Annotated in this window: 53 protein-coding genes and 1 pseudogene (2 of these 54 only partly in view); 22 read left to right on the forward strand and 32 right to left on the reverse strand. The window is 63.3% G+C overall.

The features are described 5' to 3' along the window. From AB1286_RS19080 to AB1286_RS19100, 5 genes and pseudogenes are all read left to right on the forward strand, one after another. A protein-coding gene (locus tag AB1286_RS19080) for a hypothetical protein (protein WP_430364729.1) crosses the window boundary here: on the forward strand, positions 1-160 show its 3' portion. It extends 146 nt beyond the left edge of the window; 160 of the gene's 306 nt are visible here — the last part of the coding sequence; its start codon lies off the left edge, out of view; the stop codon is at positions 158-160. Further along, the gene (locus AB1286_RS19085) at positions 157-1,587 is read left to right on the forward strand and encodes a TolC family protein (protein ID WP_430364730.1); all 1,431 of its coding nucleotides are present in this window, start codon (positions 157-159) and stop codon (positions 1,585-1,587) included. Before AB1286_RS19080 ends, AB1286_RS19085 begins: the two co-directional genes overlap by 4 nt. Before the next feature lie 2 nt (positions 1,588-1,589). Further along, positions 1,590-2,885, forward strand: coding sequence for a multicopper oxidase family protein (locus AB1286_RS19090; RefSeq protein ID WP_430365122.1), 1,296 nt, complete (start codon positions 1,590-1,592; stop codon positions 2,883-2,885). Positions 2,886-2,957: 72 nt separating this feature from the next. Further along, positions 2,958-3,305 (forward strand): copper-binding protein, encoded by a 348-nt coding sequence (locus AB1286_RS19095; protein WP_430364731.1) that lies wholly within the window; start codon positions 2,958-2,960, stop codon positions 3,303-3,305. Positions 3,306-3,327: 22 nt separating this feature from the next. Then, positions 3,328-3,672, forward strand: a pseudogene (locus AB1286_RS19100) (CopD family protein); the annotation flags it as partial. Between the two features lie 22 nt (positions 3,673-3,694). Here the strand turns inward: AB1286_RS19100 and AB1286_RS19105 are convergent. From AB1286_RS19105 to AB1286_RS19150, 10 genes are all read right to left on the reverse strand, one after another. Next, the gene (locus tag AB1286_RS19105) at positions 3,695-4,009 is read right to left on the reverse strand and encodes a DUF4148 domain-containing protein (RefSeq protein WP_430364732.1); all 315 of its coding nucleotides are present in this window, start codon (positions 4,007-4,009) and stop codon (positions 3,695-3,697) included. Between the two features lie 136 nt (positions 4,010-4,145). Continuing rightward, positions 4,146-5,285: a porin gene (locus AB1286_RS19110; RefSeq protein WP_430364733.1), complete on the reverse strand. Its 1,140-nt coding sequence runs from the start codon at positions 5,283-5,285 to the stop codon at positions 4,146-4,148. Between the two features lie 249 nt (positions 5,286-5,534). Then, the gene (locus AB1286_RS19115; RefSeq protein ID WP_430365123.1) at positions 5,535-6,458 is read right to left on the reverse strand and encodes a LysR substrate-binding domain-containing protein; all 924 of its coding nucleotides are present in this window, start codon (positions 6,456-6,458) and stop codon (positions 5,535-5,537) included. 176 nt (positions 6,459-6,634) lie between these two features. Next, positions 6,635-6,934 carry a hypothetical protein gene (locus AB1286_RS19120; RefSeq protein WP_430364734.1) on the reverse strand — a complete coding sequence of 100 codons (300 nt, stop codon included), beginning with the start codon at positions 6,932-6,934 and terminating at the stop codon, positions 6,635-6,637. Positions 6,935-7,254: 320 nt separating this feature from the next. Next, on the reverse strand, positions 7,255-8,202 hold the full coding sequence (gene cynR, locus AB1286_RS19125; RefSeq protein WP_430364735.1) for a transcriptional regulator CynR: 948 nt from the start codon (positions 8,200-8,202) through the stop codon (positions 7,255-7,257). A gap of 143 nt (positions 8,203-8,345) precedes the next feature. Continuing rightward, positions 8,346-9,773 carry an efflux transporter outer membrane subunit gene (locus AB1286_RS19130; RefSeq protein WP_430364736.1) on the reverse strand — a complete coding sequence of 476 codons (1,428 nt, stop codon included), beginning with the start codon at positions 9,771-9,773 and terminating at the stop codon, positions 8,346-8,348. Beyond that, positions 9,767-10,666: an efflux RND transporter periplasmic adaptor subunit gene (locus AB1286_RS19135; RefSeq protein WP_430364737.1), complete on the reverse strand. Its 900-nt coding sequence runs from the start codon at positions 10,664-10,666 to the stop codon at positions 9,767-9,769. Before AB1286_RS19135 ends, AB1286_RS19130 begins: the two co-directional genes overlap by 7 nt. A gap of 1 nt (position 10,667) precedes the next feature. After that, positions 10,668-10,892 (reverse strand): DUF1656 domain-containing protein, encoded by a 225-nt coding sequence (locus tag AB1286_RS19140; RefSeq protein ID WP_430364738.1) that lies wholly within the window; start codon positions 10,890-10,892, stop codon positions 10,668-10,670. Further along, positions 10,889-12,955, reverse strand: a complete 2,067-nt coding sequence (locus AB1286_RS19145; protein WP_430364739.1) for an FUSC family protein — start codon at positions 12,953-12,955, stop codon at positions 10,889-10,891. The genes AB1286_RS19140 and AB1286_RS19145 overlap by 4 nt, the downstream gene beginning before the upstream one ends. 533 nt (positions 12,956-13,488) lie before the next feature. Continuing rightward, the gene (locus AB1286_RS19150; protein ID WP_430364740.1) at positions 13,489-13,929 is read right to left on the reverse strand and encodes a hypothetical protein; all 441 of its coding nucleotides are present in this window, start codon (positions 13,927-13,929) and stop codon (positions 13,489-13,491) included. 184 nt (positions 13,930-14,113) lie between these two features. Between AB1286_RS19150 and AB1286_RS19155 the strand changes: the two genes are divergently transcribed. Next, positions 14,114-15,241 carry an AAA family ATPase gene (locus AB1286_RS19155; RefSeq protein WP_430364741.1) on the forward strand — a complete coding sequence of 376 codons (1,128 nt, stop codon included), beginning with the start codon at positions 14,114-14,116 and terminating at the stop codon, positions 15,239-15,241. Positions 15,242-15,270: 29 nt separating this feature from the next. Here the strand turns inward: AB1286_RS19155 and AB1286_RS19160 are convergent, their stop codons facing one another. The 7 genes from AB1286_RS19160 to AB1286_RS19190 all read right to left on the reverse strand — a co-directional run bounded on the left by AB1286_RS19160 (position 15,271) and on the right by AB1286_RS19190 (position 21,043). Next, the gene (locus AB1286_RS19160) at positions 15,271-16,041 is read right to left on the reverse strand and encodes a YkgJ family cysteine cluster protein (protein ID WP_430365124.1); all 771 of its coding nucleotides are present in this window, start codon (positions 16,039-16,041) and stop codon (positions 15,271-15,273) included. A 43-nt stretch (positions 16,042-16,084) separates the two neighbouring features. After that, positions 16,085-16,963 (reverse strand): HD-GYP domain-containing protein, encoded by an 879-nt coding sequence (locus AB1286_RS19165; protein ID WP_430364742.1) that lies wholly within the window; start codon positions 16,961-16,963, stop codon positions 16,085-16,087. A 72-nt stretch (positions 16,964-17,035) separates the two neighbouring features. After that, positions 17,036-18,586, reverse strand: a complete 1,551-nt coding sequence (locus AB1286_RS19170; protein ID WP_430364743.1) for a methyl-accepting chemotaxis protein — start codon at positions 18,584-18,586, stop codon at positions 17,036-17,038. Between the two features lie 27 nt (positions 18,587-18,613). Then, on the reverse strand, positions 18,614-19,084 hold the full coding sequence (locus AB1286_RS19175; protein ID WP_430364744.1) for a DoxX family protein: 471 nt from the start codon (positions 19,082-19,084) through the stop codon (positions 18,614-18,616). Positions 19,085-19,108: 24 nt separating this feature from the next. Then, positions 19,109-19,888: a DNA-binding domain-containing protein gene (locus AB1286_RS19180; RefSeq protein ID WP_430364745.1), complete on the reverse strand. Its 780-nt coding sequence runs from the start codon at positions 19,886-19,888 to the stop codon at positions 19,109-19,111. Next, positions 19,885-20,721, reverse strand: coding sequence for an MNIO family bufferin maturase (gene bufB, locus AB1286_RS19185; RefSeq protein WP_430364746.1), 837 nt, complete (start codon positions 20,719-20,721; stop codon positions 19,885-19,887). Before bufB ends, AB1286_RS19180 begins: the two co-directional genes overlap by 4 nt. 37 nt (positions 20,722-20,758) lie before the next feature. After that, entirely contained in the window at positions 20,759-21,043 is a 285-nt protein-coding gene (locus AB1286_RS19190) for a BufA1 family periplasmic bufferin-type metallophore (protein WP_430364747.1), read from the reverse strand. Positions 21,044-21,355: 312 nt separating this feature from the next. Here AB1286_RS19190 and AB1286_RS19195 point away from each other — a divergent pair, with 312 nt between their 5' ends. From AB1286_RS19195 to AB1286_RS19205, 3 genes are all read left to right on the forward strand, one after another. Continuing rightward, positions 21,356-21,928, forward strand: coding sequence for a sigma-70 family RNA polymerase sigma factor (locus tag AB1286_RS19195; protein WP_430364748.1), 573 nt, complete (start codon positions 21,356-21,358; stop codon positions 21,926-21,928). Further along, positions 21,925-22,566 (forward strand): DUF1109 domain-containing protein, encoded by a 642-nt coding sequence (locus tag AB1286_RS19200; RefSeq protein ID WP_430364749.1) that lies wholly within the window; start codon positions 21,925-21,927, stop codon positions 22,564-22,566. The genes AB1286_RS19195 and AB1286_RS19200 overlap by 4 nt, the downstream gene beginning before the upstream one ends. A gap of 140 nt (positions 22,567-22,706) precedes the next feature. Then, positions 22,707-23,402: a hypothetical protein gene (locus tag AB1286_RS19205; RefSeq protein ID WP_430364750.1), complete on the forward strand. Its 696-nt coding sequence runs from the start codon at positions 22,707-22,709 to the stop codon at positions 23,400-23,402. A gap of 41 nt (positions 23,403-23,443) precedes the next feature. Here AB1286_RS19205 and trhA read toward each other — a convergent pair whose 3' ends face one another. Both trhA and AB1286_RS19215 read right to left on the reverse strand, forming a co-directional pair. Continuing rightward, positions 23,444-24,064 carry a PAQR family membrane homeostasis protein TrhA gene (gene trhA / locus AB1286_RS19210; protein ID WP_430364751.1) on the reverse strand — a complete coding sequence of 207 codons (621 nt, stop codon included), beginning with the start codon at positions 24,062-24,064 and terminating at the stop codon, positions 23,444-23,446. 163 nt (positions 24,065-24,227) lie between these two features. Next, positions 24,228-25,115, reverse strand: coding sequence for an alpha/beta hydrolase family protein (locus AB1286_RS19215; RefSeq protein WP_430364752.1), 888 nt, complete (start codon positions 25,113-25,115; stop codon positions 24,228-24,230). A 280-nt stretch (positions 25,116-25,395) separates the two neighbouring features. Here AB1286_RS19215 and AB1286_RS19220 point away from each other — a divergent pair, with 280 nt between their 5' ends. Further along, positions 25,396-26,160 (forward strand): SDR family oxidoreductase, encoded by a 765-nt coding sequence (locus AB1286_RS19220; protein WP_430364753.1) that lies wholly within the window; start codon positions 25,396-25,398, stop codon positions 26,158-26,160. Positions 26,161-26,321: 161 nt separating this feature from the next. Here the strand turns inward: AB1286_RS19220 and AB1286_RS19225 are convergent, their stop codons facing one another. Continuing rightward, positions 26,322-26,573 (reverse strand): hypothetical protein, encoded by a 252-nt coding sequence (locus tag AB1286_RS19225; RefSeq protein WP_430364754.1) that lies wholly within the window; start codon positions 26,571-26,573, stop codon positions 26,322-26,324. Positions 26,574-26,766: 193 nt separating this feature from the next. On the opposite strand from AB1286_RS19225, the gene AB1286_RS19230 reads away from it, so the two are divergent. From AB1286_RS19230 to AB1286_RS19240, 3 genes are all read left to right on the forward strand, one after another. After that, entirely contained in the window at positions 26,767-27,969 is a 1,203-nt protein-coding gene (locus AB1286_RS19230) for a branched-chain amino acid ABC transporter substrate-binding protein (protein ID WP_430364755.1), read from the forward strand. Between the two features lie 128 nt (positions 27,970-28,097). Next, positions 28,098-29,249 carry a TDT family transporter gene (locus AB1286_RS19235; RefSeq protein WP_430364756.1) on the forward strand — a complete coding sequence of 384 codons (1,152 nt, stop codon included), beginning with the start codon at positions 28,098-28,100 and terminating at the stop codon, positions 29,247-29,249. A gap of 110 nt (positions 29,250-29,359) precedes the next feature. Further along, complete coding sequence (locus tag AB1286_RS19240) at positions 29,360-30,343, forward strand: malate dehydrogenase (protein ID WP_430364757.1); 984 nt, start codon at positions 29,360-29,362, stop codon at positions 30,341-30,343. Between the two features lie 55 nt (positions 30,344-30,398). Here AB1286_RS19240 and AB1286_RS19245 read toward each other — a convergent pair whose 3' ends face one another. Next, positions 30,399-31,310, reverse strand: coding sequence for a LysR family transcriptional regulator (locus tag AB1286_RS19245; RefSeq protein ID WP_430364758.1), 912 nt, complete (start codon positions 31,308-31,310; stop codon positions 30,399-30,401). Between the two features lie 407 nt (positions 31,311-31,717). Here AB1286_RS19245 and AB1286_RS19250 point away from each other — a divergent pair, with 407 nt between their 5' ends. The 4 genes from AB1286_RS19250 to AB1286_RS19265 all read left to right on the forward strand — a co-directional run bounded on the left by AB1286_RS19250 (position 31,718) and on the right by AB1286_RS19265 (position 35,384). Beyond that, the gene (locus tag AB1286_RS19250; protein ID WP_430364759.1) at positions 31,718-32,608 is read left to right on the forward strand and encodes a LysR substrate-binding domain-containing protein; all 891 of its coding nucleotides are present in this window, start codon (positions 31,718-31,720) and stop codon (positions 32,606-32,608) included. 147 nt (positions 32,609-32,755) lie between these two features. Continuing rightward, the gene (locus AB1286_RS19255) at positions 32,756-34,054 is read left to right on the forward strand and encodes an MFS transporter (RefSeq protein WP_430364760.1); all 1,299 of its coding nucleotides are present in this window, start codon (positions 32,756-32,758) and stop codon (positions 34,052-34,054) included. A gap of 323 nt (positions 34,055-34,377) precedes the next feature. Continuing rightward, the gene (locus AB1286_RS19260; RefSeq protein WP_430364761.1) at positions 34,378-34,845 is read left to right on the forward strand and encodes a hypothetical protein; all 468 of its coding nucleotides are present in this window, start codon (positions 34,378-34,380) and stop codon (positions 34,843-34,845) included. Between the two features lie 149 nt (positions 34,846-34,994). Further along, positions 34,995-35,384: a hypothetical protein gene (locus AB1286_RS19265; protein WP_430364762.1), complete on the forward strand. Its 390-nt coding sequence runs from the start codon at positions 34,995-34,997 to the stop codon at positions 35,382-35,384. Positions 35,385-35,468: 84 nt separating this feature from the next. Here the strand turns inward: AB1286_RS19265 and AB1286_RS19270 are convergent, their stop codons facing one another. Then, on the reverse strand, positions 35,469-36,578 hold the full coding sequence (locus tag AB1286_RS19270) for an S-(hydroxymethyl)glutathione dehydrogenase/class III alcohol dehydrogenase (RefSeq protein ID WP_430364763.1): 1,110 nt from the start codon (positions 36,576-36,578) through the stop codon (positions 35,469-35,471). 62 nt (positions 36,579-36,640) lie between these two features. Then, the gene (frmR, locus tag AB1286_RS19275) at positions 36,641-36,916 is read right to left on the reverse strand and encodes a formaldehyde-responsive transcriptional repressor FrmR (protein ID WP_430364764.1); all 276 of its coding nucleotides are present in this window, start codon (positions 36,914-36,916) and stop codon (positions 36,641-36,643) included. Between the two features lie 226 nt (positions 36,917-37,142). Between frmR and AB1286_RS19280 the strand changes: the two genes are divergently transcribed. Both AB1286_RS19280 and AB1286_RS19285 read left to right on the forward strand, forming a co-directional pair. Then, positions 37,143-38,117 (forward strand): hypothetical protein, encoded by a 975-nt coding sequence (locus tag AB1286_RS19280; RefSeq protein ID WP_430364765.1) that lies wholly within the window; start codon positions 37,143-37,145, stop codon positions 38,115-38,117. Positions 38,118-38,179: 62 nt separating this feature from the next. Next, positions 38,180-39,103 carry a LysR family transcriptional regulator gene (locus AB1286_RS19285; RefSeq protein WP_430364766.1) on the forward strand — a complete coding sequence of 308 codons (924 nt, stop codon included), beginning with the start codon at positions 38,180-38,182 and terminating at the stop codon, positions 39,101-39,103. Positions 39,104-39,140: 37 nt separating this feature from the next. Here AB1286_RS19285 and AB1286_RS19290 read toward each other — a convergent pair whose 3' ends face one another. From AB1286_RS19290 to AB1286_RS19325, 8 genes are read right to left on the reverse strand one after another with little or no spacing between them, the layout of a single operon-like run. Beyond that, the gene (locus tag AB1286_RS19290) at positions 39,141-40,073 is read right to left on the reverse strand and encodes an endo alpha-1,4 polygalactosaminidase (RefSeq protein WP_430364767.1); all 933 of its coding nucleotides are present in this window, start codon (positions 40,071-40,073) and stop codon (positions 39,141-39,143) included. 21 nt (positions 40,074-40,094) lie between these two features. Continuing rightward, a complete protein-coding gene (pelG, locus tag AB1286_RS19295; protein ID WP_430364768.1) occupies positions 40,095-41,468 on the reverse strand; it encodes an exopolysaccharide Pel transporter PelG in 1,374 nt (457 codons plus the stop codon). Then, positions 41,468-43,105 carry a GT4 family glycosyltransferase PelF gene (gene pelF, locus AB1286_RS19300; RefSeq protein WP_430364769.1) on the reverse strand — a complete coding sequence of 546 codons (1,638 nt, stop codon included), beginning with the start codon at positions 43,103-43,105 and terminating at the stop codon, positions 41,468-41,470. Before pelF ends, pelG begins: the two co-directional genes overlap by 1 nt. Continuing rightward, positions 43,102-44,121 carry a hypothetical protein gene (locus tag AB1286_RS19305; protein ID WP_430364770.1) on the reverse strand — a complete coding sequence of 340 codons (1,020 nt, stop codon included), beginning with the start codon at positions 44,119-44,121 and terminating at the stop codon, positions 43,102-43,104. Before AB1286_RS19305 ends, pelF begins: the two co-directional genes overlap by 4 nt. After that, a complete protein-coding gene (locus AB1286_RS19310) occupies positions 44,114-45,496 on the reverse strand; it encodes a PelD GGDEF domain-containing protein (protein ID WP_430364771.1) in 1,383 nt (460 codons plus the stop codon). The genes AB1286_RS19305 and AB1286_RS19310 overlap by 8 nt, the downstream gene beginning before the upstream one ends. A gap of 22 nt (positions 45,497-45,518) precedes the next feature. Then, the gene (locus tag AB1286_RS19315; protein ID WP_430364772.1) at positions 45,519-46,064 is read right to left on the reverse strand and encodes a penicillin-binding protein activator LpoB; all 546 of its coding nucleotides are present in this window, start codon (positions 46,062-46,064) and stop codon (positions 45,519-45,521) included. A gap of 54 nt (positions 46,065-46,118) precedes the next feature. Beyond that, entirely contained in the window at positions 46,119-50,018 is a 3,900-nt protein-coding gene (locus AB1286_RS19320) for a tetratricopeptide repeat protein (protein ID WP_430364773.1), read from the reverse strand. Next, positions 50,008-52,698, reverse strand: coding sequence for a sugar ABC transporter (locus AB1286_RS19325; RefSeq protein WP_430364774.1), 2,691 nt, complete (start codon positions 52,696-52,698; stop codon positions 50,008-50,010). The genes AB1286_RS19320 and AB1286_RS19325 overlap by 11 nt, the downstream gene beginning before the upstream one ends. 687 nt (positions 52,699-53,385) lie before the next feature. On the opposite strand from AB1286_RS19325, the gene AB1286_RS19330 reads away from it, so the two are divergent. After that, the gene (locus AB1286_RS19330) at positions 53,386-53,946 is read left to right on the forward strand and encodes an ester cyclase (protein WP_430365125.1); all 561 of its coding nucleotides are present in this window, start codon (positions 53,386-53,388) and stop codon (positions 53,944-53,946) included. 68 nt (positions 53,947-54,014) lie between these two features. Beyond that, positions 54,015-54,725: an SDR family oxidoreductase gene (locus AB1286_RS19335; RefSeq protein ID WP_430364775.1), complete on the forward strand. Its 711-nt coding sequence runs from the start codon at positions 54,015-54,017 to the stop codon at positions 54,723-54,725. Positions 54,726-54,815: 90 nt separating this feature from the next. On the opposite strand, the gene AB1286_RS19340 is transcribed toward AB1286_RS19335, so the two are convergent. Beyond that, entirely contained in the window at positions 54,816-56,108 is a 1,293-nt protein-coding gene (locus AB1286_RS19340) for a glycosyl hydrolase (protein ID WP_430364776.1), read from the reverse strand. 666 nt (positions 56,109-56,774) lie between these two features. On the opposite strand from AB1286_RS19340, the gene AB1286_RS19345 reads away from it, so the two are divergent. Continuing rightward, positions 56,775-57,000: the start of a cytochrome P450 gene (locus tag AB1286_RS19345; protein ID WP_430364777.1), read on the forward strand. It continues 1,007 nt past the right edge of the window; the window shows 226 of its 1,233 coding nt (coding positions 1-226); its start codon is at positions 56,775-56,777; its stop codon lies beyond the right edge, outside the window.

The raw sequence follows: 57,000 nt of genomic DNA on the forward strand, positions 1-57,000 counted from the left end.
TTATAGCGACTCGGATAACCCGAGTTGGCAGCAATTGAACCAGGCGGTCCGGAGCAAGCCGTCCATGCACGGCATGACGCACGAAGGCGGTGCTCAGCCGCCCGCCGTCCCTCACTTAAACCACTCCAACCACTCGAAGCGCGGAGCCACCACGCCATGAAGCGACGATTCGATTCCGCGAGAATAACGGCGGGCATCGCCGTTATCGCTTTGCTCGCCGGCTGCACGACCTTTTCGAAGGACGGCGGCTTCAATGCGGTCTCCGCTACCGCCAAAGAGCGGCTGGGCCAAGATGCGGTCTTCGTTAAAACCGATGCCGACCGCGATGCGGTGGCTAAGCGAACGCAGGCCATACTCGCCGAGCCCCTGACGATGGACGATGCCGTGCAAGTCGCGCTACTCAACAACCGCGGCCTGCAAGCTTCCTACGCCGAGCTGGGGTTATCCGAAGCCGATCTCGTCCAAGCCGGCCGGCTCCCCAATCCCGGATTCACCTTCAGCCGTACTCATGCGAGCAACGGCGACTTGAACATCGGCAGAACGATCTCGGCCGATGTCCTTGGCATCTTGACCTTGCCGCTAGCCACGCATATCGAGAAGCGCCGCTTCGAGCGGACGAAGCTCGAGACGGCCGACGCCATGCTCAAGGTCGCGGCCGACGCGCGCCGCGCATATATCGAGGCGGTCGCGGCGCAGCAAGCGGCCGACTACGCGCGGCAAGTACGCGATTCGGCCGAGGCTGGCGCCGAGTTGGCGTCGCGCATGCGTCAAGCGGGCAATTTCAGCAAGCTCGATTACGCACGAGAGCAGGCCTTCTACACGGAATCGGTCGCCGAACTCGCGCAGGCGCAGCAAGAAGCGGTGGTCGCACGCGAAAAACTGACGCGAACGATGGGCCTATGGGGCGACGATACGCGCTACACGCTGCCGAATCGCTTGCCCGATTTGCCGAAGGATCGCCCCGATCTGAAAGACTTGGAACGGTATGCGATGGAGAACCGTCTCGACATTCAAGCGGCAAAGCTGCAAACGCAAGGGGTCGCGGCGTCGTTGGGGCTGACTCGCGCCACGCGCTTCGTCAATGCACTTGAGCTCGGCTATTTGAACAACTACGAGACCGACAAGGGCCATGAACCGGGCTTCGAAATCAGCGTCGAGATCCCGATCTTCGATTGGGGCAGCGCGAAGGTCGCGCGGGCGCAAGCGATCTACATGCAGTCGGTCGATCGGCTCGCGCAAACGGCCATCGACGCGCGCTCGGACGTGCGCGAATCGTATTCCGCTTACGTGATCGGCTACGACGTGGCAAAGCACTATCGCGACGACGTCGTGCCGCTTCGCAAAACGATCTCCGACGAAATGCTGCTGCGCTACAACGGCATGCTCGCCAGCGTCTTCGACTTGCTCGCCGATTCGCGCGAGCAGGCGGGTGCGGTCAACCGTTATATCGAGGCACAAAAGCGCTATTGGCTGGCGCAGACGGATCTCGAGCAAGCCCTCGGCGGTCATCTCCCTCCTCCCGGTGCGACGCAAGCGCCGGCGGCCCCCTCGCCGCAAGCGGCATCAACGCATTCCGAAGGTCAATGAACATGGTGTCCCGTCGACAATTTCTTAGCGGCTCCGGTGCCGCGCTCCTGGGCGCGGCAATGGTCAGCAAGGCCGGCGCCGCATCGCTGCCCGAGGCGCCGACCATGGACGGCGCCGGTACGCAACCCCCGCTCGTGCCGCCCAACGGCCGGCCATACACACCGGTCGCGACGCTCAACGGCTGGACGTTGCCGTGGCGCATGAAGAACGGCTGGAAAGAGTTTCACTTGATAGCCGAACCGGTCGTGCGCGAGATGGCGCCCGGCATGAAGGCCAATCTGTGGGGCTACAACGGACAATCGCCGGGGCCGACCATCGAGGCCGTCGAGGGCGATAAAGTCCGCATCTTCGTCACGAACAAGCTGCCCGAGCATACGACCGTTCATTGGCACGGCATGCCGTTGCCGAGCGGCATGGATGGGGTTGGCGGCCTCACGCAGCCGCAGATTCCTCCGGGCAAGACGTTCGTCTACGGGTTCGCGCTCGAGCGGCACGGCACGTTCATGTATCACCCGCACGCCGACGAGATGGTGCAGATGGCGATGGGCATGATGGGCTCGTTCATCGTCCATCCGAAGGATCGCGGCGTCATGCCGGTCGACCGTGACTTCGTTTTTCTGCTCGCCGCCTACGACATCGATCCCGGAACGTACACGCCGCGCGTCAACGAAATGACGGACTTCAATATGTGGACGTTCAATTCGCGTGTATTCCCCGGTATCGATCCCTTGCCGGTTCGCGCGGGCGACCGCGTGCGGATTCGTTTCGGCAATCTGACGATGACGAATCATCCGATCCATTTGCACGGCTATAGCTTCGAAGTGGCGGGGACGGACGGCGGATGGATCGCACCCTCCGCGCGTTGGCCGGAGGTCACGACCGATGTCGCGGTCGGGCAGATGCGCGCGATCGAGTTCACGGCGGACCGTCCCGGCGACTGGGCGTTCCATTGCCATAAGTCGCACCACACGATGAATGCGATGGGCCATCAAGTGCCGAATCTGATCGGCGTGCCGCAAAAGGATCTCGCCAAGCGCATCGAAAAGTTGATTCCGGACTATATGGCGATGGGCAGCACGGGCGGGGCGATGGGTGAAATGGAGATGCCGTTGCCCGACAACACGCTGCCGATGATGACCGGCACCGGCCCGTTCGGCCCGCTCGAAATGGGCGGCATGTTTACGGTCGTCAAAGTCCGGCAGGGCCTCGGGCGGAACGACTACCGCGATCCCGGTTGGTACAAGCACCCGAAGGGGACGGTCGCGTACGAATACACGGGCGAGCTCCCGGATAGCTGATCTATGTACTTAGGCCGGGCTCGGCTCGGCCATCGATTCAATTTCAACTACGTCAACTCTGGAGAAAACACGATGAACAAAGCACTCGTAGCGATCGCGATGGGTTGTGCGCTGGCGATGTCGAGCGTCTCGTATGCAGCCGGCGATATGGACAACATGGATATGAGCGCCGGCGCGAAGCAGGGGACCGAGTCGAAGGACAGCATGTCGCACGGCGAAATCAAGAAGGTGGATGCCGCGGCCGGCAAGCTGACGATCAAACACGGCCCGCTCGAAAACCTCGGCATGGAAGGGATGACGATGGTTTTTAAGGTGAAAGACCCGGCGATGCTTGCGCAGGTCAAGGCGGGCGATAAGATCGATTTCGTCGCCGAGGAAGTGGGCGGCGCCCTGACGGTCGTGAAGCTGCAAAAGCAGTGACGCGACGTCACGCGGCGGGAACGCGCTCTCCGATGCTTCCACCTACGCTTTGATCGTCTTGTTTCTGACGGGGGCGTACAACGGATCGAGAGGCGTCGGCACGCCCGCGAACTTATGGAGTTCGACGTACGGGCAGGTTCTGCTGCTCAAGCTCGGTCTCGTACTCGCTGCCGCTGCGCTCGGCGGGCATAACCGCTTCTTCGAAATGCCGAAGCTGTTGGCGGCCTTGCGCAAGCGTTCGCCGGTAACATCGCTCGGGCCGCTGCGTCGATTCGGCGCTGTGCTTCACGTCGAATCGGCGATCTTGCTCGGCGTGTTGACGGTGGCGGCGGTGCTCGCCTCGAGCCCGCTGCCGGGAACGACGTAATCGGGAAGCGTCCGCGTTGCCGTCAATGCGCGGCTTGAGTCGCGACGGCCGCGGGCGCGCCGGCATCGGCATGGGTTGCTCCGTCCGAACCGTAGGCAGCCTGCGCGTTGCGTTGTTCGGCCAGTCGCTTTGCGGCAAGCCGTTCCTGCGCGGCGGCGATATCTTCGGGATAGTTGTCGCCGTCGCCGAGCGCCGGGTTGTAGCCGACGGACTCAAGGTCCTCCAATTCCTGGATCACCTGGGCGCGCGTGAGCGGCGAATGCGACGATTGCGCGAACGACAGTGTGGGAGCGGCGAGCAAAACGGCGACGGTAGCGGTGGCGACGATGGATTTCACGGTGTCCTCAAGGGTTGTTCGTAGCGGCTCGGGCATGGTGCGAACCGTTGTTTGAAGTCTACGGACGGGCTCGCTCTCGAAACATCCCAATTCTTGGCGAGTTGTTTTTCACGGAGGAAGCGCCCGCGCGTACGGCTCAAAAGCGCGTACGCATCCCAACCGTTGCGACGATCTGGTTCGGCGTACTCGATGCGCCGCCCGAGCCGTTGACGAACGCAACGTAGCCGCGCCCGGACGCGTGCTGATACATCGCCTCCGCATAGAGATCGGTGGCGCGCGAGAGCTTATAAATCGCTTGCAAATCGATCTGCTGCCACTTCGGATCGGCGCCGTGGTTGCCGTCCGGATTCGACACGTGGCCGTCGGTATAGACATAGGCCGCGCCGATACTGACGGCCGGCGTGGCAGTCCAGCGTACGTTCGCGTCGTAGTTGTCGAAGTGCATCGGTCCCGTCGCGCCGAACGAATCGGCACCGTCGTATTGCGAGTGGGTGTAGACGAAAGCGACGGTAGCGGAGCCGAGCGAATAGCTGATCCCGCCGCCGAACGAGCGCATAACGGCCGACCCGGCCGACCAGCCGCCTTGATTGAGACCTTTCGCTTCCATCGCATCCACGGCGCCCGGGCTCGCGCTCGTGGTGCCCTTCGAGCCGTCGATTTGCAGATAGGCGCCGGCGAGCTTGAGCGGGCCGCTGCCGTAGCTCGCGGCGAGGCTGTACGCACGATTCGCGGCGAAGTTTGCCGCGTTCGAGAATCCGTACAGCGCGCCGAACTTCAAGCCCGCGTAGTTTGCGCTCGTGTACTTGACCGAGTTGTCGATGCGCAGCGAATGGTTCAAGTTGTCGTTGTCGAAGGGGTGGGCGAAGTCGGTGTCGCCGAACTCGCCTGCGGTTGCCGATAGCGGCGCGACGAAGTCGACCATCGTGTCGTACTGGCGGCCGAACGTTAGCGTGCCGTAACGATGGCCGCTCAATCCCATATAGGCATGCCGGCCGAACATTTTGCCGTCCTGACCGAGCGTGCCGTTGTTCGCGTTAAAGCCGTTCTCGAGCACGAACAGTGCGTTCATGCCGCCGCCTAGATCTTCGATGCCGCGCAAGCCGAAGCGGCTGCCGTTGATCGTGCCGCTCGTCATGCGCCATTGTGCGGCGCCGCCCGCGTTGTGGGTGTACATGATGCCGGTGTCGATGAGGCCATAGAGTGTGACCGAACTTTGTGCGTGAGCGAGCGGGATGAAGAGCGCCGCGGCCGCGCCGGCGAAAAGACGTTTTTTCACGAAAGAGCTCCTGCGTGTGGGCTGTGATGAAAATGCGGCGCAAGTATAGGAACGCAGGCATAGCAATGACGAGCGTGCGGGTAGGCAACGTCATTGCAAGATTGAGCGCAGTGATTTCAAAAAACTGACACAAGCGAGCGTGGATGCCGTGGGGAGAGGGCATCGAAAGCGCCGCGCATCGACGTTGTGAAACGCGACGGCGATCGCTGTCGCGCGATCGCAACGCGCGGCGACGGATACTGCTACTGCTTAGGCGAGGCTCACATCCTTCATGCCGACGGCGCGCGGCGCCGAGATCAGCGGAAGCTTGAAGCGAGCGCAGGCCAAATCGACGAACGCGCGCACCTTGCCGGGCAGGAATTCTCGGCCCGGATAGACGAGCGATATCGTGACGCCGTCGTTCGCGATTCGATACTCGCCCAGTACACGCATCAATGTGCCGATGCGCAGATCGTTGGCCACGAGGTACTCGGGCAGCAGTGCGATACCGCTGCCCGCGAGCGCGAGTTGACGCTGCATCACGGCGTTGTTCACGGTGATCGGGGTATCGAGTTGAATCGTATCGACCTTATTGTGCTTATCCATCCATCGATAGGATCGCGCCCCGGTCGCCAGTCCGACGATACGATGACGTGCAAGATCGGTCGGCCGGGTAGGCGTGCGCGCCTGCATGAGGTACCCGGGCGACGCGACGGCAACGAGCGGCGCATGGGCGAGCGTGCGCGAAACGAGCGAGAGCGACGTGATCATCGTATCGGCGAGGATGCCGACATCGAAGCCGCCCCCGAGCAGATCGACTTCCGATTCGGTCTGCGTGATATGTAGCGAGACGTCCGGGTGGCGCGACTGATATTCCGCGAACAACCCGGCGAGCTCCGGCGAGGTGATGCTGGCGAGCGCGACGATATGCAGATGGCCCGCGATCCTGGCCGATTCTTGCGTCGCGCGCGATTCGATTTCGTCGAGATTGGCGAGTAGCGTTCGGCAGCTTTCGGCGTAGCGCATGCCGACCTCGGTAAGGACGGTCTTGCGCGTCGAGCGTTGCAAGAGTTTGACGCCGAGGCGCGTTTCAAGATCGCCGACATAGCGCGTCACCATCGACGGCGAGAGGTTCAACTGCTCTGCGGCATGCGAGAAGTGGTGCGTCTCGGCAACCTTGAGAAAGACCCGCATCGCACTGAATAGATGATTCACGGTGACGCTCGACAAGTAATGTACGTGGTACAAGGCGGGCGCGGCGGTTGCTGGGCGCTCGACCTGCCGCGCAAACGAGCGAGGTGAGGCACGTCGTCGCGCCCGCATCGAAAGTGCCGCTCAGGGATGCGAAGCGGCGTGCGGCGGAAGCGGGATTAGCTGCCGAAGTACGGGGTGCAGAAGCTAACCGGCCCAACGCATTGCGGATCGGCCGGTACGTTGCGGCCGGCCGATCCATTGCCGATAGGCGCGAGGGCCTTGGCCGCAGGCGCGGTGTGAGCGAGGCCGCCGTCGGTTGCGTTCGAACGGGCGGCCAGTTGTGCCGTATAAGCCGTATCGGTAACGTTCGATTCGGCCGTCGCGGCCGGCTGAGCTTGCGCGGCGGATGCATGCGTGGAAATGCCGGAGAGTGCGGCGAGTACAATGGCGACGCTTACGAGAGTTTGTTTGAACATTTTGAATTTCCGGTTAATTAATCGAATCGCTATTTAAATCGATTCATCGTCGAATAATCCAAGCGCCTGTTCGAAGGCCGAGCGAGGGCACCCGCTCGTGGGTCGGGTGCGGTCGGCGAAGCTGCGGGAGGAGGCGTCTAGCGCAGGGTCGATGGCCGTAAGGCTGGCGTTTGGTGCAATCGATTCAACGTCAATCGACAATGAAATAATGAAGGCAATTGGCGATCGTTTCCAAGGCGAATTTCCGATAAAAGCGATAAGTCAAAGCGATCATCTTTTTATATTTTATTGAGAATAATTGTTGTTTCGCCGCTGCTTGCTTATGAAGCGTCGCGATTCGTCATCGTACGCAGCGGCGATAAGCTGCCGTTCTTGAGCAGCGCAAGCACGCTTTCGGAAAAGGCTGTCGAGGCGACGGTGCGGTAGGCGCCCTTGCGCCGCAATAGCGCGACGGTTCGAACGGGGAAGGGCGGATCGAGCGGGATGTATTTCAAGTCGCGATGCTCGAACGCGATAGTGCCGGGCAGGATCGTCGCGATCTTGCCGCGCCGTACGACTTTGAGGACTGCGCTGATCGAGTTCGCTTGCAGCGCGACATTGGGTTCCATCGCGTACGACTGGAAGTAGCTGTCGATATAGAAACGCGAAACGAAGCTTGTCGTGAGTAGGGCAAGCGGCGTTTGTGCGAGTTGGCTCGGCGTGATCGGATCGTGCAAGGCGGTCAGCGGATGCCGATCGCCGACCACGAGCATCAAGCGCTCCGTGAACAGCGTTTGCGCTTCGATGTCATCGGAGCGGACGTCGACGAACCCGAATGCGAGATCCACCTGATCGTCGCATAGCGCCGTTTCCACCGCATCGAGCGACATCTCCGTCATCTCGATGACGACGCCCGGATATTGCTCGTGGAAATGTTCGATCACGGGCGCGATCAGATATTCGGTAAAGGTCGGTGTGAATCCGATCCGCAATTGCCCGCGCGATAGGTCGTGCACATCGTTCAGCGCGCGCTGCGCGGTGAGCAGATCGCTATGCGCGCGGCGCGCGAAGTCCAGATAGACGCTGCCGAAGTCGGTCAGTTGAACCACGCGCCCGCTACGGTCGAAGAGCTGAGCGCCCAGCTCGTCCTCGAGCTGACGGACCTTCTGCGACAAGGCCGACTGCGAGATGCTCAGCGCTTCGGCCGCGCGCGTGAAGTTGCGGTGCTCGTCCACCGCGAGCAGATAGTTGATGTTGCGAAGAAGTGGGTTGCGTTGCGTGGGCTTCATGGTTCGCCGGAGAGGTCGCGGGGCATACGGGTCCGGCGTGCTTACCGGTGCATCGACGGCGCCCCGGTCCGATGGACCGTTCGCGGCGTCGCACCGGTGATCATAAAACTTCGCGAGTTGTACTGTCATCATGTCCGATTCTGTCACTGCCAGCCGCCTCCAAGTGCTAGGAATGTTGCGATTTGTTCGTGGTTGAGGTCGCGTTGCGCGCCGGCGACGGCGGCTTCGGCGGAAAGCCAGCTACGCTCGGCGTCGAGCGCAACGAGCCCGCCGGCTTTTCCGCCGTGTACGAGCGCGTCGGTATGCGCCATCACTGCGCGCGCGGCGTCGCGCGACGCTTCGAGCTGCTGGAGCCGGTCGAGCGTGCCCGCATAGGTTTCGAGCGCCGATTCCGTTTCGCGCAGCGCCGTGAGCACGGTCGCATCGAACTGCGCGAGGTCGGCGCGGCTCGTCGCTTCGGCGGCGGCGATGCGCGCGCGTATCGCACTGCGATGCAAATCCCAAGTCACCATGGGGCCGATCGCGAACCGGTTCGTGAGCGGAGTCGCGAAGCTCGCCGCACCGCCCGTCGATCCGATGCTCGCACCGATTTTGATGTCGGGATAAAGCGCTGCCGTTTCCACGCCGATGCGTGCGGTCGCCGCGGCCAACCTGCGTTCGGCCGCGCGCACATCGGGGCGGCGCTTCAGCAATGCGCGGCCGTCGCCCGTGGGAAGCGGGGCGGACAGCATGGGCGGCGTGTGGCAAGCAAGCAGTGCGCGATCGTAATTTTCCGGAGGCTGTCCCATGAGCGTGGCCAGGCGAAACGCGGCATTCAGCCTGCTCGCTTGCAACGGCGCGAGCTGTGCGTGGCTGCTCGCGACGGCGCCTTCGTCGCGCTGCTGCTCGAACGACGGTGCGCGTCCGTGCGCGACGAGTTCGCGCGTGAGCGCAAGCCTGCGCTGTTGCACGGCGATCGCGCGCCGGACGACATCGAGCTCGTTGCCTGCGTTGCACAGATCGGCATAGGCGAGCGTTACTTGTGCCGCGACGTTGACGCGGACGAGATCGCGTGCCGCGAGTACGGTCTCACGGTCGGCGGATGCGGCTTCGATGCCGCGTCGTATTGCGCCGAATAGATCGAGATCGTAGCTCGCCGCGAAGCCGATGTTATAGATCTCGTGCCGCGGCGGCTCGACGTGCGACAGGACGGATTGCGCGGATTGTTGCGTGTAGTTCGTCGATGCATCGGCCGCAATGCTCGGTTCTCGGGCCGTGCGCGCGCCTTCCAGCAGCTCGTCGCTACGTTCGAGATTCGCTTGAGCGACCTTGAGCTCGATATTGTCCGCGAGCGCGCGCGCGACGAGCGTATCGAGCGTGGGATCGTTGTAAAGCCGCCACCAGCGATCGGGCGGTGTCTCGCTCGACGTGGCCGACGAGGTGGCCGACGAGGCGGCAACGAACGGTCCGTTGGCGGCCGGTGCATTGATGAGTGCGTTCGGCGCGATCCGGTAGTTGGGGCCGACGGGCGCGCACGCGGCGAGGGCAACGCTCAGCGCGCTAGCGGCGCGCTTCGTCGCGGCGCTTACCATGGCAGGCTCCGGCGCAGCGTGACGTCGCCCGCGCGAGCATGAATCTCGACCGATGCGGTTTGGCCCGGCACGAGCCGCACGCCGGCTGGGATCGAATCGATGACGACGCGCACCGGGATGCGCTGCGCGAGCCGCACCCAGGTGAACGCGGGATTCACGTTCGCGAGTTGCGCATCGCCGCCCGCGCGCTCGCGGTCCTCGACGCCGCCCGCGATGCTCTGCACATGCCCGCGGATCTCGCTTGCGATACCCATCAGATAGATGCTGGCCGGATCGCCGATATGAATCGCGGGCAGCTTGGTCTCCTCGAAATACCCTTCGACGCGCAACGACCGATCGTTCACGAGCGCCATGGCGCCCGAGCCTGCGTTCAAGTACACCCCGGGCAGCAAGCCGACGTTCGTCACCGTGCCGTCGACGGGCGCGCGCACCTTCGTGCGCTCGAGGTTCAGCGCCGCGAGATCGCGTGCGGCGCGGGCGGTTGCAACGGCGGCGCGCAGCTTCTCGACGCGGGTCGTACCTTGCTCGATCGATTCCGTTGCGACGACATCGGGTAGCGCGCGATTGCGCCGATCTTCGCGTACGGCTTCGTCGAGATCGGCCTGTTGGCTAGCGAGTTCGGCTTCGGTGTGTTCGAGCGCGATTCGATAGCGCGACGGATCGATCATGAGCAAGACCTGTCCCTTCGTGACTTTCTGATTGTCGTGCACGCGCACGTCGGTGACGAAGCCGCCGACGTCCGGTGCGATCGGCACGACATCCGCGCGGACCTTGCCGTCGCGCGTGAGCGGCTCGATCTGATAGCGCACCCATAGGGCGTAGATCGCACCGACGATCGCAAGGAGGATTGCGCCTGTGAGACAAGTGCGCAGCAGGGGGATAGTTCGCGTCATGTCAGGAGAGGATCCCGCGAGGGAGAAAAGCGTCGGCCAGGCGTGCGATGCCGAGCCAAAGGAGGAAGAACGTCGCCAATTCGAGCAGCGCGGGTTGCCATAGCAATAGACGCAGCGGCAGGCGAAGCAACACGCCGCGCAGCAGGAAGGTCATGACCAGGGCCGCGACGGCCCAGGCGAGCGCAGACGGCATATAGATGCCGAAAACGTGGATTTCCTCGATCATCGCGTGGTGCCTTCGACTCGTTGAACGTGGGGGAAGAGATTGCATCGCATGCCCACGAGCGCGAGCAGCGTGTGGTCGTCGCGCCCGGCCGCATCGTGCGTCGCGGCATGAATCGCGCGGTCGAGCGCGCCCAGCAGCGGGGCTTGGGCGGGTACGGGAAGCGAGGCGTCGGCTCGAGCGCGATAGAGTGTCGATACGTTTTCGAGCGCATGCTCGATCGCCTCGCGTGTGCGCACGCTGCCGCGATCGACGCGTTGTCGTAGTGCGATGATGTTGCGACCGATACGAAGATCGCTGAGGCCGTCGACCGCATGCAGTGCGTCTCCGGGATCGGCGAGCGCGACGCGGGACGCGACTTGCCCGAGCCGGTCGACGGCACGCGCGGTCCATGCGTGAGCATCGAGCGGTACGCGCGGATCGGCCAGACGCGCGAGCTCGGCCCAATTGCGACGCACGATGCGGTAGGCGCTCCAGCGCGCGCTGGCCGAGCGAAATAGCTTGGTGACGACGAGCGTGGTAACGATGCCGCCGACTTGCGCGAGCCCCGTGTTGATGAAGCCGGCAAAGTCCGCGTCGAAACGATCGAGAAAACCCATCGCGACGATGAAGCACGAAAACATCGGCAACGCCCGCGCGGTACGGGCGGGATCGGCTTGGATGTAGCCCATCCACAGAAAAGCGGGGGCGAGCGTGAGGATCAGCATGGCCGCCCCGTCGACGCGCGGCAGAATCGCGAACAGATAGAGCGCGGCGAGCGGAAACGTCATGAGCGTGGCGAGCAGGTACCGGCCGATCGCGGGCGCGGGGTCGTCCTGCGCCGCGAACGAGCAGGTGACGAGCGCGGCGAACGCGGCCGTTGCCGAGCCGCTCGGCCAAGCGAGCAGAATCCAGACCGCGCAGTAGATGACGATGGCCGATGCGGTCGCGGCGCCCGCGAGCAGTGCCACGCCGTGATCGCGCGCGAGCGGGAATCGGCGAACGTCGCCGACGAGTTCGCGGTGCCGTTCGAGCTCGGCATCGCTATCGCCGAACGTTCGCACGAGTGCGCGCGCGGCATGCAGCGTATCGATGAAGTGCGCCGTTCTATCGAGCAGGTTGGCGGTGAGCAGCGATGCCCACGTGGGAGAACGCAGGCGCTCGGCGGCCAGCGCTCGGCAGCAGCGGGCGAGATCGACGTCGAGCGCGTCGCCGACTTCTTGCGAGGCGCGCAGATCGGCGATCAGCGCGTCGATCAACGCGCTGGTTTCGGCATCCACGGCATCGAGGGAGCGCAACATGTCGAGCCGATTCGCGGCGGCCGATGCGATCGGAAGCAACGCCGCGAGCTGATGCTGAAGCGCCGTGACGGTCTCTCGCGTGGCTCGTGCGAAGCGCTGATCGAACGGCAGGTTCACGGCGATCATGCCGAGTTCGACGACGTCGGCGGCCAGCTTGCGGCGATGCTCGTGTTCGAGCCGCGTGTGATGCGTGCCGAACGCTTGCGCGGTCCAACGGCACGCATCGTCGAGAAACGACAACGCGCGCTCGTGAATGACGGGGCGTACGCTGGCGGGCTGCAAGAGCATGTGGGTGACCGTCACGCATAGGATGGCCACCGTCATTTCCTCGACGCGCGAAGTCGCCGTGATGAAGATATTGGACGGATCGTCGAGGTACGGAAAGCAAATGACGGCGGAGCTGAACGCGGCCATTTGGAAAAGGAACGCCCGCGGCGTGCGATCGAGAACGGCGAGATAGATGCAAAACCCGATCCATAGCGCGAGGCACACCACGAGCAGCAAGGGGGAGTTTTGCAAGTTGGGTGCGACGACGATCGTCACCATCGCCCCCGCGGCAATGCCGGCAAGGCGATAGAGGACCTTCGGACGATAGACGCCCGCCATCGGTTGTGCCGTGACGTACACCGTAAGCAGCGCCCACCACGGGCGAGGCAGGCTGAACGCGAACGAGATCAACAGCACGAGTGCCGCGGCGATGAACGTGCTGATCGAGAAGCACAGCTTTCTATAGTCGAGCGAGAAGGGATCGCGCGAGCGGAGCGGCGCGATTGAAGCATGCGACACGTCGAATTCCTTTGAAGACACGGCAAACCGATGGCGCTGCGGCTGCCATGCGGGTAGGTCGGAGAAAGACAGCCACGCTTCGTGTCGAGCTTCGCCGGCTCGCGACGCACGTCGCGGCGGAGGGGAGTGGGCCGTGTGGCAAAAAAGTCCCACACGCGAGAGGCGATTCCAGCGGGTATTTCAAGCACGAGTGCGCACCTTTTCCTTTGTTGTTCGCGGACTTAACCGCGTACGCCGGTTCGAAACCGAGGGCGCGGCAAGTCGTATCAAGGATCAGGGTTTTATTCGATTGCGAGACCGAAATTTTGCCTGGGCGAGCGTCTCGCGTCCAAGACGGATTTTCGACAGGGTCGATCGGTTTCGCTTATCGAAGGCAATTCGGGCAGGTCGGGTGCTTGAGCGACCGGTGCGTGGCGAGAGGCGCTAAGCGTTGACGCTAGCGTGCATGCTCGCGTGCGGGGACGGGGGGATGTGGGAATGGCGGGGAGTCTCGGCGGCGGCTGCTCGTTTTCGAGCAGCCGCGCGTCAAGATATTAGTCGCGATAGTGGCGGTGGTGGCGCCGGCCTCGGTGACCGTGATAGTCGTTCGCGTACGAGTTTGCGCGCGAGATATGGCCGCCGAGCGCCGAACCGGCACCGCCGCCCGCGGCCGCGCCGATAATGCCGCCCGTGCGTCCGCCCATTGCATTGCCGGCCGCTGCGCCCGCGCCGCCGCCGAGCGCGCCGCCGACGATCGCACCGGTACGCTCGCGGCGATTCGAGGTGATGGCGCCGCCGGCGCCGCCGCCCACCGCGCCGCCGATGATGGAGCCGGTGCTGCCCCCGACCGCTCCGCCCACGGCGGCACCGGCCGCGCCGCCCAGCGCGCCGCCGAGCGCGTTATTCAGGTCGCTCGCGAAAGCCGGTGCCGAAGCGGCCGCAGCCAACGCCAAACATGTGATCAATAGGGTAGTACGAACGTTCTTCTTCAGCATTTGAACCGTCTTGCCTGTTGTGGAGTGATGGCGCGGAGTATACCCAGGCGCGCGAACGCGGATGCAGCTCGCGGGTTCGGCACCGGTAAGAGATGTAACCAAAAGTCGAGTCCCATCATCGGTTATCCAAAATTATACCGGCTAGGTATAATTACCCGATCGATAGATAATTTTGGATAGTTCGATGGAACTGACTGAATTGTGGCACTTTCCGCGGCCCGAACTGGCGAGGGCCTATCTCTCGACCTTGAACGCCGGGTTGGTCACGTCCACGACGATCTTTGCACCGCGGCGCACGGGCAAGACGGCGTTTCTCTTGCGGGATCTAAAACCGCTAGCCGAGGCCGAGGGCTACACGGTTGTCTATGCCGACCTTTGGCAAACGCGGCAGACGCCGGGGGCCGCGCTTGTTCGTGCACTCGAGGAGGCGCTCGAGCCGCACTCGCTGCTCGAGAAGATCGTCGCTCGTTTGCACGCCCCGGTCAAAGCGCTAAAAGCGAAAGCGGAGTTCGCGGGCACGAAGCTCGAAGGGCAAATCGAGTTGGCGAACGATCGGAAGTGGGAGATCGCAGACGCGGCGCTGTTGCTCGACGCGCTCGTTGCCGAACTCACGAAGCGGCGGCCGGTGCTCTTTCTGATCGACGAAGCGCAAGCGCTCGGCCGCAGCAAGGAAGGCGAGGAAATGGCGCGCGCGCTGCGCACGACGTTGACCAAGCATCAAACCAAGCTTCGCATGTTGTTTACCGGCTCGTCGCGTACCAAGCTCGGCCATGTCTTTACGAACGCGAATGCACCGCTCTATTCGGCGGCGAGCGCGGTCCAAGACTTCCCGCTGCTCGGCGACGACTTCGTCGACTATATTGCGCGCCGATTCAAGGAATCGACTAAGCGCAAGCTCGACACCCGTGCGGCGCGCGAGGCATTCGAGCTGTTCGGCCGGCGGCCGGAGCCGTTGATGGAAACGGTCCTCGCCGTGATGATGAGCCCGATGCTCACGTTTGCCGAAGCCGTTTCGATGCAACAGATCAAGCTTGCGCGCACGGAGAATCACGAGGGGACGTGGAATGGACTCGATGCGACCGAGCGTGTGCTCGTACGCATGTTCGCCGACGACCCGTCGATGAAGCCGTTCGCGAAGGCGACGCTCGTCAAGATTCGCAAGCGCGTCGGGATCGAAGATCTTCAAGCGACCCATGTGCAAAAGGCGCTGGGCCGGCTCGCGGAAAAGACCGTCGTGGCGAAAAGTCCGCGCGACGTCTACGAATTCGAAAACGAAAGCTTTGCCGATTGGGTCCGCAATATCGTCGACTAAATGGTCGATCGATGCGTGTTCGGCGCGTGTCACCCGAGGTACCGAAACGCGCTGCCCTCGAGGTGCAGACGGTGAATCGCCTTGGCCTCGATGGAAAGGAGCGCCTCGATCGTACCGGGCTGCCCGGAGATAAAAGTCCAGTCGGACGGAGCGCGGTTCGGCGACGACGATGAGGCGTCGGAAGCCGCCCCTCGCAGCGCTTCGAGGGCGGTTGCCGGCCGGGGAGCGTAGACGACGTAGCCTTCGTTCGACAGCGCCGCCGTCGAATAGCCGAGCGATGCGACAAGGCGCTCCTTGATGCCTTGGTCTTGCGCGTCGGCATCGCGCGACTGACGGATGAGTTCGACCGTCTCGGCATCGAGGAGACGCCCCGCGTGCTCGAGCACCGGGTGTTTTAGCGCCCATGCCTCCGGAGGGCACGCCTTGTTGACGGGCGCGAGCCGCACGTAAGGATTCACCTCCGCCGGGTACATGCGACAGACGCGCGGGCGTCGCTCGTACGCGGCGCAGCGCATGTCGGCACCCAAATGAGGGCATGGCCCATCGAACGCGGCAACGAGCGTCACGATGACGCGTATCGGCTGAACGCCGCTTTTCGCGGCGAAGGATCGTCGACGTTTGTGCCATGCGGGACCATTGTCGGCCGCGGGCTCGGCAGGCCACGGTATCGCCTCGGTCAACACCTGTACGGTGCCGCCGCGTTCGAGCCATACCAAGCTTTCGTCCACGCTGAGCGGCAGCTTCAAATCGTGACAGCATTTTCCGCACAGGGTGCAGGCAAAGTGAGTGGTCGTTGCCATATCGTTCACGACTGAATCCTTGCGTCTGGAGGCGCGGTCGACATCAAAAAGCGAGATTCGCGATCAAGCGATCGATCAGGTCCGTATCGGGTGCGGGTATGCGATCGCCGGCACTCGCCGTTCTTCCCGTCGCGACGAGTGCATCCGAGTCCGAGCGCGTTTGATATCCGGTGCCGCAAGCGGGACAAAACACCGGCTCGCCTATTCGGTGCGATTTCGTGAGCGTGACGGTCGGGCCGCACGCATGGCATGCGCGAAGCGGGATGCCCTCGTCGCTGTGCCCCGCGATATGGAGCAAGGCCATGCTTCGGCCCAACGCGATGAGGGCGTCCGTGCATCGGCCGTCGAACTGGATGCCTCGTTGCTCGCGCACGATGTCGAGCGCGCGCTCGATGGGCATGGGGCGTCGATAGGGACGAGCGCTCGTCATCGCATCGAACGCGTCGCAGACGCCGACGATCGCCGCCGTCAGGGGGATGGCCTGTGCGTCGAGTCCGAGCGGATAGCCCTTGCCGTCGGGACGTTCGTGATGGAGGTGGACGGCGTCCATGACGAGCGAGCCGAGCGGGTGGCGTTCGACGAGGCGGCGCCCCACCTCGGGATGCGTACGGACGATGGCGTATTCGTCGTCCGTCAGGTGACTCGGTTTCAGCAACACCGAGTCAGGTACGCCGATCTTCCCGAGATCGTGCAAGAAGCCGCCGAGCGCGACGCGGTTGGCCTGTTCCGGGCGAAGGCCGAGATGATTCGCGACGAGACGCGAATACTGCGAAACGCGCCAAAGATGTCCGCCGGTATACGGGTCGCGTGCTTCGACGACCCAAGCGAGGCTGAAGAGGCTAACGAGCGACGCTTCGCTCGGCGATCGGCGAGCACCGAACGCGGGATGAACGTGCGAAGCAATCCGATCGAAAAGGCGCATGGCGAGTTTCCTTGCTGGTGGACGAAATAGGAGGCTGCGGCCGTGAATAGCCGTCGGCGCGAAAACTCGCGGTTATGCGGCTTTGAAGACGGAGACCGATTCGACGAGCCTCTCGGCCTGCGATTCGAGCGCGCCCGCCGCGGCTGCCGTTTGTTCGACGAGCGCGGCATTCTGTTGCGTGGTCCGGTCCATTTGAGCGAGGGCATGGCTTGCCTGCTCGATGCCGTCCGCCTGCTCGACGGTCGTACGCGAGATTTCATTCATCGTGCGCATCAAATGGTCGACGCCGGAGACGATCTGTTTCATCGCCGCGCCTGCTTCGAGCACTTGTTCGGATCCGAGGTCGACCGATGCCTCGGACGCTTCGATCAGTGCCGTGACCTCTTTCGCCGCCTGCGCGCTGCGCAGCGCGAGCGAGCGCACCTCGGCCGCAACGACGGCGAAGCCTTTGCCTTCCGTGCCGGCCCGCGCGGCCTCGACCGCGGCGTTTAGCGCGAGGATGTTGGTCTGAAACGCGATGCCGTCGATGACGCCGACGATATCGGTGATCTTGCGTGCGCTGGCCGAGACCTTGCCCATCGTATCGACGATTCGCTCGACGATCTCGCCTCCGCGTGCGGCGTCCATCGCTGCCGTGCGCGCGAGTGCGCTCGTTTCTTGGGTGTGCTGTGCGTTGTTCTTGACCGCCGCGGCCAGTTGTTCAAGCGTTGCGGCGGTTTGCTCGAGCGCGGCGGCTTGCTCTTCGGTACGGGCGGACAGTTCGGTGTTGCCGGCCGCGATTTCGGCCGCACCGCGAGTGACTTCATCGGTGCTCGAACGAATGCCGTTGACTGTCGCGACGAGATCCGCGCGCATTTGCGCAAGGGCATTCAATAGCGCGCCGATCTGGTTTTTCGAGGACGTGTCGATTCGCGCAGTCAAATCGCCTCGCGCGATACGTTCGAGCTGTTGCGACGCATAGCGCAACGGGCGCAGCACTACGCGCTCGCTGAGCGCCCAGACGAGTACGATCAGCGCGAGCGACGCCGCAAGCAAGCCCACGGCGATCCGGCTTGCCCGGACGGAGCGCCTGACGGACTCGGCTCGAATCGTATCGCGAGTCGTTTCCGCTCGCCCGATGACCTCGCGCAGCATCGAATCGAACGTCGCGTCCGCACGCTCCGTGGAGCCCGTGCCCGCCAGGTATCGATCGAGCGAGACGTCGTAGAGCGCTTCTTCCCGCGAGGCGAGCACCTTTGCGTAATCGTCGAACGCGGCGACGACCTGCTTGGCATCGCTATCGTTTCGCGTGTCCGACATCGCGGGCGTCCGATACGCATCGAAAACCCGGTGCGCCTCCTGCAATGCGCTCGACGCTTTGCGCGTATAGTCGGTCGCCGTGACTTGATCGCCGCGTTGAAGATTGACGTAGGCGCTGTCCATATCGACGCGCGTCAGCAACAGCAAGCGTTCGGCGTTATGCAAAGGGGTGAGGCGCGCTCGCGAGAACTGCACGACGTCTTCCATGGCTCGCGCCGCATCGCGCGCGTCATGCCATGCGCTCCAGGCAGACGCCCACAGCGCGGCGGCGAAGAGTCCCAGCACCGCCATCAATCCCGTGCGGATATTGATGTTCCCGACCATCTCCCATTCCCCGTATCGATTCGTGTCTTATTTGATGCCGAGCTTGTGGTCGAGCGAAAGCACGCCGCCGCCGCGCGCGATCATGTAAAGCAGCAAGCCCGCCCAGGAAAGATGGGTCGGCCAAGCATCGGGATAAACGAAGATTTCGATGACCGATGTCATGCCGAGCAGGGCGAGTGCCGAAAGCCGGGTGCACAAGCCGAGCGCGAGCAACAGCGAGAACAGATGCTCAGAGTAGGTGGCGAGATGCGCCGCGATGAACGGCGAGACGAACGGCAACTTGTAGTCGGTCATGAACAGCGAATAGGTGCTGTCGGTCAACGTCAGAAAGCCGGTGACCTTGGTCCGCCCGGAAAGAAAGAAGATCGAGGCGATGCCGAATCGACAAACCAGCGCCAAGAACGAATGGCCGATGTGCCGCGTGGCGAAATCGGCGACGGCGTTCCAGTGGCCGAGCACGCGCGTGAGGGGGCGATCGACGGCGGGAGAGAGTGCCATGTTGGGCTCCGTAGGGAAAAGCAGTCAGTGAGTAGAGGTCGAACTAGGCGCGTCGAACGATGCGAACGCACCTGACGAGACGAGCATGGCCAGCGTCGCGCCGATGTCGATATCGGGCTGCGCTTGCAAGGCGGCGTGCGCGGATGCCTCCAGTGCAAGCCCAGCCGCGCAGGCGGAGAGAAAGGCGCATGCCCCCTCGCTGACGCGCGCGGATTCGACGGCGTGCCTCGCGCGCGTCATGAGCGTGCCCTCTCCGATCCAGGGGGTATCGTCGGACCATGCCAGATGCTCACGATTCGTTTTCCAGAGCGTGAAGGCGGGGTGTGCCGCGGACCATGCCCAGTGTGTCGACGCGCGCGGCGTCAGCCGCACGTTTCCAAGCGCTTGCGGATCGAGCGCGGCTAGCGCGCCGGGATCGAGCGGGAGATCGTCGCCTGCGGTGTGCGCGGCAAGCCATAGGCGATCGAGTGCGGCGACTTCGGCCAGATAGTGCAGACCGTGCATGCACCCCAGTCGCCCGACATACTCGGGAAACGATCGGCCGTACATCAACAGCCGGGGATCGTCGGGTGGCTGCGCGTGTGCGTATTCAGTCGCCGCGCTGCGGAGCCATTGCGTACCGACGAGAACTTCGACCGTCGGATAGTTCGCGACGAGTGCGTCGATGCAGCCTTTGAGAATGGTGTTGCGGTAGACAGCAAAGCCTGGCTGATCGGCAAGCGATGCGACGCTGTCTCCGACATCGGATTGTCCAAAAATCGCCGAGACGAAATCGTCTTGAAACCGTGCGAGCGCGGTCTTCATGCCGCCACCTCTTCATGGTCGAGCACGCGCTGCGCTTGGGCGCGCTCGGTCAGCAAGGCGTCGAATGCGGGAATGTTGTCGTCGCGTTCGATCAGCGTCGGAATCGGTCCCGTGCGGTCGATTAGACGCCGATATAAAGACCAGACGTCGGGGGCGACGGGCGCATCGTGCGTATCGATCAGTAGCCCCGAATCGGGATCGCCGTCCGTGCTGTGGCCCGCGAGATGAATTTCGACGATCGCATCGGCGGGGACGCGATCGATGTAGCAGGCGGCATCGAACCGCAGATTGTGCGCGCTCAGAAATACGTTGTTCACATCGAGCAAGAGGCCGCAGCCGGTTCGCTTCACGAGCTCGCTTAGAAAGTCGATTTCGTCCCACTCGTGCCGATCGATGCGCAGATAGTGCGTCGGGTTCTCGATCGCGATACGGCGCTTAAGCGCGTCTTGCGTTTGGGCAATGTTCGATGCGATGCGTTCCAACGCCGCCTGTGTGCGCGCAAACGGCAACAGGTCGGGTAAATAGGTGCCTCGCCATGTCGACCAGGCGAGATGCTCGGACACCAAGTGCGGTTCGATCCGATCGGCGAGCGCGCGTAGCCTGTCGAGTTGCCGCCTCTCGGGATTCGCATCGGCGGCTAGAGACAGCGAGACGCCGTGCAGCGAAATGGGATGCCGGCTGCGGATCGCCTCGAGCCACGCCAAGCGTGGGCCGCCCTCGATCATGTAGTTTTCCGGGTGAATTTCGAACCACAAGCCACGTGCATCGCATTCGAGCGCTGTGTCGTAATACTGGGGCTTGAGGCTAAGTCCTGCGCCGGTAAATGGTTTCATGATCGAGGGGCGGGGTATCGAGGAGTCGGTTAAAGCATTACGAAGCGGTCGGGGTCAGCGAACCCATGCCGTTCGGCGTTTTGATCCCCGTGCACGTACCGGCCGGCACGTTCTTCCACGAGTTGCCTTGGTAGTCCATCTTTTGCGTGCCCGCGCACGTCGTGCCCGCACCCGCCTTGCAGTCGTTGTGGCCGGCCAGCGAGACGCCGTAGCATTTTTCGACGGCGCCGGCCTTGGCCGGAGCTTGCGTTTGTGCGAGCGCTGCACCGGAGACGAGCGCTGCGAGCGTGAAACTGGCGGTGGCGATTTGACGTACGTTCATGATGGTGCTCCTTAAAGAAATGTCGGAAGTTGGACGCCCCCGCTTGCGTTCGACTGCATCGTTCGGCGGCATCTGAGAGGTAATTCGCCGCCGCGCATCGCTCGGTTACACGCATGCAGAAATTTTTTATCGCACTCGTCGAACGGGGTGACGGAGCGGCATCGTTTGGGGCGAAATTGCTTCGGCATCGGCCTGCGTGTATCCTAGATATCGCGCTCTAAAAGACGCTCGGCCTGTTTCACATCTACGTATGGATGCGAGGCGATGCGAGGCCGGCAAAAAATTTTTTGTCCGGTGTAACCGACCTGCCAGATGGAACGAATTAAAGAAGGTGGGCCCACCCGCCCGGCTGAAGCGCGGCTCAGGACGCTGTTCCTAGCGGGGTTGGCGGGCGATGCCGAGTCATACCGGTCGTTTCTCGATAGCTTGAGCGGGCATTTGCGCGCGTTTTTGCGCAAACGTCTCTATCAGTCGCCCGACGACGTCGAGGATATCGTTCAAGAGGCGCTGCTTGCCGTGCACAATGCTAGGCATACCTATGAGCCGGACCAGCCGCTAACGGCGTGGGTGCACGCCGTCGCGCGCTATAAGCTGATGGATTACTTCCGCGCAAGGTCTCGGCACGAAGCGCTCAACGAGCCGCTCGACGACTATGTCGACTTCTTCGAGACATCCGATTCGATCGCGACCGATGCGCGACGCGACGTCGGTAAGCTGCTCGACGCATTGCCCGATAAGCAGCGGTTGCCCATCGTGCATGTCAAACTGCAAGGGCTTTCGGTGGCGGAAACGGCGGAGCTGACGGGACTGTCGGAGTCCGCCGTGAAAGTCGGGATACATCGTGGACTCAAGGCGCTGGCCTTGAAGGTCAAAGACTTGCTATGAAAACGGACGATCTCGTTGCGATGCTTGCGACCGGCGTTGCGCCTGTCGATCGCCGGGTGTCGGCCCGGCGATTCGGTTTTGCACTGCTCGTGGGGGCGATAGGCGCATTGATCCTCATGCAGATGGCATTCGGCGTGCGTCCCGACATCGGTACGATGGTTCACGTGCCGCTGTTTTGGGAAAAGCTTGCGTTTCCTTCCGTATTGACCATCGGCGCGCTGGGCGCGGCGGTACGCTTATCGAAGCCGGGGCGCCGGCCGGGACGCCTGTGGGGCGTCGTCGCCGCGCCGGTCGTGCTGGTCTGGCTCTGCGCGATTTACGTCGTCGCCACTGCCGCACCCGATGCGCGCGTTGCCCTCGTCATGGGCGAGACTTGGCGCGTGTGTCCCTTCAACATCGCATTCCTGTCGGTACCGACGTTCATCGCGGTTCAGGTTGCGATGCGCGGGCTTGCGCCCACGGCACCGCGTCTTGCCGGCGCCGTGGGCGGATTGCTTTCGGGCGCAGTCGCCACGATCGTCTACAGTTTGCATTGCCCTGAAATGGGTGTCGCCTTCTGGGCCGTCTGGTACGTGCTCGGCATGCTCGCGCCGACTGCTCTCGGCGCAGTGATCGGGCCTCGCGTGCTTCGGTGGTAAGCGAGCCGCGTCGACCGCCGCCGCTGTGATGTCTTGGGCGATTATCGGCGGTAGCTCCTAGAATGAGGGAGCGCGACGCCGACATACCGGCGCGCCATCGCTAAACGGTCATCGGTTTCTTCCTATCGACGGCAGCCGCCATGAACGCTCCTCGGATACGCCTGCTTCGCCCAGTGGCAGGCGCGCTATGCACCGCTTCGCTGCTATCGCTCGCTTCATGCAATGGGAGCGTCTGCGTCGGTTCGGACGGTTGTTTCGACGACAACGGGCTGCAAACGATCGCGCTAGCCGGCACCGCCGCCATGGGTGGGCCGGCGTTGGCGAGCGCAAGCGTTCGCGCCGACTGCGCGGACGGCTCGGCCGCCACCATTGCCGACGGCAACGGCAACTACGGCATGTCGTTCGCGGCCGAATTGCCGTGCGTCCTCACCGCGACAGCGGGCGGCACGACGCTGCATTCGCTCGCATTCGCGGGCGGGACGTTCAATGTCACGCCCGAAACCGAGTTGATGATCGTTTATCTCGCCGCGCAGTTGGGCACCAATACGGCCAGTTTAATCGTGAACTTGCCCACCAATGAACACTATGAGCAGGTGCTGGAAAGCTCGGGTGCCGTATCGGCCGCGCAAGCCGCGGTCGTCGCGAACTTGCAGCAGCGTTACGCGGTGACGTTGACGACCCCGTCGTTTTTAACGACGCCGTTTACGGTTGGACTACCCGGTGTGGATGCCGATCTCGTCGCGCTGGCCAACGCGGGGGCGATCGACGCGAACGGGATGCCGGATCCGGCCGCCGTATCGCTGCTGTCGCAGGCGGGGGCGGCCAATCCGCTATGAGTGTGGCGAGGCGTTCGACCGTCTAGGAAGTGTCCGGTCGGTCACGCAACGTAGCGCGCGACGCTGACGAACTGGCACAGACTGCCGCCCAGTACGAACAGATGCCAAATACCGTGGCCGTGGCGGATGCGCTCGTCGTTGATGAAGAAATAGATGCCGGCGCTGTAAATGATGCCGCCCGCGAGAAGCCAAGCCGTTCCGGCCGCAGGAAGCGAATGAACGAGCGGACGAATGGCGACGAGCGCGAGCCAGCCCATCAGCACGTACAACGTCATCGAAACGATGCGGGTGCGCCGCCCTAGCGTGAGTTCCTGTGCGATGCCGAACGCGGCGAGGCCCCAGCTGACGCCGAACAACGACCACCCCCAAGGCCCGCGCAGCGTCACGAGCGTAAACGGGGTGTAGCTGCCCGCGATCAGCAGATAGATCGCCGAGTGATCGCACTTCTGAAGGATGGCCTTCAGTTTCGGGCTGCGCACGCTGTGATAAAGCGTGGAGATGGTGTAGAGCGTGCAGAGCATCGCGCCGTACACGCTCAAGCTTACGATTTTGTATGCATCGCCGTGCAGCGCGCCTATCGTGACCAACGCGCAAAGTCCCGCCACCGACAGCACTGTGCCGACAAGATGCGTAATGCTGTTGAAGCGCTCACCGACATGCATGACACGACTCTCCTGCGTGGGGCTCTCGTTAAGGTCAATGGCGCAATGATACCGACCGTCGCGGAAAGACGGTGCTCGATTGGTGCATCGCGCGACGCAGGGCTGAGAGGAAGTTGATATGGCTCAAGCTTTACTTAGGGCGCGACGGGGGGGCGCCAATCGGTCACGGCGATTGCGGCGCGGGAAATCCTTGACGGTCGAGAAATTCGGAAACGATAGGCTCCCAGATGTCCACGCCTCGCGCGAACAGCATGTGTCCGTTATCGGCAAACGCGGGAAGGAGCCGGTAATCGGCGTTACCGCCCGCACCCACGAATGCGGCGTGCCAGGCGCGGCTGTACTGCGGGTCGAAGAAACGGTCGTTCTGCGTGTAGATCCACAGCATCGGCACGCGCTCCGTTTTACCGAAGCGCTCATACATCGCCTCGAGCCGTTCGGGTTGGCACGGCACACCCGGATGTTCGACGGGATCGCCGCCCGAACCTCCGGCAAAGTTGATCGCCGCCACCACGCCGTCCGGATTGTCGGCCGCCACGGCCGTCGTGACGAAGCCGCCGACCGATTGCCCGACCACGACGATTCGGTGGGGATCGACATGCGGTTGCCGTCTTGCATAGTCGAGTACGGCGGATTCCTCGAGGCGAGCCGCATCGATCATCGGCGCATAGTCTTTCCGGTGACAGGTGCCGCTATATTCCGGATCGAACGCCGTGCCGAATTGACCATAGCCGATGCGCGTCGGTTCGAATACGGCAAAACCTCGTTTGACGAAATACGAAACTTGTCGCGTGTAGCGGAATCTCGGCGGTGTGCCCCGATCCGATACGCTGCGTCCATGATTCAGAATCAGAATCGGGAAGGGGCCGTCGCCGTCCGGGGCGAACTGCGTGATCGCGACTTTTCCCGTTTGCGCGCGTCCAAAGAAGTCCTGGACCGTCACATCGATCGTCGAAACCGATTCGTGAAGATCCGTCCTGACCGGTTCGGCGTGGGCGTCGGCGATCAAGAGCAACAGAAGGCATAGCCGAAAAAGGCGCACGAAAGGGCTCATGTCGTCGTAGCCAAGTAGAGGGCACCGATATGGTCAATGCCCGATTTGTCGTTCAACCCATCGAAAAAGCGCGAGATGGGATTGGAATTCGCTAGCGTAAATTAGATAAGCGAGCCGTGTAAACGGAGTAATACGCCTGCAATGCCGACATCGATTGTGGCTCGGGTAAGCGCGATGAAAGACTCGGTGCGTATTTCACCGCAAGAAACAGATATCCACCGTCCCTATGTTTCGGAACACTGCCGCTTTCGCCGAATTCCGGCTTATACAAGGGGCTCATATGGGACAACTCTCTGGGAAGGTCGCCATCGTTACGGGGGCGAGTTCGGGTATCGGTTATGAGTCCGCACGTCTATTCGCGCGCGAAGGCGCCAAGGTCGTGGCGGCCGCGCGGCGGCGCGATGCGCTCGATGCGCTAATCGAGGCGGTGGCCTCCGAGGGCGGCGAGGCCGTGGCCGTCGCGGGTGACGTGCGCGACGAAGGGCTGGCGAGAACGCTAGTCGAGACGGCGGTGAGCAGGTTCGGCGGGCTGGACATCGCTTTCAACAACGCCGGTGCGGTGGGCGAGGCGGCCACGTTGCCGGAGCTTTCCGTGAGCGCCTGGCGCGACGCGCTCGACGTTAACTTGACGAGTGCGTTTCTCGGTGCGAGGCATCAAATTCCGGCCATGCTCGCGCGTGGCGGCGGATCGATCATCTTCACGTCGACGTTCGTCGGCTACACGGCGGGCTTTCCCGGCATGAGCGCCTATGCGGCGAGCAAAGCGGGGCTGATTGGGCTGACGCAGGTGATCGCCACCGAGTTCGGCGCGCACGGAATCCGCGCCAACGCGCTTTTGCCGGGCGGAACCGATACGCCGATGGGCCGGGCGGTGGCGGATACGCCCGAGGCGCGTGCCTTCATCGAGAGCCTTCACGCCCTGAAGCGCTTGGCCCGGCCCGAGGAGATCGCCCGGTCCGCGCTCTACCTCGCGTCCGACGCATCGACGTTTACGACCGGCGCCGCCTTGCTCGTCGATGGCGGCGTATCGATTCAACGAGGCTGACGTGTCTGCGCGTTATGCGATGCTCCGCACGATCGCCGCCGTTCGTGCAATTTAGATCGATCGACCTATTATTCGAAATCGACGGTATCGAACGCGCAAAGCGATGCGACGCGCCGCACGCGCCGGCAATGCGGGCGGCTGGCGTGGCGGCTGGTGCGGCTTCACTGGCTCGCCAGCCAGGTGCGTAGCGTCGCGTCGCGAACGTCGAGTACGTCGAAGAGGCCGAGCGCCCGCAGCGCAGGCAGTATCGCGACGATGTCCGCCTCGGCTTGGTCGTGCTTGGCCGTATCGGCGTCGGCGTCGAGCCAGATACGCGCATTGGCGAGGAACGCGGCGACGGTACCTTTGCGTAGCAGTTGTCCGTCGATCGTAACGTGGTTGAGGGCGTCGGGAAGAACGTCTTCGGGGCGCATGTTCGCTCCTGGTCGGTTGGGAATGAAGCCAGTTTAGACGTGCTTGAGTGGCTTAGCTCCGGTATAAATGCCATTCGATACGGAGATTCGGCCATGGCCGGTCCCGGCTCATTCCTCGCGGCCGGCGTGCCCGTGACGACGATCGCGCTCGATCTCGGCGATGGTGTCGTTCGGAAAAAACGAGGGGGCCAAAATGAAACTCGATCATGCCCAAACCCTGTGCGAAAGATGCCGGCGCCCCTATGCGCCGCTCGCGGCCGTCACGATCGTGGCGCTAGCAGTCGGGTTCGCACCGGGGCGAACACAGGCGCAAGAACACATCAAAATTGGCGTGCTGGTTCCGCTTTCGGGCAGCTATCAAAGCTCGGGAACCGACATCCTGAACGGGGCCAAGCTCGCCGTGAATCACCTCAACGCAGCGGGGGGCGTGCTCGGCAAACAGCTCGAACTCGTGGAGCGGGACGACGCCTGCAATCCGGACCAGGGCGCCAACGCCGCGACCGAACTCGTCGCCGCGCGGGTCGTGGCTGTAGCGGGCGGCTACTGTTCGAGCGCGGCGTTGCCCGAGTTGCGCATCTTGCACGCGACGAAAACGCCTTACATCCTCGATGCATCGACGCACCCGGCACTCACGGAGCACGGCTGGGGCGACGTCTTTCGCACGATAGGCCGAACCGACAAACAAGGGGCCTATGCCGCAAGCTTGATGAAGGAGCTGTTGCACGCCACGCGCGTGGCTGTCGTCAATGATGGGACTGCCTATTCGCAGGGGCTCGCCAAGAGCACGGTCGACGCGCTCGCGCGCGATGGCGTCAAGGTCTCCTACGACAATGCGCTCACGCCGGGACAACGGGATTACCGGGACGTCGCCCAGGCCGCGGCCGCGTCCGGGGCCGACGTCCTGTATTTCACCGGCTACTACACCGAAGCCGCCGTGCTCGCGAAGGCGCTGCGCGCGTCGAAATCCGGCATCAAGCACCTCATGGGTAACGGTACGGCGGATCCGTCGCTAATCGCGAACGGCGGCGAAGCGGTGGAGGGGATGATCGTGACCACCTCGCCGTTGCCGCAATTCATGACGAGCCCGAATGCGAAGCGCTATATCAAGTCGTACGAAGCGGCGTTCGGGCATACCCCGGGGCCGTATTCGATCTATGAGTACGACGCGATCGGCGTGACGGCGCGGGCGATCGAGCAAGCGCACTCGGCCAAGCCCGAAGCCATAGCGGCTGCGTTGCACGAAGTCGCGGGCTATGACGGCGCAACCGGGGAGATCGCTTTCGACGAGAAAGGCGATCGCACGAAGCCAGCCTTCATCGCCGTGACGGTTCGCGGCGGCAAGTTCGAGCCGTTCGCGCGGCTCGATCCCAAACAGCATTGGGTCGCAGCGAAATAATCTCAGACGCCGCCGTCGGTACAATCCATGCCAAAATGGTATGTGATGGATATGAAATATGTATTTTTTATATGGCGTCGCCGGACCTACATTGCAGTCATTCGATACCTTCCATCGAGGAAACTGCGATGAAAAGAACGCTGTATGCCGCCTCTGCAATCGCCCCAGGGCAAGGCTTTGCACAGAAGGTCCGACAGTTCACGCCGAATTGGTTCGCCGTGACGATGGGCAACGGGATCGTGTTTCTCGTGCTTGCCGCATTGCCTTGGCATTTCGCCGGTCAGATGACGATCGCGCGAACGCTGTGGTGCTTCGATATTGTGCTGTACGCCGTATTTGCCGCCATGCTGGCGGCGCGCTGGGTCTTCTACCCCGAGACCATACGGCCCATGCTTCATCATCCGCTACAGTCCATGTTTCTCGGCGCCGTGCCGATGGGACTCGCACCGATCGTCAACGGGCTCGTGATCTTTTGTGCGCCGCATGGGGGCGATGGCGTTGCGCAACTCGCCTATCGACTCTGGTGCATCGATGCAATCGTCGGTTGTGCGGCAGCGATCGGCGTGCCCTACATGATGTTCACCGAACAGAGTCACGCATTCGAGCGCATCACGGCGGTGCTGCTGCTGCCGATCGTTGCGCCTGAAGTGGCGGCCGCGAGCGCCGCCGTGCTCGCGCCTCATATGGACCTATCGACCGCGCGCTTCATGGTCGGTGCGGGTTACGTTTTGTGGGCGATCTCGGTACCGCTCGCGTTCTCCGTTCTCACGGTCGTGTTTTTCCGCCTTGTCATCCATAAGTTGCCGCATCGCGACCTGGGACCGTCGAGCTGGCTCACGCTCGGCCCGATCGGCACCGGCGCGCTCGGTTTGCTGACGCTCGGTCAAGCCGCTCCGGGTGCCTTCGCCGGCACGCCGCTCGCCGCGGCGGCGGAGGCAGCGCGCGAGCTAGGCCTGATCGGCGCGATCCTGCTTTGGGGCGTCGGCGTCTGGTGGCTCGCCACGGCGATGCTCTTCACTGCGCGTTATCGCCGCGAAGGCTTGCCGTTCAATCTCGGATGGTGGGGGTTCACCTTTCCCCTCGGCGTATACACCGTGGCCACCTTCGGCCTGTACCGCGCAACGGACTTTGGCGCGTTCGCCGCAATCGGCGCTGTTTTGGCCGCTTTGCTGGGCGCGTTGTGGGTACTTGTCCTGTCGCGAACGCTGAGAGAGCTCGCCCAAGGAAAGCTCTTCTACGCGCCGTGCCTCGTCGCGGTGCCACAGAAGATGACGGCCTGAGCCGATCCGATCGCCAGTCACCGTGTGCGCCGGTTAGGCGCAAGCCCCCGCAGCAGTTTCGAAGGCGCCGCGATGCGGCGCTACCCGTCACGTTTCCAAGGAGATCCGTTATGACTCAGTCCGTACGCCGTGTGGCCGTTACCGGAGCAGCCGGCCAAATCGCTTATTCCCTGTTGTTCAGAATCGCGCGCGGCGACTTGCTCGGCGATGCGCAGCCCATCGCTCTTCAACTGCTCGAAGTCCCGCAAGCGCTAGAGGCGCTGCGCGGCGTAGTGATGGAGTTGGAAGACTGCGCGTTTCCGCTATTGCAGTCGATCGAAATCAGTGACGATCCATCTGTCGCCTTTCGCGATGCTGACTACGCGATGCTTGTCGGGTCGCGCCCGCGCGGGAAAGGAATGGAGCGGCGAGACCTGCTCGCCGCCAATGCGGCGATTTTCCGCACACAGGGCCTCGCGCTGAACGACGTGGCGAGCCGCGAGGTCAAGGCGCTCGTCGTCGGCAATCCGGCCAATACGAATGCGTGGGTGCTGAGACGCTATGCCCCCGATTTGCCCGCGGACGCGATTTCGGCGATGATCCGCCTTGATCACAACCGCGCAGTATCGAAGCTCGCGGCACGTTGCGGGGTCCGCGTCGATGCGGTCAGCCGCATGGCGGTATGGGGCAATCACTCGCCGACGATGTATCCGGACTATCGTTCGTCGTTGATCGACGGCCGGCGCGCGCCTGAAGTCGTGGCCGACGAGCCGTGGAATCGCGATGTATTCATCCCCGAAGTGGCGCGGCGCGGTACCGCGATCATCGAAGCACGCGGGGCATCGTCCGCTGCTTCGGCCGCCAATGCCGCCATCGATCAAATGCGCGATTGGATTCGCGGCAGCGGCGATCGGTGGGTGTCGATGAGCGTCCCGTCGGACGGTTCCTACGGTATTCCCGAGGGCTTGATGTTCGGGGTGCCGGTGATTTGCCGCAACGGTACCTACGAACGCGTCGGCGGGCTCGATATCGATGCGTTCGCGCGCGACAAAATTCACGCATCGGTGCAGGAGCTCGAAGAAGAAGCGCTCGCCGTTCAGTCGCTGCTCGCTTAGCCAAGCACGGCTAAGCGCAAGGGCCGGGGCCCGGAGACGACGCTGCGTGGCGCGTTTATGCCCGTCGCTCTGCGCCGCCGTCTCGCGCGTTGCTTTCCATGACGACCAGGTCGAACATCGCTTGGCTGCTCGGCGAGAGCGAACGCGACTTGAGCCAGACCATATGAAGAGGACGCTCGATCCGCAAGTCTTTCACTTCGATAATGGTCAACTCGCCGCGGCGCAACTCTTCCTTGACGCTCAGTGCCGACACATACGCGAGCGCACGCTTTGAAAGTAGCATGCGTTTGATGGCCTCCGTATCGCTGACGGACATCAACGGGACGATGTCGAGTCCCGCCCGGCGGTAGGCTTCTTCGACGATCGCCCGCGTGCCCGAGCCCGGCTCGCGCATGATGACGGCTTGATCGACGAGTTCTCGCGCGGCCAGCTTGCGTCCGGCGCGCGGATGCCCGGCGGCCGCGACGACTGCGATTTCATCGGAACCGATCCGGCGCGCGCTTAAGATCGAGTCGTCGAAGGGCCCTTCGATAAACCCGATCGTAAACGTCAAATCGCGCAGGCCCGCTTCGACGCGCTCCGTGTTGGTCACGGTCAAATCGATCGCCACGCGCGGATGCCGTGCATTGAAGCGCGCGACGATTTCGGGAACGTAATAGACGCCGAGCGTGCCGCTCGCCCCGATCTTCGTGTGGCCCGCGCCAAGCCCGCCTAACTCCTTTAGTTGGTTTTGCGCAGCATCGGCCAGCGTAAAAATCCGCTCGGCGTATTCGAAGAGCACCTTGCCCGCCTCGGTCAACGCTACGCCGCGCGGTAGGCGGTCGAATAAGGTCATGCCGATGCGCTCTTCCAATTCGCGGATTTCGCGCGTCACGGCCGGTTGGCTGACGCAAAGCTTTTCCGCACCGGCGCTGACGCTGCCGGCGCGTGCGACTTCGTAAAAGGCGAGCAGGTGCGTAAAGTTCATCAAGACTTCAAGTTAGGGAAAACGATGACCGCGTAGAGGCGGACGGCACGCGCGGCCATTATGCAGCAGTACGGCGGATAGGGCGGCGAGCGGTCGCCTGCGGGGACGCAATGCTATTGCCATACCTATGCGGTATACGGTGAATGGCGATCCGAAACGCTGATAAAGCGGCGGGTTAGCCCGACGCATTAAGGTTTCGATTGAGCGGGAGGAAAGTCTTGCCGCAATATGACCTGCTAAAGTTGACAGGTCACGGATCGGGGGATGGTAGGTAATGATCCGCATATTTTTGCCAAAAATGAAAATCGAGTAGCAGGGTGCATGCGCTGCCATCCGTCTGATCGTGGCGGTGCATGCCCGGCTCGCACGCAATGCGGTGCAGCTACGCGACTTGACGCTACGGTCAGATGAAAATTAATCCACTTCCACCGCTTCAATGTCTCGTGTCATTCGATGCCGCCGCGAGGCTGGGTAATTTCACACGCGCGGGTGACGAGCTCAATGTCACGCAAGGGGCCGTCAGTAAGGCGGTCATGAAATTAGAGAATTTCCTCGGAGTCGCGCTGTTCATCCGGGACGGTCACTCTTTGCGGCTCACCATGGCCGGGCAGCAATACGCGCAATTCGTCCACGAAATGCTCGTCGATTGTTCGGAGTACACGGCCAAACTGATGAAAGACCCCGGGCCGCAAGAGCTGACCATCGCGTCGGCGTCCGGCACGGCGAATATGTTTCTCATTCAACGCGTGACGTCGTTTAGCCAAGCGCATCCCGACATCACCGTGCGGATTTTGGTGCGCGACGGCCTGCTGCACCTGAATACCTCCGAATTCGACGTCGGCGTCTATTACGTGCGCGACGTCATCCCGCCCGGCCTCGCCGGCACGCGGATCATCGAGGAAGAGGTGGGAGCGTACTGCACGCCGTCTTTCTTGGGCGGCGCACTGTTGCAGCCGGATGAATTACTCGAACAAACGCTGCTCGTCGCCGACGAGCAGCAACGTCAATGGATGGGCTGGCACAACTGGCTCAAACTGACGGGCGCGAAATCCACGCGTCCGAAAAAAACGATTACATGCAACAGTTATCCGCTGTTGCTGAATCTTGCCTTGCGGGGTCAAGGGATCATTTTGGGCTGGGATAAGATGATTACGCCTCATGTGACGGCGGGGCAATTAGTGCGGGCTTCGGAGGCAACCGCCACTTACGGCGGCGCCTATCACTTGCTCTGGCCGGCCGAGCGCCGAGATACCCCCGCCGTGCGCGCGTTCAAAAACTGGATCCTCGAAAATAAATAGTCATGCGATTCGATCGCTTTTTCACATCCATTCCTTTTTGTCGGAGCAGACCGAAAATATTTCCGAGTCAGATCTAACCCGAATGCCATAGCATCTGCGACAGCAGATTCCTGAGAGAGTAGGTGACAATATTAAAGAAGGGTTTCTATGCAAAACGCATCACTGTATCTGGATAACGCCACGCCTAACGCCGAGGCCGCGAGGCGGCGAGCCGTACTGGCAGTGATTATCGGCAACGGCTTCGAATGGTTCGATTTCATTTCGTATAGCTTCTTTGCGATCATTATCGCTAAGCTGTTCTTCCCCGTCGGGGACCGCAACATTTCGCTCTTGTTGTCCGTATCGACCGTCGGCGTCGGGTTCTTGATGCGTCCGGTGGGTGGGCTCATTTTGGGTAACTTGGCCGACAAGGCGGGCCGGAAAGTGGCGCTGACGATCACCATCTTGCTCATGACGATGGGGACCGCGTTGATCAGCTTCGCGCCGACCTATCAGCAAGCCGGTTTGCTTGCGCCCGCGATCATCGTCTTGGCGCGGCTGCTGCAAGGCTTCTCCGCAGGCGGCGAAATGGGCGGCGCGACGGCGTATCTGATGGACCGCGTACCGGGGGCGCAACGCGGCTACTACACGAGTTGGATTCAAGCGAGTATCGGCTTCGCGATCATTTTGAGCGCGGCGCTCGGTACATGGATCTTGAATTATCTGTCGGCTGCGCAGATCGAGTCGTGGGGCTGGCGCGTGCCGTTCCTCGTCGGCTTGATGCTGGGTCCGGTCGGTATGTATATCCGTAGCAATCTCGTCGAGTCCGATCGGGTCGAGCGAAGCGCGGCCGAGTCGGCGCCGCTGTTCGATATCCTGCGCAACGGTGGGTTGCCGATCTTGCTCGGCTTCGGCTTGGTGATTTTCTGGACCGTCTGTTCGTACGTGCTGCTGTTCTATATCCCCACGTATGCGGTCAAGGCGCTGAAGCTGCAATCGTCGGCCGGGTTCATCGCAGTGCTCGTCGGGGCGAGCATCGTGCTGGTCGTGACGCCTTTCATCGGTCACCTGTCGGATCGGTTCGGACGCAAGCCGTTTCTGGTGGGCGCGACCATTGCCGCGATCGTGCTCGCGTACCCGCTGTTCGCCTATATCAACCGGCAGCCGAGCCTCGCTTCGCTGATGTTGTTCCAGTTGGTATTCGGTCTCGTGATCGCATGCTACGAAGGTCCGGTGCTGGCCGCGATCAGCGAGCTGTTTCCGGCGCGTATTCAGTCGACCGGTATTTGTATCGCGTACAACCTCGCGGTGATTACGTTCGGCGGTTTTTCCGCCACGATCATCACCTGGGCGATCGCGTCGACGCATAACAACCTGGCACCGGCGGTTTATGTGATCGTCACCGCATCGTTGAGCTTGGTAGCCGCTATCGCGTGGCGGCCCGCGCCGGCACATGAATTGAGCTGATCGGCTCATTGAACGGCGGGAGTGCGCAAAGCTTCGCCGCATTCCCGCCCGTACAGTCGATCACGGCGGCTTCTTTCGAGCGGCCTTCGGCTGCGAGATGTGCGTGACGCAAGCCGGCACGTTCACGAGTAGGCCACGCGCGCGCTTTTATTTTTGACGAAGTCGCGCATTTCGACTCGGCACGCGAGCAGTCCATCCACCGCGTTGCTTAATCCGCAACGATGCCGATTATTTCGCTTAACGAATCCAAAATAAGTGAATTCACTTTGAAAATGGGCACGTCATACCGAATCAGCTACCGAGTCCATAGGCGCGAGCGGCCGATGCTATCCGCACAAGATCGGCATATCGAAGACGGCACCGCGCCCGTGGAGGAAATGTCGCGAGCGGATCTTATCGATTATGCGCGGGGGCTCGATGTCGCCCTTGCACGCTTGACGGCACAACACGTCAAGCCGCTCAGCCGGGCCATCAAGCTTGCGCGGGAGAGCGCCTGCGATGGAGAGTTGGGCGTGACGACGCGATTCGATGCGTCGACGTCCGACGAAGCCGGCTATGGCAGCGCGTTCGACGTCGTATTCGAAATCGCAAGACAGGCTATCCGGCGCGCGCAAACCGATAGGGAAGTGGAGCGGCAATTCGCGAAGCTCCATCCGGATGCGGCCGCGACGCTGGTGGCGTTGCGCCGGCACGCGTTGCGCGAGGCAAAGGATTGGCCCGATGCCGCTCGGCGCGGCTACGAACGCACTATCTTGGCCGAAGCCGGCGCCAATGACGTGGCGAGCGTTTAATTGCGGGTGGCTTTGCACCTTGGGACGCGTGCGTCAACAGCCGCTGCGGCGCATCGGGCGTCGTCGTTGGACGCGACGTGCGATCAACTTCGTGCCCGCGCGCGCGGTGAAGGGAGTAATGAGCCGTTGAACGATCTAGGACGTTGCAGATGACCAAGACCCAATGCGTTGCGCCGATCTCCGGCGCCCGAGGGTTCGTCGTGCCGGCGAGCGACATGGCGAACGACATCGATATGCCGAGCGACGCGCGGCCCGCGCTGTTGCGTTCTTTGCGTGCGCATGCCGATGCCGTTTCTCACCTCGGGGCGAAAACGATGGTGCTCAGCCGGTTCATGGATGCGGCATTGCCGCATTTGACGGCGGTGCAGCGTCAAGCTATTGCCGCTTTATTACGGCGCGCCATGCAAGAGGCGATTGCCGAGGCCGATGAAGGCGAGCGATCGGCGCTGCACTACACGACCCTGCGCAATTACACCGATACCGTGCTCGGTTTGCTCGAAGAGCGGGGCGGCGACGCACCCTGCGCTCGGATTTGTTGAACGATCGAATGAAAGCGTTGCGCCCGGCGACGGACGTATCCCCGGGCGTTTGAGCCGCGCATTGAGGCTGCGAACCGCGACCGATCAATAGTGAACGACGGTGCGGATCGACTTGCCTTCGTGCATGAGATCGAACGCCTCGTTGATCTCGGCAAGCGTCTTGGTGTGCGTGACGAACGGCGCGAGCTGAATCTTGCCTTCCATCGCATCTTCGACCATGCCCGGCAACTGCGAGCGTCCCTTCACGCCGCCGAAGGCGGTGCCCAGCCAGCGCCGGCCGGTAACGAGCTGGAACGGGCGAGTCGAAATCTCTTGCCCGGCACCTGCCACGCCGATAATGACCGACTGTCCCCAGCCACGATGCGCGCATTCGAGCGCGGCGCGCATGACGTTGACATTGCCGATGCATTCGAAGCTGTGGTCCACGCCCCAGCCCGTCATCTCCACGATCACTTGTTGGATCGGCTTCTCGTGATCCTTCGGGTTCACGCAATCGGTCGCTCCGAACACTCGGGCGAGGTCGAACTTACCGGGGTTCGTGTCGATCGCGATGATGCGCCCAGCCTTGGCGAGTTTCGCGCCCTGAATGACGGCCAAGCCGATGCCGCCCAAGCCGAATACGGCCACGGTATCGCCTTCCTGCACCTTAGCCGTGTTCTTGACGGCGCCGAGCCCCGTGGTGACGCCGCAGCCGAGCAGGCATACCTGCTCGGGGTTGGCGTTCGGGTTGATCTTGGCCAGCGACACTTCGGCGACGACCGTGTATTCGCTGAACGTGGAGCAGCCCATGTAGTGATAGATCGGCTGGCCGTTGTAGCTGAAGCGCGTCGTGCCGTCGGGCATCACGCCTTTGCCCTGCGTGGCGCGCACGGCCACGCACAGATTCGTCTTGCCGCTCTTGCAGAACAAGCACTCGCCGCATTCCGCGGTGTAGAGCGGAATGACGTGATCGCCCGGCTTGACGCTGGTCACGCCTTCGCCGACTTGCACGACGATACCCGCGCCCTCATGGCCGAGCACGGCGGGGAAGAGCCCTTCGGGATCGTCGCCGGAAAGCGTGAAGGCATCGGTATGGCACACGCCCGTATGCGTGATCTTCACTAGCACTTCGCCCTTGCGAGGCGGTTCGACGTCGATCTCGACGATTTCGAGGGGTTTGCCGGGCCCGAATGCAACGGCGGCACGTGATTTCATCTCAGTCCTTTGGGCGAAAGAAGGGAAGGTCAGCGAACCGGTTCGACGGCCGCTGCACGAGGTCAACGAAGATATGAGCGCACAAGAGCGACGACATCGTCGATCGATCCTTGTTGCGCGCCGTTCGCTTGCGCGACATGCGAAAACTCTTCTCGGAGGTGGCTCTCGAGAACACCCGCCATCAACCCGTTGATCGCGCCGCGCACGGCCGCGATCTGCTGAAGAATCGGGCCGCAGTCCGCGCCTTCCTCGAGCGCGCGCTCGAGCGCGTCGATCTGCCCTCGCACGCGGCGGACGCGGGCAAGGACGCGCTTTTTCTCTTCGACGGTATGCGGCATGATCGGTTTCGGGTACTGGGGGGTAGTACACGGTAGCACGACTCGGGACGGCCGCCAAGCGCCTGCTCATGCTAAATTCTCGTCCTTCACGCGTCGGGGGCCGCCCCCGCTCCCGCATTGCGCCTAAATAAAAACGATCGACGAAAAGATGCCCGCGACGAGTCGTCTCCCTTTCGCCCGCACCCGAGAGCGCGAAGCGCGCGGCTCGGGCTGCTACGGTGCACGTATGTCCCTGGCTGTTGCCATGCTGGCCGCAACGTTGCTATGCGGTGCGTGCGGCAAGCATCCGGCGGCTGACGGCGAGTCCGTCGCCTCCGGTACGGCGGCATCGGACACGCAAGCCGTCGCGCACTCGCCCGATTTGAAACGCGCGAATCTCATGCGTACGGTGTTCCCCGCCTGGGAGGACACCCAAAAGGGCGATAGGCGTATCGTCGACGTCGAGGTCCCTAACCGGGACGATCACGGACGTCTGACGAAAACGCTTGGCGAGAGCCGATTCGACGTCTCGCCGCGCGAGGTCGTGCGACTCGACGATACGCACGCGGTCATGCTCACCGAGGGCGTCGAGGTGACTGATGCCGGAGAGCGTGACGACTCGTATGCATCGGGCGCTTGGCTCGGGGCGTACTTTTTTGTGCGGCAGGGCTCGGGCTGGGTGCTCGATAAGCGTATCGACGGTGTCGATTACGGCGGCGTCGCCGGAAGCTACGGCGAGAGCCGCGTCGTGCGTCTATCGCCGAGCGAGTTCGGTCTCGTGCTGACTTCGGGCGGCTGTTGGCAGGGCTATTGCGGCTCGTGGGCGTCGGTGTATGGCATCTCGCGCGGAGAGGTCCGTTCGCTCGTCGATACGCTACGCGTGGCGGCCGACAATCTCGGTGCGACGGAAGATTGCGAGCCTCTTTTGAAGAACGCGGCGGCGCCTGCATCCGGCGCCGCGACGCCACCGGCACAACCGGCACAACCCGTTAGCGATGTCCGCGACGAGGCGCCGGATACGCCGCAGTGCTTCAACGTCGTTGGAAAGTTGGAGATCGCGCAAGGCAAGGAGGCACCGGGCGATCTGCGTATCGCATTCACGGGGGCGGAGACGGTTGGGAAGGGCAAGGCGGTGCGCGACGTCGACGACGTCGCCGTCTATCGCCTAAAAAACGGCCGGTATGCGCTGAGCGAGGGTAGCAATCCCGTTCCGGCTTTCTAGCATGCGGGCCGTCTCGATCGCAGGCACGCCGGCCGGCAACGTTTTATAGGCAAGCTTTGAACATGGACAATCTCGGCGATATTCGGCTCTTCGTTGAGGCGGCCCTCCAAGGCAGCCTCTCGGCGGCGGGCCGCAAGCTCGGTCTGTCGCCCGCGGCGGCGAGCGCGCGGCTCGTGAAGCTCGAAAGTCAATTGCATACGCAGTTGTTCGAACGCTCGACCCGCATGCTCAGACTGACCGACGAAGGACGCATGTATCTGGCGCATTGCCAGCATGCGCTGCAAACGCTGGACGACGCGCGCGCCGCGCTTCAACTCGGGCGTGCCTCCGTCAGCGGTGCGTTGCGCGTATCGGCGACGTCGGACTTCGGGCGCTCGGTGTTGCGGCACTGGCTCGATGAATTCAATGCGCTGCATCCCCAAGTGAATTTCACGTTGGTGTTGTCCGATTCGCTTTCCCATTTGCTGCAAGACGACATCGATCTGGCCATTCGCTTCGGCGTGCCCACCGATAGCGCGATGATCGCCAAACGATTGGCCGACAATCGCCGCGTGCTATGCGCATCGCCCGAGTACATCGACGCGCGCGGCATGCCGAGCCATCCCGACGAGCTGCGCGCGTGGGACTTCGTGTTGTTGACGTCGGCGGCCGGCATTGCCAATCAATGGCAGTTCGAGCAAGGCGGCGAATCGGTGGGTTTCACGGCGCCTATCGAGCGCGCGCGGCTGACTAACGACGGCGCGATCGCGCGCGAATGGGCCGTCGAGGGACGGGGCGCGGTGATGAAGTCGATTTGGGACGTCGGGGCCGATCTGCACGCAGGCAAGCTCAAGATCGTCGCGCCGCAGTGGCGGTGCCCCGATGCGCCCGTCCATGCGTTGTTCCAGCGCAGTCAGTACATGGCGCCGAGAGTGCGCGCGCTACTCGATTTTCTCGAGCAGCGTTTCGCCGAAGCGGCGCAAGGGCTGACGCCGTTTCTGAGTTGATCTGAGCTGAGCGTCGCGCCGGCGGCAACGCGCGCGCTCAACGCGGTGCTCGATCGTCGTCGCGCGGGGCGGGGCGCACCGTTTGCAAGGCGCCATCGGTCACATAGGGGATCAGCCCCAACGCCCGGGTTTGTTCGATGCTCGAGCGTGCACAGGCGTCGTCTCCGGGGGCGCAATAGTCGATGGCGACCACAGGCAGCTTGTATTGATCGCGTACGATGCGCGCCTGGCCGAGGAGCCAAGCACGGTCGTTATCGGGCACGGCCACATAGCGCTGATGAGACTGGTCCCAGCCGTTGAACAGCGATTCGAACGCGATCGCCTCGACATCGTCATGCACGTCGGGCAGCAACTCGAAGCCCCGATTCAGAATCAGCCGTGCCTGCGGGTAACGCTTCTTGATGGCGCGGATCACGCGCACGATACCTTCGCGCTGCCGCTCGCGCGACGCATCGGTTTTCGCGGCCAGTTGATACGAATCGAGCGTGTCGAGAAAAAAGCCGCGGTAGCCGCGATCCCACAACGGATCGATGACGTGCCGCACAAAGAACGCCGGCCAGCCGGGCACGCTTTGGTCGACGATATGCGAACGCCAGGCGGTGTTGTGTCCGACGAACCACTCGGCCGGAATGTCCCGGTAGTAGCGGCGGTGCGGCGTGACCTCTCCCACGCTCGCATAGGCATACCAGCGCGTGTCGGGCAGGGGATGCTCGCGCGGTACGAATCCGCTGTCGGCTTCGAGTACCGCGATGCCGTAGCCCGACAACGCCTCCACGGGCGGCGTGGTGCCGTAGTAAAAGGCGACTCCGCGCTGGACGTCGCCGGCCGGCGCATCGGCCCACGCCGGCACGGCACCGAACACGGCGCGCAGTGCGAGCGCAATCCAGGCGGCGCGAGCCGGGCGAGCGAAGAATCGAACGAGGGGCGTGGCGAAGGACATGAGCTGAGAACGGATGGGCGTGCGTTTCATCGGTCGGCGAAGGCGTTTCTGTCACGAGCGCAGCATGTAGGTTTCGTATTCGAGCGAAGCGAATTTCGCATCGAGCATTCGCACGGCGACGATCACGACGATCACGAGCGCGGCGGCGAATCCGTAGCCGTACGTACTGGGACCGAGCCAGAGCGAGACGCCGGTCAGCGCGCCGTTCAGCACGACGAACGCGCTCGTCAGCCGCAGCACGGCGATGCGCGCGTCGAGATAGAAGAAGACGTTGAGCAGCCCGAGGAACAGCACTTGGAGGCTCGCCGAGATCACGTCGACGAGCAGCAGCGGCAGATACAGCGTCGAAATGCCGAGCGCCGAGAGCAGCGGGGCGCCGAACGAGACGATCAGCAGCAGTACGACGGATTGCACTTTGATGATTTCGTAGAGCCCGGTGCGCACGCTCCGTACCATCATGTCTCGCATGTCGTTGATACGACGTAGCGTCGCCCCCGTGCGTACGGCATCGTAGAACGCGTCGTAGTATTCGGCGAAGTCGGCTTCGATCCGTACGAGGAAGGTCGCCATGGCCGGCATCACGCAAACATAGGCGATGAATACGGGAATGTCGTAGATGATCGACGCATTGAACCAGCCGATCACACGGCTACCGGTACCGGGGGCATACCAAAAGACGATCTTGTCGATCCAAATGCCGAGGTTGAACTGCAAGCCGACGAATGCGAGGCTCGGATAGGCCATGCGCCGATGGAATACCTCGAACGACATGAAGCGCGGACTGCGATAGTGTCGATGCACGAGCGCGGATAGGCTCAGCAGCAGCACCCAGTGGCCGACGACGAAACCGCCGAGCAACCCGGTTAAACCGTAGTGCGCAAATGCCAAGGCGAGCACGACCACGAACGTATAGCCGACGGCGAACGACGACAGGATCTGCCAGTATTGCTTGACGCTCGACAGGAAAATCACGGCGATCCAGATATTGCTGACGATGACGAAGCCCGCCACCATCAATATTCGGTAGTGCAGCGATTGATCGCGGAAGCCGAGCAGCATCACGGCCGTCGAAAACGCCCCGGCCACGAGCGTCGTCACCAGCAGCATGGCGTGATAGTTCGGCAGAACGAGGTCGTCGCGTTTCTCGAACAATCGATCGGACACGAAGCGCGTGAACGATAGCTGAATCGGCCCCGTTAGGATCAAGCTGAACGCGATCATATAAGTGACCGACACCTGAAACTGCGTAATCAGGATCGTCGGTACGACGACCGTCAGCGTCAGCAAGCCGATGACTAAAATGCCGAAGATCGACAGGATCAGCGGTCCGGAGCTGATCAGCGCGGCGTAGACGTAGGCGCGCGTTACCCCGGTCAGCGTATCGCGCCGCATGATTTTGCGCAGTTCGAATCCGATCCCGGCCATTAACGGCTCCTAAACGAAAAGCGGCGCGGCGCCACGCTCGCGGACGTGTGCTCGAACGGGCAGCGCGTGGCGACGGTGCCGGCGTCCGTGCTGGGCCCCCTATCGGGCGATGCCGCCGCGCATTCGTAGATCCGGCGATAGCGGTCGATCATCTGGTGCTTGGCGTAGTAGCGCTGAACGCGTTCGAGCCCGGCCCGTTGCGCGTCTTGCCAGAGCGTGTCGTTCGTCAGCAGCGTCAGCGCCGCTTGCGAGAAGGCACCGGGATTCGCGATCGGCACGACCGCGCCGGCGACGCCGAGCGCGCGATCCTCGGGGCTGAAGCCCTCGATCAGTTCGCGGCACGCACCGACGTCGGTCGTGATCGCCGGCACGCCCGCGGCGAATCCCTCCAGTACGACGAGGGGCAATGCTTCGCTGATCGAACTCAGCGCGACCAGGTCGATCTTCGGCAATACGTCGGGGATGCGCTGGAAGCCGAGAAAGCGCACGTTCGCATCGAGCCCGAGGCTTTGCACGAGCGCGCGGCACTCGTGCGCATAGGCGCGGTCTTCTTCCTCGGGACCTACGATCCACCCTTCGATCTCGGGCATCGTGCGCGTAGCGATGAAGATGGCCCGGATAAACGTCTTGATGTCCTTGATCGGCACGACGCGGCCGATCAGGGCCACGACGCGCCGGGGCCTTCCGATGTCGCGTTGCCCAAGCAGGGGACGCAGACCCGCCACGTCGATGCCGTTCGGGATCGTGCGCGTAAGCTCGGGGCGCGCGCCGTCCGCGACTTGCCGCAAGCGGTTGCCTTCGTAGAGTGCGACGATTTCCTGCGCGGCGCCGTACGCCAAGGCGCCGAGCGCCTCGAAAAAACGGACCCACAATTCGCGGAAGTAGCTGACGTTCGAGACGTCGCGTTCGAACAAGCCGCGGTTGTCGCGGATCCACCGGCTTTGCAGCAGGTCGATCTTGCGTTCCTTCGTATATATTCCGTGTTCGCTGACGATCAACGGGCGCCCGGTGCGGTAATGCATGAGCGCGCCGAGATAGCCCGCGTAGCCGGTGGAAACCGTGTGATAGACGCGGGCCCGCAGCGTGCCCGCCGCGACGCGCGCAAGCTGCCACAGCGGCTTGTGCATGATCCGCACGGTCCAGAAGTAATCGGTAAACGAGGGGTCCGTGCAGTGCTGCGTGTATTGCTCCTCGATGAATCGCCATGCTTCGCGGCTATGCAGGAACTGCGCTTCGCTCAACGCGCCGTCGCTGCCGAGCATCGGGAGCAAGTCGGCCATCATCGTGCCGATCTCCGTATGCGAGCGGGCCTCGCGCAGCGCTTGGTGAAATTGCGCGGAGCGTGCGAACGCGGCGGCGTCGCCGGCCACTTCCCGGGGCGGGCGCGCATCGGCATTCGCACTCTCGTAGAGATAATGGGCCTCGAAATGAACGACGTTGTCCGGCAGCGCGTACGCGGCGCCCGCATAGTCTTCCTGCCGGCTGCCGATGAAGACGATGCCGAAACGCGTGTCCGGATAGGCGCGGATCATTTCGTTGACCCAGCTCGATACGCCGCCGCGAACATAGGGGAACGTGCCTTCGAGCAGGAGGCAGACGTCGGCGTCCGCGGCGCGTCGGTTTAGCGGCGAGTTCATGAGATCCAATAATCGACGACGGGCTTGAGCGCGGGTGCGGCCGCCCCGTGCGCGAGCGCCGCCGCAAGTTCGGCCGTGCGGGTATGGCGCCGTTGCAGGAAGGCGACTTCGGCGAGCCACGGCAGCAGCCGCTCGCGCGGAAAGCCGAGCGCGCCCGCGCGTTCGAGCAGCGGCGCGGCCGCATCGGGTTGATGCCGAGCGAGCGCGAGGCGGGCCCGCAAAAGCCACAGCGCCGCGTCGCGCTCGCCGCCGGGCAACGCCTGCGCTTGCTGCGCATGTTCGTCGGCCTGTTTCAGAGTGTGCTGGTAGACATCGCCTTGCGCGAGTTGCTGATAGACCAATTCGAAGTGCAATTCGGCGAGCCGGCGATGCAACGCGCGCCGCTCGTCGTCGCTCGTCGTCACACGCAGGGCATCCTTGCTGTCGGAAATCTTGCGGACGATTTCGTTTTCGGCTTGGTCCAGCGTGCCGTAAGCCAGCAAGCGCAGATCGTCGACGGGGTCCGCTAGGAGTTCGCGCAGCAGGGCACCGGTGGTATGGGTCGGCAAACCTTGAATCGCAACCAGTGCGGCAAGCCGGTCGCTCGTGGCCGCGCGCGTGTTCGCGAGCCGCGACTGCACGCGCGCGCCGCTACCGTGCGCCACGCGCGAGACGAGGTAGCTCACGAATTCCGGGCGGCCGACGATGCCCGCATCGCGCAGGCTGCGCCGCATCGGCATCCACTTGCCCCAGGCCGCAGCCAAAACTTCGATCAAGCCGCCGACACACGGTACGAGCATGCACGCGAGCCACAGGTGCAGCAGTACGGTGCGCCGTGGCTCGCGCAACGGCTCGGGCAGCAAGCGCCGGAATGCGACGGCTTCGGCAACGGCCACGATGGCTTGCAACGCAAGCAACGCCACGAGCGGATCGGCGAAGCGTCCCGCATGCAGCGCGCCGACGATCGCCGCGGCCTGCAAGAGCGCGGCTCCCGCAACGGCGATTCCCGTGACGAGGCGTTCGCGGGTTTCAAGCATGGGCATCCGCCCGTTGCACGAGACCGGCCAGGTTCGCACCTGTCGACACCGCGTTCACATGTAGCGTATGCACGCCGATACCGGCGCGGTCGAAGTCGGTATCGAACTGGCTCTGCAAGTTCGATTCGATGCGTGCCAAGTAGCCTTCGATACCGGCCGAATCCGTCAGCGGCATCAAGTTGATCAACACGGACCGACGCTCGGTTTGCAGCGGCCACGCGAGGTCGAGCGAACGGCCCCGGCGTAGCACGTGCTCGAACAGCGAGTCATGTTCTTCGTCGCGCCGGAACGAGAGCGCGACCACCGAGGAGTCGATGCCGCTCGTGCGTTGCAGCCGCGCCAGGCGCGCGTATTCGAGCGCAAACTCGAGCGGGCAGCCCGGCACCGCATCGAGCACCGCGCGCACGACGCGCGAATGCTCGACGCCGTCGCCGTAATAGCCGAGCAGCACGAGCATCATTTGCAGGTTGTCGTAATTCAACGACAGAAACGGCATTTTTTCGATGACCAATAGCGCGAGCAGCGTGTCGTCGGCCGAGAGCAACGGGGCGCATACGAGGTAGCGGCTCTCGTGCGCGCTCGCATGCTCCGACTTCAGGTGCGCGAGCTTGGCCGTATCGAGCGCGAGTCTAACGAGCGGGTCGCTCGCAACGAGGTCGGGAGCGGCACCGACGGTCGCGAGCGCTTGGCGGCCGAGCTTGCCGCCGCGTACGGGATAGAGCGCGGCCACTTCGACCTGGCAGGCGCGCGCGACGTACTCGAGCAAGCGTGCAGCACCGGGCAGCGGCGTACGCTCGGCGGAGTCGGGCGCGAGCGACAGCCGGCGCAGCTCGGTGATCGAGTCGCGCAAGGTGGTGGGGCGCGTCAACAGGTCTTTCTCGAGCCGCTCGTGCGAGAGCCGTAATAGGTAGTGATTGTTCGTCAGGGCGGCGAGCCGGTCGTTCAGGTAATCGTTGATCGAGGCGGCGCGTGTCGTGCGCGCGGCCCATGTGTCGCCGAAATGACCCGTGACGATCACCTGAATCAGCCCACCCGCGAAGTAGGCGCTCGGCCATGCGGCGCCCGCGGGATACAACACTTGCCATTCGGCGGCTAGAAGCAGCCCCGAGCCTACGCCCACCAACACGCCGTAGCGTAATGCGATGACGGTCGGCACGAGCCATAGCCAAGGGAAATTACCGTGCAAGAGCAGAGGATCGCGGTGATCGAGCGCCCAGGCGAAGGCCAGTACCGCGAAGGTGAACGCCGCGCTTTCCAAGATCGCGAACGGGCGCTGGGCCGCGGGCGCCAGCATGCGCCGCAGCCTGCCCAAGTTGCCGAGCGGCGCCGCGCGGCGCGTGTTGTGCGCGCCGGCGGCGGAAGTTTTCGCGTCCATGACGTTCCCGGCCATCGGTGCTTTAGCCGCGCGCCGCGAGCGGCGCGAGCATCTTGCCGATCAGGCTCTGCGCCACGCCGCCGAGCGAGGAGCGGCTCCAGCCGCCCCGGTTGCCCGTCCCGCTCCAGACCACTTTGCCCGATTCGACGTCGCGCAACTCGAACGTCATGCCGACCACCGGTTCGCCGTCCACGCCCACTTTGTACCGCCATTCTTCGACCGCGCCCGACAAGGCATATCGCGCATGATGGGCACGCGCCCAGCCAAGCGCCTTCTCGCGATCGGGTTGGCTCGTCGCGTCGAACGGATCGCCGCCCGGATTCGCGGGCATGCTGTCGACGGTGGCGATTCCCAATTTGCGCAACGCGTTCGCAGCCATCGATTGTGCTGCGCTGCCGGCGTCGGGCGTCTCCGTGTAGTTGGCGATCGGCAGCACCGCGACGGTGTCGGTCGCATGAAGCCGGGGCGACGACGTGACGTCGATCGACGCGCACGCGCTCGCAGCGAGCACGCCGGCCGCGGCGAGCGTCCATCCGACGGTTCTGCGGATTCGCTCGAAACAATTCATGTCGTTTTCCTTGTGTTGGTCATTCGAAATTCCCCAGGTACGGGTGCCTCGTCTTCAATAGAACCAGCGATAACGCGCGCCGATGACCGTGACCGAACTCCCCTGCGCGGCGACGCGCTCGTGCTGGAAGTACAGCGCGGCATGATCGCCGCCGAGCACGGAGCCGGCAAAGCCGATATCGGTTTGCAGGCCCCAGCCCTGATTGGTGTCGTGCACCATGCCGACGTCCAAATACGGACGCCAGGCGTGCGTATAGCGATCGAGCAAATCGTTGCCGAAGCCGACGAACGCGCCGAATTGCGTGTAACTGTTCGGCATGAAGGTGGCGGCGCTGACGGGACCCAGCGCCGCCGGCGCGAGCCGCTGCAAGAGGGCATCGGCCTGACCGCTCGCATGGTAGGCACCGTGCGCGCCGGCGATGCGAATCGTGTAGTCGGGATACTCGGTGCGAATCTTGTAGTCGATCTCGGCCTGCTCGAGCACGCCGCTGCCGACGAAGGACCGGGCCTGGCTATAAAAGCGATCCGCCTCGACGCTCGCCGTACACGACCAACGCGGGCCGCGCTGCCAAGTCATGCCCGCGCCGATGCTATCTTTGACGCCGCCGACGGTCAGCGTCTGCTGCTCGGTCGCCTCGGCGCTGCGTTCGATGGTCGCCGTCAACGATAAAGGCGCATTGCGCCCGAGCGTCGCGGCTGCTTTCGCCGTATAAAAGGCGCTCACGGCATCGCGGCGGCCGAGATCGAGCGAGAACAGCGCGTCGTGCGTGAGGCGGCGCACGTTCAAGTCGACCGAGCGATCGACCGACGGCAGATTCACAAGCTGCGAGGTATCGGTCGAACGTTGCATACGCTGCTGTGCGTGCAAGCCGATCATGTAGTGATCGGACAGCTTGAGGCTGGCTGCAAGCGTTTGCTGGACGTAGTCGAGCGGATGTTCGACGTAATCGTCGATCGAGGCGTCGATCGATTGGCTCCAAAACATCGTCGCATCGACGAGGCGGGTATGCAGCTCCGTGTCGTCGGGCGCGCCGTCCAATGCGTCGAATGCGAGCGCTTGAGCGGCACCTTGCCGATCGACGCGCATGGAGGCGTCGATTCGGCTGTAGCGCGGCAGCGGGGCGGTGCGCTGATCGAGCAACTGCTCGATCGTTTGCACGTCGTCGTCCGCCAGTGCGATCGCCAGGCGCTCGTCTTGCGCACCGAGCAGCCGCCGCGCATAGCGGCGCGCGAGCCAGCGTTTCGCGACGCCGTAGCGCTCGCCGGAAATGGCCCATGCCACCGCTACGTCGCGCGCAACCGCCTCGAGCAGCCGCGCATGTTCGGCGCTGCCGGCCGTGGCGCTCGGCAGCGGCGAGAGCCCGGGCGTTTCGCCGAGCAGGCTATGTTCCGATTCGTCGAGCGGACTCGGCGCCGTCGCGGCAGGCGCGGTGAGGGCATCGAGCAGATGGCGCGCCGCGTCGCCGTCTGCGAGCGTCTGCGCAAGCGTCGCGCGCCGGCCCGCCAATTGGGCCACCGCTTCCCAGTCGCTGCGATCAGGCAGCCGTAGCGGCTCGCCCCCGCCGGACGACGCACGGTTCCGGTTGCGCTCGCCGCTCAGCAAGTCGAGCCAGACGTGTCGTCGCACGGCGGCGGCGATGCCGGGATGCCCCGCCATCTCTTGTGCATCCGCGTAGGTGAGCAGCCATAACGGATCGCGTTGCATCGACGCGGCCTGCAAGCGCAAGTAGCGCAAGGCGGCCACGGGCCGGTTCAAACGTAACTCGGCGGCCGCGAACGGCCCCCAGAGCGATTCGTCCTCGAGTGCACGGCCGCGCCACTGCCTGAGCGCGGCTCGCACGTCGGCGGCGCTCGCGCTGTCGACGAGCATCCAAAGATAGGCGGCGCGCGTGTCGTCGCCCACTCCCGGCAGGGCGACCGCAAGGCGAAGGTCGGCGAGCGCGGCCGCGAATTGGCCGCTTTGCCGCTCGTATTCGGCGCGCGCGGCGAGAAAGCCGGGATCGCGCTCCGCGGCTGCGCGTTCGGCGGGCGTCAAGCTGCTCAGTAAGGCGCCGGCGCGCGCGGGCGCATGAGCGGAAAGATAGGAGGCGATCGCATCGCGTAGGGCGCGCGCCGTATGGTCGCGTTCATATTGGCGCTGCGCGAGGCGAGCCGCATCCAGAGGCTGACGTTCGTAGAAGAACGTCATCGCCGCGAGGTCCTCCGATGTCTCTTCGCCGCCCGCGAGCAAATGGCGATAGGCGCGCGTGCTGTCCGCATCGTTTTGCAGCAGCCGGGCAAGCTGCCCGTACGTGCGCCAGTACAGCACGTCGCGATCGGTTGCGTAAGGCTGCACGGCTTCGAGCGCCCGCAGCGCGCGGGGCAGGTCGCTCATGCGGTACAAGAGGTTCGCGCTGTGCAGCGCGTATTCGACGTTGCCTCGGTTCGATTCGTGCAGCGCTTGCCAGGTCTTCAGCGCTTGATCGACGTAACCGGCGCGCTCGGACAGCAACGCATAGCGGCTGCCGATCTGCGCTTGCCGCGCGCCGGTCATGCGCGCCTTCAGAAATGCGAGGGCGTCGTCCGGCCGGCCTAGCCGTTCGTCTGCGGCGACGACGCCGTCCACGAGCTTCAAGTCCTCGGGCGCCGCGTCGCTCGCATGGATCAACGCTTGCACGTACGAGGCATCGTCATCGAGCATCGGCGCGATACGTTGCACGTTCGACCAGCCCGCCGCGTCGCCGGTTTGATGCGCGTATGCGAGCCACGCCTGCAAAGCCGCCGCCGGCTTGTTGCGCCATTCGTCGACTTGCGCGAGGCGCTTGCGCCACTCGGGCGCATCGGGGTGGCGGGCGACTTGGTCCGATGCGATCTTGGCCGCGTATTCGAGATCGTTCGATTCGAGGAACGCTTGATATAGCGTCGATGCGAGATCGCTCACCGCCGGCGCGGCGGCCGCCGCCTTCTCGCCGATCCTTCGCACGTTGCCGCGCAACGCGCCGGTCAGCACCGCGGGGATGATGCGCGCCGTGGCGGCCGCCGAAGCCATGCGTCCGCCGACTCGGGCCGAAGCGAGCCTGATCCAGATTGCGCGCGGCGCGGTGCCGTTCGACGCCGCGGGCGCATGACCCGCATCGACAAACTGCATCAGCGCGCGTGCGTAACGATCGACGAGATCCGGCCGATGCGCGGCGCGCGCCAGTTGCAGCAGCACTTCCAAGCTTTGCCGATCGTTCTCGAGTCCGCTCAAATGGGCTTGCGCTTGCGCCAATGCTTCGTTTAACAGATTGCCCGCTTGCAGCGCGCGAACGCCGGCGATGAAAGCCGCGCGGGCCTCGTCGAGGTTGCTCGCGCCCGCTTGAGCGGCGAAATACGCTGCCGCGGCGCGGCCGTATTCGCCCGCCGCCAGCCATTGCCGCGCGGATTGCTTCTGCCAATACGTGCGCCGCCGCGGATCGACTTGCGAAAGTCGGGCTTGATAACGCGCGGCGATAGCCGGCGCACCGACCGAGAGTGCTTGCGATGCCAGTGCGTCGAGCTCGGCTGCGCTCCAGTCTTCGCGCGCGGCAACGTCCAGCTCGCCGGCGATGCGAACCAATAGCGCCGCGCGCCGTGGCGAATCGGCCGGCGCGGCGAATGCCCGCTGCTCGTCGCAGCGTAGTTCGATTTGAATGGCCTCTCGGCGCGAGCGCTGTACCCCGAGTGCGGATAGCCGGGCGGCGCTGGCGTGCGCTTCGTTGCAGCGGCCGAGCGCGAGGTATTGGTTCGCCAACGCGGACAAATAGACCGGATCGTTCGGCGCGCTGCGCAGCCAGGCCTCGAGATAGGCCACGGTGAGCTCGCTCGGCGCGGCGTTGTCGACGATCTTCCCACGCAAGCCGCCGGCGACGTAGCTGGCCGCGAGCGCGCCGACGATGGCGCAAGCGGCGCCCGCAAGCATGAGCGGCGTCGCGATGCGCGGGCGATCAATCGCCACAGTCCACCTCGACGTGCCGGTATTGCACCGTCTGTCCCGCGATGCCGGGCATCGACACGCGTAGCGCGTTGCCGCTGCGTTCCGAAGCAAGCGGGACGCCCGCGCTCGAGGCCCGGCAGCGGGCGCCGTTGGCCACCGAGAAAAACGGCTTGTAATAGCCGCCGAATTCGAAACGCAGGCCATGATCCGTGCGTTCGAATTGCCGCACAAAGCCGTTGGCCTCGTCGATATAGGGCAGCGCATTGCGCGTCTCGGCCGGAGCGAGTTCGAAGCGCGCGCTGCCGCCGTCGAAGTGAATGTAAGTTCCGTCCGGACCGCGCGAGTAGCCCGTGAGTCCGCTCGCGTCGTCGAGCCGCGGTACTTCGGCGCCGCTCCAGTGCAACTCGTGCACGGCGCCGTTGCCGCGCACGAGCCAGCCGTTGTTGTCGCGCGCGACGGCGAACGTGCGCCAGTCGAGAACCCGGCGAATGTAGTCGGTCACATGCACCGGCAAGACCGGCTCCGCGAGCACGGTTCGGTAGATCTCGTCGAGTGCGCGCAGCGACGCCATCTTCGTGCCGCTGTACATGTGGTAGTAGATGTCGATCGGCTTGAAGCGCAGCGGACGATCGGTCATGTCGAACGTTTGCAGCACTTGCGTGAAGCCGTAAAACGGTCCTTGCCAGTCGTTCGTGTAGACGTTTTCGTCCTGATTCGGGGCATAGACCTGATAGGCGTTCGGGCCTTTTTCGACGCCGATCGGTGCGATGTCGAGCCAACTGTTGTCGGCCTTGGTGATCGTCGTATCGCCGCCGTTGAAGTTGTAGACACCGGTCTCGTACACGCGCCGCACGGCGACGGCGGGCGGCATGCAGTCGCCTGACCATTGCAGCACGAGCACGTGCTTGCCGGGCGGAGCGAGGTGCCGATCGATATAGTCGATCGAGCCCGCGATTTCGCGATCGAGGTCGAACGTATAGCCGGGGATATTGAGCGAGAAGGCCGCGTCGGAGCCGCCGCGGTCGGTATGCGCACCCGTCTTCGCGTCGACGTTTTCCCACGTGAACGGATGCGAGTAGGTGTGGGTGCCGATCTCGACGTACGGCAAGGCGAACATTTGCCGCGCAATCTGCTCGAGGCGCGGCGAAATTTGCGGGTAGAGACCGTCGGCCCCGACTTCGCCCTCGATGACGGACAGCGTCGTCGGAATCGGATAGCGTGTCCAGATTCGGTCGTACAGCGCTTGGCCCGCGTAGTCGGGACCGGGAAATTCGGCGCGCGACGCAAAGCCGTCGCCGTCGACGTGCGCCATGAGAAGGCGCCGGCCGTTTTCCGTCGTGACGTTCGGCGCCGGGAGTGGCGGCAGACGCAGGGCCGCCCGCAAAAACGACATCGGCTGAATCGCCCAGCGTTGCTGCTCGATGCTGTCGAGCGACACGATGTTGTACTGATTGAGCGCGAAGCCGCCCCACGGCATGATGCCGACCGCGTCGACGCGCTCTCCGCCGGCGTCGATCCCGAGCAGCGAGGTGCCACCACCTGCGATACGAAGCGCGGGAAGATCGCGTGGGTCGGGCACGGGCATTGTCTCGAAGCCGATCATCGCGTCGCGCGCGACGATCTTCAAGGGCGCATGTAAATTGCCGGGCACCGGCTCGAGACCGAGCGCGCCGCCATGGCCGCCTACCGCGAAGCCCAACTGCCCGAAAAACGCGATCGGCACGTGTGCATCGATCACCTGTTGCACCCATGCGCGCCACCGATGCGGGGCATGATCGCCGGAGAGCCAGGCGACGACACCCGCGTAGCGGTCCGGCGTGATGTCGGCCGGCAGCGGCGCATCGAGCTGCGCGTACCGCACGTCGTAGCCGAGGTAGTTCAAAGGCGTCGCGACCGCGGTCACGCCGGGACTGGTATCGAGCTGCTGGCCGCTTGCCAAGTCTTGGACGACGAGGATCTTGCGAGGCATGACTTCGATGCGCCCGATACCGACGACATCGTGCGCCCGATCGGTGACGTAAGCATCGAGGCCCGCGGCCAGCGCGCGTTCTGCCGTGCGACGCGCGCACGCGCGATCGACGCCGTCGCAGTATTCGAGCGTGACGACCGGGATCCCGGTCTCGCGTTGGAAGCTTTGCGCCGCTTGAAGCGAGTAGGGCGAATCGGCTTGCTCGCTCGAGAGTCCTTGCGCGAGCACCGCATAGACCGTCGCGGCATGCGCGCGCGCGATCTCGAGCGCCTGGCCGCCCCCGACGACGATCTCGGCTTCGGGATGGGAAGTATGGATCGCATCGATCGCCGCGTAGGCTGTGGGCGTGTCGAGCAGGAAGCCGCGATAGCCGCGCTGCCAGAGTGGTTCGACTTGCCGAGCGACGAAGTCGGCGACGCTTTCGTGGGGCGCGGCGCTCGTGCGGGCGATGTAAGCGGTGTGGGCGAGGGGATGCGCGTTCGGATCGAACGCTTGCGCCGGGTCGAGGATCAGCGCGTCGAAGGCCTGCAATAAATCGAGCGGCGGTTCACCGCCGTCGTAGAGCGCGAGATTGACATGCCGCTGCGCCGCTATGGGCGTTTGCGCGGCGACCGGCCGAGCCATGGCGAGCGCGAGACCGATGCACATCACGACTGTCCATGCAACGACGCCTACCCACTGCCGCACGGTACTTCGGCCCGAACGGCCCGCTTTGGCAAAACCTGCTTTCAACTTGCTTCCCGGAACTGGCCGTTCGCCGACCGTCGTTGTCGTATGCGCCGCCTTCGAAGCGGCTCATCGCGCACTGCCGCCGCCGCCGGACCGAAAAGGAAGAGATATTGGCCTTTTCATCCGATGCGCGCGCCGCGCAAAAATAACATGGATTGGATCGGCAAGAAAAGGATTAATGTCGTTTCTCGTTTAACCAGAAAAAGTTTCATCGGCCTCGTGTATGAACATATTCGGGCGCAAACGTTTAAATGCGCGCGCGCGTACGTTTGCGCGAACGTTGCGGCCCGCGCGGGCTTTATTGACGCGGCTGCCCGAGCGTAGCGGCGCGGCGGCAATCGCGATGTCATGCGACGTACGGTCGCTGCTTCGGGTATTCGCCGGCCTCCCACATCCGAATGTCAATGGTTTGACAGCCGGCAATAAAGGTAATCGACAGTGAGGATGCGAATCGCAAGTGATCTGTAATACGAAATGAGTTACCGGCTTGCCGTAAGAGAAGACTTTCTTACCGAAGGAGGGGGCGTGCCCGATGACTGAGGCGTGCCGGCGAGGCGAGACGTGGGGGAGGGATCTTTTCGTCCACGTTGAAAATCATTCAAGGACAGGACCCATTATCGAAGCGACGCGGCGCACCCACAATACGAGCCATCATTTCTTTCGCGGCGAGTTCTACCTATGGCAAACGCATTGCATTCACTGGCTTCCAACGGCGCGGCGCGCGCACTACGCTTCGGTATAGGCGCTGGGGCGTTCGCGCTGCTGGCGCCCATGGCGGCGCATGCCGACGATCTCGTGCAACCGAAGCAATTGATCGTCGATAAGAGCTTGCCGGCCGCTCAAGCGCAACGGCAGATCTTGGCCGCCCGCAAGTACGACACCTTTTGGACGACCGGGGAGGCGGCGATGGCCCGTGCGGCGCTTGCGCCGGATTTCACGGACAGGACGTTGCCGCCTGGGCGAGTGCAAGGCATCGAGGGGCCGCTGGCGGCCTCCAAAACGTTCCATGCCGCGGTGCCGGACGTGCATTGCGAGGTTGAGCAGATGATCGTGGCCGGCGATCGCGTGATCGCCCATCTGCGCTTTACCGGACATTTCACGGGGACGTTCAACGGTGTGCAGGGCGCCGGCCAGGCGATCGATTTCATCGCAACCGATATCTACCGGGTTCGCGACGGCAAGATTGCCGATAACTGGCATATCGAGGACAACCTGACGTTGCTCAAGCAAATGGGCATCGTCAAGATCTAACGGCAACGCACGGTACGCCGGCGGGGCACGGCGGATGCCGTCTTGAATGTTGAAGGGAGCAAACGACGATGAAATTCGATGGACAGCGTGTATTGGTGGTGGGCGGTAGTTCGGGCATCGGCGAGGCTGCGGCGCGAGCGTTCGCCGAGCAGGGCGCAAGCGTGACGATCGTCTCGCGCAACGCGGGCAAGCTCGCGCAAAGCGCGGCGCGGATCGGCCATGACGTACTGAGCGGCATCGTGGATATCACCGACGACGCGAGCGTCGCCGCGTTCTTCGACGGTGCGGGCGAATTCGATCATGTCGTCGTATCGGCCGCGCAAACGCCGACGGGGCCTGTCCGCGGGCTTGCGCTGCAAGACGCCTATGCGGCGATGAACAGCAAGTTTTGGGGCGCCTACCGCGTGGCCCGTGCCGCGCGCATCAAAGAGGGCGGCTCGTTGACGCTGGTCTCGGGCTTTTTGAGTGTCCGGCCCAGCAAGGCGTCCGTGCTGCAAGGCGCCATCAATGCGGCACTCGAGGCGTTGGCGCGCGGCATGGCGCTGGAGTTCTCCCCAGTGCGCGTGAACACCGTATCGCCCGGGCTGATCGCCACGCCGCTATGGTCGAAGCTCGACGAGGCCGCGCGCGAGAAGATGTACGAGGGCGCGGCTGCGCGATTGCCGGCTCGCACGGTCGGTCGGCCCGAGGACGTCGCCAATGCGATCGTCTATCTGGCATCGACGCTCTATGCGACGGGCTCGACCGTATTGATCGACGGGGGCGGCGCGATCGCGTAAAGCGACGTGCCGACGGCGCGCAGTGCGGAACGGCACCGCGCGCCGCTACGTTACTTCTTCGAAGCGGATGCCTGTGCTACGCCCGGCGAATCATTGGCTCGATTTCGCCTTGGCATTCGCTTTCAGCAACACCGTGCCAGCCGAACCGAGGTCGCTTGCGAAGCGGTTCGTATAGCCCAACGTGCCCACGCCGCCGATCGAATTGCAGGTCGGCGATGCCGAGCCGGGCGCGCAATCGACGTCACGATCGAACGACCAGAAGTGCAGTCCGGCCAGCCCGTTTTGCTTGACGAACGTGGAGAGCGCATCGGCGTCCCCGGTCGTGAACGTCTCGCCCGCCACGTCGTTCCCGCCGATCATGGGCGTCACTTCGATCTGGCCGTACGGCACGCCCCAATGATCATGTAGGTTCATCGCGGCTTGAATCGCCGACTGCCCCATCTCGCACGCGCCGTTCGCGACGACGCAATTGCCCGGACCCGCCGATCCGTAATCCATCGTCATCAGATCGATCGTGTAGTTCTTCAATCCGTTCGTTTGGATCGCTTGCATGACCCAATCGCCGTAGATGTTGAAGCTGTCCTGCGCGCTTGCGCCCAGCGAGACCGCCGTGCTCGAACCCGGTTGCGAGGGGGCGAGCGTTGCGAGCGTGAAGCTGAAGCGCAAGTTGGGGTAGCTGCGCTGCGCCATGGCCACGCGTTGCACCAGATCGTTGATCACCTGCTGCGTTTGTCCCGCTTCGATATCGAAGTCGATACCGACGAGGTTTTTCGACGCGTAACGATTGATGAACGCGGTCATGCCTGCATCGGACCCGCACGTGAACGAACCCGCGGCGCCACCCGTGGAAATGACGTAGTTGACGTTGGCCGCCGTAAAGAGCGGCACATTCGCGGCGGCCATCGCGGAGCCGCTCACGCCGCCCCAATTTTCGTTCCCGCATTCGCCCGTAGCGAACGCGAGGGTCATCGTATGAACGCTCGACGGAAGCACCGATAGAACTGGGCTGATTTGGCCGGTGACGTTGGACGAGATGACGTTCGTGTTCCAGTTGAGCGAAATCGTTGCGTCTTTGTACGGGCTATAGATAAAGCCCGCCGCAGTACCCGTGCCGCCGGATCCACCTGAGCCACCGGATCCACCCGACCCACCGGAGCCGCCTGTGCAGGCGCCCGCGTCCGTCCACGGTTGGCCGCTGCCGGCCGGGCCGCTGTTCGTCGCCGGATTCTGGTTTTGCGTCCACCAATTGGCCTGATAGTTCTCGCTGCCGACCGATGCGACGTTCCCTTGCGTATAGACCTGGCTCGCGCTCCATGCTGCCGCGCAGCTGGTCGACGCCTGCGCGGAAGCCGAATAAAGCATGGCGGCGCTAGTGCCAGCCAATAACGGCGCCGATGCGAATAAAGCCGTTGATATGAATTTCAAGGCCGGTCGCATTGCGCATGTAGAACCTTCTTTCTTCATCTCCTTGCCCTCCTTAAAGTACCAGGTTGACTTACGGTATGAATGCACTGAGTTGACATCCAAAAATCGATGTCGCGACGAATGATAGGTGTTCGAAATAGGTTTTTTGGATACCGGTTCCAAAATCAACCGTTTTTGGTAGGTCTGATTGGGATGGGGGCGGTTTAAAACAGGTAAGAATGGAACTCGAAAGATGCGAATCGCCGCGTGTATCGGGAAGTCCTACCCCAAGGTGTGCCGCGTGTGCCAGGAGGGTGCGCACATGCCCGCCCATCGTACATGGCGTCTAATATGACTTAGGCGTATGCGTAATGAATTAACGACATCACCATTAGGTATTCGAATGGCATGCCACAAATTGAACGCGGAGTCGGTTTTGTATGGGATCGCAAAGTCGATCGAGTTTAGTAAACCAAAATTCTGTCGTCATCTGATCGTGTTCTCGTCATCATCATGAAGTATTTTGTTGGAACTTTATTTTTTCGGGTGATCAACCATTTCTAGTAGTTTCTAAAGTTTAGTGCGACGGCCGATAATCTCGCCGTAAATCGAGATAACCACGCTATAGAGTCGGAGCGTTCAGATATGGATACTGTTGCCGTACAAGCTGTACCCACCCTCTATAGCGAGGAATTCTTTCGCAATCGCGATCCGTATCCGACCTACCAAAAGCATTTGGCCGGTCCCACGGTTCAAATCTCGAACATGATGCCCAATACGTGGCTCATGTTTCGCTATGAAGCTTGCTCGACCTATTTGCGCGATCCAAGGCTGTCTTCCGCTAGGCCCGCGCATAAGCTCATACCGGTTC

The sequence above is a fragment of the Trinickia sp. NRRL B-1857 genome (assembly GCF_050470685.1).
GTDB lineage: Bacteria > Pseudomonadota > Gammaproteobacteria > Burkholderiales > Burkholderiaceae > Trinickia.

Bases quoted from the DNA above. Each gene is read 5' to 3' on its own strand.
- AB1286_RS19085 (WP_430364730.1), top strand. From the start codon at position 157: ATGAAGCGACGATTCGATTCCGCGAGAATAACGGCGGGCATCGCCGTT.
- AB1286_RS19090 (WP_430365122.1), top strand. From the start codon at position 1,590: ATGGTGTCCCGTCGACAATTTCTTAGCGGCTCCGGTGCCGCGCTCCTG.
- AB1286_RS19095 (WP_430364731.1), top strand. From the start codon at position 2,958: ATGAACAAAGCACTCGTAGCGATCGCGATGGGTTGTGCGCTGGCGATG.
- AB1286_RS19115 (WP_430365123.1), bottom strand. From the start codon at position 6,458: ATGCGGGTCTTTCTCAAGGTTGCCGAGACGCACCACTTCTCGCATGCC.
- AB1286_RS19120 (WP_430364734.1), bottom strand. From the start codon at position 6,934: ATGTTCAAACAAACTCTCGTAAGCGTCGCCATTGTACTCGCCGCACTC.
- cynR (WP_430364735.1), bottom strand. From the start codon at position 8,202: ATGAAGCCCACGCAACGCAACCCACTTCTTCGCAACATCAACTATCTG.
- AB1286_RS19130 (WP_430364736.1), bottom strand. From the start codon at position 9,773: ATGGTAAGCGCCGCGACGAAGCGCGCCGCTAGCGCGCTGAGCGTTGCC.
- AB1286_RS19135 (WP_430364737.1), bottom strand. From the start codon at position 10,666: ATGACGCGAACTATCCCCCTGCTGCGCACTTGTCTCACAGGCGCAATC.
- AB1286_RS19140 (WP_430364738.1), bottom strand. From the start codon at position 10,892: ATGATCGAGGAAATCCACGTTTTCGGCATCTATATGCCGTCTGCGCTC.
- AB1286_RS19150 (WP_430364740.1), bottom strand. From the start codon at position 13,929: ATGCTGAAGAAGAACGTTCGTACTACCCTATTGATCACATGTTTGGCG.
- AB1286_RS19155 (WP_430364741.1), top strand. From the start codon at position 14,114: ATGGAACTGACTGAATTGTGGCACTTTCCGCGGCCCGAACTGGCGAGG.
- AB1286_RS19160 (WP_430365124.1), bottom strand. From the start codon at position 16,041: ATGGCAACGACCACTCACTTTGCCTGCACCCTGTGCGGAAAATGCTGT.
- AB1286_RS19165 (WP_430364742.1), bottom strand. From the start codon at position 16,963: ATGCGCCTTTTCGATCGGATTGCTTCGCACGTTCATCCCGCGTTCGGT.
- AB1286_RS19170 (WP_430364743.1), bottom strand. From the start codon at position 18,586: ATGGTCGGGAACATCAATATCCGCACGGGATTGATGGCGGTGCTGGGA.
- AB1286_RS19175 (WP_430364744.1), bottom strand. From the start codon at position 19,084: ATGGCACTCTCTCCCGCCGTCGATCGCCCCCTCACGCGCGTGCTCGGC.
- AB1286_RS19180 (WP_430364745.1), bottom strand. From the start codon at position 19,888: ATGAAGACCGCGCTCGCACGGTTTCAAGACGATTTCGTCTCGGCGATT.
- bufB (WP_430364746.1), bottom strand. From the start codon at position 20,721: ATGAAACCATTTACCGGCGCAGGACTTAGCCTCAAGCCCCAGTATTAC.
- AB1286_RS19190 (WP_430364747.1), bottom strand. From the start codon at position 21,043: ATGAACGTACGTCAAATCGCCACCGCCAGTTTCACGCTCGCAGCGCTC.
- AB1286_RS19195 (WP_430364748.1), top strand. From the start codon at position 21,356: ATGGAACGAATTAAAGAAGGTGGGCCCACCCGCCCGGCTGAAGCGCGG.
- AB1286_RS19200 (WP_430364749.1), top strand. From the start codon at position 21,925: ATGAAAACGGACGATCTCGTTGCGATGCTTGCGACCGGCGTTGCGCCT.
- AB1286_RS19205 (WP_430364750.1), top strand. From the start codon at position 22,707: ATGAACGCTCCTCGGATACGCCTGCTTCGCCCAGTGGCAGGCGCGCTA.
- trhA (WP_430364751.1), bottom strand. From the start codon at position 24,064: ATGCATGTCGGTGAGCGCTTCAACAGCATTACGCATCTTGTCGGCACA.
- AB1286_RS19215 (WP_430364752.1), bottom strand. From the start codon at position 25,115: ATGAGCCCTTTCGTGCGCCTTTTTCGGCTATGCCTTCTGTTGCTCTTG.
- AB1286_RS19220 (WP_430364753.1), top strand. From the start codon at position 25,396: ATGGGACAACTCTCTGGGAAGGTCGCCATCGTTACGGGGGCGAGTTCG.
- AB1286_RS19225 (WP_430364754.1), bottom strand. From the start codon at position 26,573: ATGCGCCCCGAAGACGTTCTTCCCGACGCCCTCAACCACGTTACGATC.
- AB1286_RS19230 (WP_430364755.1), top strand. From the start codon at position 26,767: ATGAAACTCGATCATGCCCAAACCCTGTGCGAAAGATGCCGGCGCCCC.
- AB1286_RS19235 (WP_430364756.1), top strand. From the start codon at position 28,098: ATGAAAAGAACGCTGTATGCCGCCTCTGCAATCGCCCCAGGGCAAGGC.
- AB1286_RS19240 (WP_430364757.1), top strand. From the start codon at position 29,360: ATGACTCAGTCCGTACGCCGTGTGGCCGTTACCGGAGCAGCCGGCCAA.
- AB1286_RS19245 (WP_430364758.1), bottom strand. From the start codon at position 31,310: ATGAACTTTACGCACCTGCTCGCCTTTTACGAAGTCGCACGCGCCGGC.
- AB1286_RS19250 (WP_430364759.1), top strand. From the start codon at position 31,718: ATGAAAATTAATCCACTTCCACCGCTTCAATGTCTCGTGTCATTCGAT.
- AB1286_RS19255 (WP_430364760.1), top strand. From the start codon at position 32,756: ATGCAAAACGCATCACTGTATCTGGATAACGCCACGCCTAACGCCGAG.
- AB1286_RS19260 (WP_430364761.1), top strand. From the start codon at position 34,378: ATGCTATCCGCACAAGATCGGCATATCGAAGACGGCACCGCGCCCGTG.
- AB1286_RS19265 (WP_430364762.1), top strand. From the start codon at position 34,995: ATGACCAAGACCCAATGCGTTGCGCCGATCTCCGGCGCCCGAGGGTTC.
- AB1286_RS19270 (WP_430364763.1), bottom strand. From the start codon at position 36,578: ATGAAATCACGTGCCGCCGTTGCATTCGGGCCCGGCAAACCCCTCGAA.
- frmR (WP_430364764.1), bottom strand. From the start codon at position 36,916: ATGCCGCATACCGTCGAAGAGAAAAAGCGCGTCCTTGCCCGCGTCCGC.
- AB1286_RS19280 (WP_430364765.1), top strand. From the start codon at position 37,143: ATGTCCCTGGCTGTTGCCATGCTGGCCGCAACGTTGCTATGCGGTGCG.
- AB1286_RS19285 (WP_430364766.1), top strand. From the start codon at position 38,180: ATGGACAATCTCGGCGATATTCGGCTCTTCGTTGAGGCGGCCCTCCAA.
- AB1286_RS19290 (WP_430364767.1), bottom strand. From the start codon at position 40,073: ATGAAACGCACGCCCATCCGTTCTCAGCTCATGTCCTTCGCCACGCCC.
- pelG (WP_430364768.1), bottom strand. From the start codon at position 41,468: ATGGCCGGGATCGGATTCGAACTGCGCAAAATCATGCGGCGCGATACG.
- pelF (WP_430364769.1), bottom strand. From the start codon at position 43,105: ATGAACTCGCCGCTAAACCGACGCGCCGCGGACGCCGACGTCTGCCTC.
- AB1286_RS19305 (WP_430364770.1), bottom strand. From the start codon at position 44,121: ATGCTTGAAACCCGCGAACGCCTCGTCACGGGAATCGCCGTTGCGGGA.
- AB1286_RS19310 (WP_430364771.1), bottom strand. From the start codon at position 45,496: ATGGACGCGAAAACTTCCGCCGCCGGCGCGCACAACACGCGCCGCGCG.
- AB1286_RS19315 (WP_430364772.1), bottom strand. From the start codon at position 46,064: ATGAATTGTTTCGAGCGAATCCGCAGAACCGTCGGATGGACGCTCGCC.
- AB1286_RS19335 (WP_430364775.1), top strand. From the start codon at position 54,015: ATGAAATTCGATGGACAGCGTGTATTGGTGGTGGGCGGTAGTTCGGGC.